We start from the raw sequence: 57,671 nt of genomic DNA, 5'->3' as shown, positions 1-57,671 counted from the left end.
TGAACTCCTCTGCCTCCGTGGCCGCAGTGCCCGTCATCCCAGCCAGCTTGTCGTACATGCGGAAGTAGTTCTGAAAGGTGATGGTGGCCCAGGTCATCGTCTCCTTCTGGACCTTCACCCCTTCCTTGGCCTCGATGGCCTGGTGCAGGCCCTCAGAGAACCGCCGGCCGTGCATGAGCCGCCCAGTGAACTCATCCACGATGATGACCTCGCCCTGCTGCACGATGTAGTCGCGATCGCGCTGGTACAGCACGTGCGCCCGCAAGGCGTTGTCTAGGTAGGGCGTCAGGTGGTAGTGCTCGGGCGAGTATAGGTTGTCTATGTTCAGCGCGGACTCGATCTTGGCCACTCCCTCGTCGGTCAGAGTGACGATGCGGTCCTTCTCGTCCACCACATAGTCGTGCTCCGGCCGCAGGCGCGGAACCAGCCGCGCGAAGACCTGATAGTACTGGGCCGACTCCTCCGCCTCCCCCGAGATGATGAGGGGGGTGCGGGCTTCGTCGATGAGGATGTTGTCCACCTCATCCACGATGGCATAGTAGAGCTCTCGCTGCACCCTCTGCCTGAGGTCCACCACCATATTATCCCGCAGGTAATCGAAGCCGAACTCGTTGTTGGTGCCGTAGGTCACGTCGGCGGCATAGGCTTCCGCTCGCTCCACCGGCCGGAGATGCTGGTATCGGTCGTCCTCCGCCTGGTAGCTGGGGTCGAAAATGAATGAGCCCAGCCGGCGGTCAGCGGCCGCATTCTGGATCACCCCCACTTTGAGGCCGAGCAGGTGGTATATCGGCCCCATCCATTGAGCGCCGACCTTGGCCAGGTAATCGTTGGGCGTCACCAGGTGCGCCCCTCGGCCGGCCAGCGCGTTCAGGTACAGAGGCATGGTCGCGGTTATGGTCTTGCCTTCGCCAGTCTTCATCTCCGCGATCTGGCCCCGGTGGAGGACCACCCCGCCCATCACCTGTACGTCGAATATGCGCTGTCCCAGGGTGCGTTTGCCCGCCTCTCGCACCAAGGCGAAAGCTTGAGGCAGTATCGAGTCCATCGCCTCGCCCTCAGCTGCCAGGATGCGCTTACGCAATTGGGCCAGATCGTAAGCCAGCCGCTGCCTGTCCCCCCCTCCCGAGCGGAGTTGAGCCTCTAGCTCGGTTGCCCGCTCCCGCAACTCGGGAGCGGTGGACTGTATCTCTCGGCGCCACTCCTGCGTCAGATCCCGCATCCGCCCGTCTGGAAGGCGCTCGTACTCGGCCTCCAGGGCCGCCACTTCCTCCACTAGAGGGCCCAGCCTGCCCAGCTGGCGCTCGTTTCGATCAGGAATGACCTTCTTCAGAATGCCCTTGAGCATGCTCGAACCATCCAGTCACTTGGACCCATTCTGTCGTCTGCAGTCATAAGGCTCATTATACCATCAAAGCAGCAACCGCCCGAGCCAGCGAAGAGGAGCCAGGGCGATAGCATCTTCTGCCTCGGACGCCCCAGATCGCTGAGGAGTGCGTGCGCCCACACGCACCAGGGCCCTGCTTGGCGATGTGGAAGGGCATCAACGCGCCTGGGGGAGCGGACTAGTCAAGGGCGCACCTGAGCCAGCGAAGACGCAATGAGCATGGGAGGAGCCACGCCGCACCTCGGATCCCAGCCGAAGCGCCGTCGGACTGCCCTTGCCTAGGCGGTCGGCAAGTGCTCGCTCCCGGCTTCGGCCCTGGGAGACGCGGTCATCCCGCCCGGACGGAAGCGTCCTGGCTCGCTTGAATCCCGGCCGCCAGGTCACTAGACTACGGGGCAACCACACTGAGGCATTCCACCGGAGGGTATCATGAAGCTGGGCACGGTCACCTACAACCTGGCCAAGGATTGGGACATACCCACTATCATCGAGAAGCTGAGCGCTAACCGTTTCGAGGGGGTCGAACTGCGCACCACCCACGCCCACGGAGTGGAGCTGTCGCTCTCGCCCGCCGAACGGGCCGACGTTCGCCGTCGCTTTGCCGATTCACCGGTGACTCTGGTGGGCCTGGGAAGCACCTACGAGTACCACTCCGCCGACCCTGAGGAACTTAGGGCCAACATCGAAGGCACCAAGGAGTACGCTCGTCTGGCTGCGGACGTGGGCGCCCAAGGGATCAAGGTCCGGCCCAACGGGGTTCAGGACGACAAAGGCATTCCGCGGGAGAGGACCTACGAGCAGATCGGCCGCTCCTTCGACGAATGCGCCGCCTTCGCCGCCGACTACGGCGTCGAAGTGCGCATGGAGGTGCACGGGCGCGTCACTCAGGAACCCGATAACTTCATGCAGATCATGCAGTACGTCGAGCACCCCAATGCCAGGATCTGCTGGAACTCCAACCCGCCCGATGTGACCGCGTCCGGCTCCATCAAGCCCAACTTCGACCGCATGGCGGACCGCATTGGATTGGTCCACATGCGTGACATATACATCCCTGACTATCCCTGGCGGGAGTTGGTGTCGCTCCTCCAGAGCATCAACTACCAAGGCTTCTGCCTGGCCGAGATACCAGAGTCGCCCGAGCCCGAACGCATCATGGGCTACTACCGCGCTCTCTGGGACGCTTACAACGATCTGGCCCGGCGGTAGGCCGTTTCTTCACTAGACGGAGGGAGCGGAGCCCAACGGCGCTCCGCTCCCTCCTCCGCCTACCTCTTGGCCACCAAGTCCTCGACCAGGAGGCGGCCGATAGCCCGCTCGAAAGCCCGTGCCGTCTCCTCTACGTCGTCCTCGTCGTGGGCGGCCGACACCCAGGCGTGGTCGCCCAGGATGTCCACCCCTTCGAGCAGCAGGGCGCGCTTGAGGTGACCGGTCATCTCCGACTTGCCTTCTAGCAGCCGGGTCAGGGGGAAGTCGGGCGGGATCAGGCCGTCCTCGGTGAGCGGGGGGCAGCGATCGGGCGGGGCCAGAAGGAAGTGCACGATGGAGCAGTCCCCGTAGATGCAGCCGCTCACGCCAGTACGAGCCAAGACGGCGTTCAGCTCGCTTCTGATGGCAGCACCGATCTCGCTGGCCCTGGCGGTGGGCAGGCCAGTGGAGACGTGCTCCAGCATGGTGACCCCAGCGGCCGCGGCCAGCGGGTTGGCGTTGTACGTGCCCGTGTGCGCCACTCGGCTCGGCCCTCCTACCCTCCCTTGCCGCCCGTACTCGAGCACCGCCATGATCTCGGCCTTGCCGCCCACGGCTCCCGCCGGCAACCCGCCGCCCACGATCTTCCCGAACGTGGCCAAATCCGGCGTGACTCCGTAGTACTCCTGAGCGCCGCCGGGGCGATAGCGGAACCCCGTGATCACCTCGTCGAAGATCAGCACCACCCCGTTGCGCTCGGTCTCCTCCCGCAGCTGGGCCAGGTACCTTCGGTCCACGGGAAGGCGCCCCGCGCGAGCCCCGCTGGGCTCGAGGATGACAGCGGCCACGTCCCCGCGGGCCAGCTCAGCCTGCACGGGCAGAATGTCGTTAGGCGGCAGCACCGTGACGGGCTCGAGGCAACTGGGCGCAATCCCCTGGCTGGCCGGCGCATCGAAGGGAACCGAGAGCGCGTGGTACACCTGGTCATACCAGCCGTGGAAGTGATCCTGGAACTTGATGATCCGCTCCCGGCCGGTATAGGCTCGGGCGATGCGCAGAGCCAGCATCACCGACTCCGTGCCGCTCATGGTGAACTCCGCCCGGTCGGCGCAAGGGACTAGCTCGGTGACCAGGCCGGCCCAGCGGAGCTCCTTCTCGTGGCAGAAGCCCAGATGAGTGCCTCGTTCCACCTGGGCCTGCACCGCCCGCACGATGTCCGGGTGGCTGTGACCGAGCAGGAGAGAACCGTGCCCTCCGGCGTAGTCTATGTACTCATTCCCGTCCACGTCCCACTTGTGCGACCCCAGAGCGTGGCTCATGTAAAGGGGGAAGGGCAACATGTGCCTGGCGTCGTGGGTCACCCGACGGGGAATGACCTGTCCGGCCTCCTCGGCCAACTCGCGCGACCGGGGAAAGCGCTCCCAGTAGCTCTCGTATATGGTGGTTCGTACCTTTGCCATCAGGCCGTCACCTCGGAGTTCGAAGTGTATCGCCGAGCATCGTCCGCGCCTGCCACAAGCTGGGCGCAACCACGCTAGGTCCAATTGAGATAACCCTCGGCCGGTGCTAGACTATGGGTGCTGGCCTATTACCGCACCAAGGTCCATCCCACTGGACCGGAGCGTCCATGGACGAACGGGGTACGTCACAAGCTTCCAGCAAGCTGCTGCGCGCGCTCATCATAGCGCTGCTCATTGCCGCTGTCATCTTCATCGGCGGGCAGATATTCCAGGTGGCCCGCCGCTTCTTGGACATACTGCTTCTTTTCGCCGGCGCTTGGTTGGTGGCCTTCCTGCTCACACCCATCATCAACTACCTAAACCGGCACCCCATACCCAGCGTCGTGGTCGCCTTTGCCGCACGTCATTCTCGGCCGCAACTGGCTTCGCGACTGGACCGGTTCCGCCTGCCCCACACTCTGGCGGTGGTCCTAGTGTACCTGGGAGTCCTCCTGGGCTTGGCGGTGCTGCTGCTGGTAGCGGTGCCCACTCTGGTGACCCAGCTTGTGGACCTGGGGCGGGCGGCGCCGAGGCTCATCGAGGCAGTGCCAGACCTCCTTGTCCGCCTTCAGGCGGAGCTGGCGGCTCGCGGAGTGGAAGTGGACATCAACCAGCTCTACGAGCCCAACCAGCTGGTGCAGCGAGCGGAGGCGTTCGGGGCCCAGATCGTCCAGCAGGCCTTCGCCTGGGCGGCTGGGCTGGCTTCCATCCTAGTGAGCGTCCTTCTGGTGCTCACCCTCAGTCTGTACATGAACCTGGACGGACCGCGCCTGGCTCGGCAGCTCCACGCCGTCATCCCCGACCACTATCACGGCCAGATCAACCTCCTCGGCCAGTCCATCTCCCGGACCTTCGGGGGCTTCATGCGCGGCCAACTCCTCATCGCGCTCCTCTACGGACTGCCTGCCACCATCGTGATGGCCTTCGCCGGCATCGGCCTGGCCATCGTGATCGGCGCCCTTAGCGGATTCCTCATGCTGATCCCCCTGATAGGCGCTCCCATTGCCATGGTCCTGCCCGCTCTCACGGCGTTGGTTCAGGCCCCTCAGAGCGCCCTCTGGCTACTCATCGTGATGACCGTGTACCAGCAGATCCTGCTTCAGGTGCTCGCCCCCCGGGTTATGGCTGACGTCCTCGGTATGCCGGCACTGCTAGTGCTCATGGCCATAATGGTGAGCATGAGGCTAGTGGGCTTCTGGGGCCTCGTCTTCGGGATCCCTCTGGCTGGCGTTATCTATGCCCTCAGCGTCACCTACCTGGAGCAGAGCAAGATCCGTCGGGAGAGCTTGCCGAGGAGTTCGGAGGGTGCGGCCACCGAAGGTACCTTCTACCTGCCTGCCATGGGTCCAGGATGCCTGCTTGTCCCCACGCTGGGCCCCCCCTCCGACGGGCTGCACACCGTGGGACGCTACCTGGCCAGCCGCGGGATCACCTCACTGGGCGTGGATCCGTACCGGCCGGAGCCCGAGGGGTCCTGGGAGAACTGGTACTCCTCGGTGTTGCTCGCCCTGGACCGGCTGTGGCGGGACTGCAACCAGGTCTTCATCGTCGGTCAGGGGTTGGGTGCCGTTCTGGCCCTCCACGCGGCCTCGGAGTTGCCTGTCGCCGGGGTAGCAGCACTCTCTCTGCCACTCACTCGCGACGGGCGGTACGCAGAATCGGGCGCCACGACGGCCGGGCTGTCCAGCGCCGTGCTCCTCGCCCACCCGACCCGTCTCCGTCCGGATCGCACGCAGAGCGAGACGGCACGCCTCCAGGAACGGACGCACCGGGAGCTCGCCAGCGTCACCTGCCCCGTGCTCCTGGTCCACACCGAGAAGCCGGAGATGGCCAGTCCCGAGGACATGCGCTACGTCCTCGAGCGCCTCGGCACCACCCACAAACGCATCGAGTGGATGGAGTCCCTGGAGACCACTCGTGACTGGGAAGCAGCCGGCCAGCAGGCGTTCGCCTTCTTCCGTCACTACTTCCAGTAGGCATCCGCGGGCATCCGGCCTTTGTGGGGCACCGTCCCCCTATGCTAGCATGGCGCGGCCTAGGAGGTTGGATGCCCCCCATTGCCAGACGTTCGCACCTGCTCGTCTTGCTGGCGTATGTGCTGCTGTCGCTGGCCTTCACCTACCCCGTGGCCACCCAACCGGCCCGGCTTGTGCCAGGGACAGACATCTGGGCCTACGATGAGTATACCTTCCTGTGGAACACCTGGTGGCTGAAGCACTCCGCCCTCGACCTTGGCGTCAACCCACTGACCACGGATTACATCTTCTATCCCCTCGGCGTGCCTCTCGTGCTCTACACCTTCAACTTCACCGGGTCCGCCCTGAGCCTGCCAGTCTATCTGGTTAGCAACCTGCCGCTCGCCACCAACGTCGTGCTCTGGGCCATGCTGGCCCTCTCTGGGTACTCGACCTACCTGCTCACCCGCTACCTCACCTTCCGGGTGGCAGGTCGGAAGGAGGCGGCCGCCGGGCAAGTGGGTCCCTTCGTCGCCGGCCTGGCCTATGCCTTCCCCGCTAGTCGCTTCGTCTACCTTGCCCTGGGCCACTACATCTACGTCATGGTGGCTACCCTGCCCCTCTTCGCCTACTTCGGCCTGCGGGCGCTGGACGAGCGCATCCGCTGGCAACTCTACGCCATTCTGGCAGGCTTGGCGTTCTCCATGACCGCCTTGGTGGAGATGACGCTTGGGCTACTCATGGTGCTTCTGCTGCTGGTCCTAGCGACGTTCCGCTATCGCGGCCTGGGCCTGAAGTCTCTTGGCGCCCGAGTGGGCCTTACCGGTGCCGCTTCGGCCCTCTTCTACGGTCCGCTGCTAGGGCCTATCCTCCGGGAGACTACGCGCGGGGACTATGCTATCACAGGCTGGGGAGACGCTCTGCGGCTGTCGGCGGACTTGGTGGGCCTGCTTACCCCGACGGCCCTACACCCACTCTGGGGGTCCGACTGGTCCCGACACCTGCGCGACGTGATGACCGGGACCGGACGGTTCAGCGACGTCCATACTCTCTTCCTCGGCTACGGCACCCTGGTCCTGGCGGCGGTGGCGGCGGTGGTCTACGCCCGCCGTGTCCTTCCCTGGCTCGTTACCGCAGCGGGCTCGGTAGTGCTGGCCCTGGGTCCGCTCCTCCAGATCAACGGTCGTTACGTCTTCGACCTGGACGGCCTATCCACCACCGTGCCGCTGCCCTTCGTCCTCCTGCACTACATCCCTCTGGCCAGCGCCGGCCGAGCGCCGAACCGCTTTAGCGTGTTGGCGGTGATGGCATTGGCGCCGCTCGTCGGCATGGGGGTCCACTGGCTGGCACAGCACTATCGGCGCTGGTGGCTAGGGGGCATCCTGGCGACGGCGGGCGCCCTGGTGCTGATGTGGGACGGCATCTCGCTGCCTTTGCCCACCACCGACGCCTCCGTGCCTCAGTTCTATGCCTCCCTGGCCCAGGAGGAAGGCGAGTTCTCCATCCTGACTCTTCCCTTCGGGGTGCGCAGCTCCTTCGGCACCCTTGGGGCAGAGCGGACGCAGCTGCAATACTACCAGACGGTGCACGAGAAGCGCTTCATCGGGGGCAACATCTCCCGCGCGCCCGACATCAACTTCGACTACTACCGAACGGCGACGCCACTAGCCCGCCTGCTGGCCGTCGAGTCGTACCAAGAACTGCCCCCAATGGATCTGGAGCGGGAGCGCCAGCTGGCCGCCGAGTTGGCCACCGTCCTGGACCTGCGCTACCTGGTCGTGCACGCACCCATCCCTGGGCGTCTGCCTTACGCCGACACCTACGACGAGGCTTTCGCCTACGTCTCCCGCATCTTCGACCTCACGGAGGTTCACCGCGACCCGGAGGGTCGGCTAGTGGCGTACCGCGTCAGCCGGCCCGATACGCCCCAGAATGTCTCGCTGCAGCTAGCGGACAGCGACCGGAGCATGTACCTGGGCCGCGGCTGGTCCCGCCCCGAGGTCATCGCCGGTGTGCCGGGCCGGTGGATCGAGGGCACCGTGGCCGAGGTCTACCTCCCGGCGAGCGACCCCTCGGATCGCATTCTCACCTTCAGCGCGGCGCCGTTCACCTTCCCGGGTGCTCCCGAGCAGCGCCTCACGGTGGCGGTCAACGGGCAGGAGGTGGCCCGCCTGGGAATGGCCCCCAACTGGCAGCAGTACTCCATCTCGGTGCCCGGGGAGACGCTCAGGGAGGGCCTGAATCGGGTGCAGATCCGATTGGCCCACGCCCGCAGGCCCGTGGACGTCCTCGCGGATGGCTACATGATCGGTGGCACCGGCATTCGGGCGCCGGTGCATTTGGAGGCCAACAGCCGCCCGGAGCTGGCCTACATCACCGTGGGCACCGAAGACGGGTCCCTACACGCGGAAGGCATCAACCTGGCTCTGTTCCACCCCAGCAGCGGGGCCGTCCTGGCTCGAGCCCACTTCACCTGGGAGGAGGGCGAGGTGATGGTTCGGTTCCTAGACCAGGCTGACCTCGGCACCGGCGTGATCGCCGCGGTCTCGGGTGGCGTCCCCGACCACCCGGACGAGGCCATCTGCCGAGCCCTCCAGAGCGCCGGTGCGAGTTGGTGCCCTCCGGCCGGTTCCCCGGGGTACGCCCTGATCGGAGCTACCGGTGCCACCGCGGGTTCGGCCCTCGAGGCGGGAGGCGACAGCGCCTACCTCAGGCTCAGCCCCGACTTCCGCTCCCTGTCGGCAGCCCTCTCTGAGCTCACGCTCCAGCCCCTACCCTGAGGCATGGGCTCGCACGGCCGCGGCACCCAGGGACGCACCCCGCTTGGCGACGCGCTGCTGAGCCTGACCGTCGGGCTGGGGGCTCTGGCGTTGTTCCTGCCCACGGTGGCCACCGGGGTCCTCGAGGGCGACCCGGGCGAGTTCCAGATGGCTGCTGCCATCGGCGGCCTCGCCCACCCAACGGGCTATCCCCTCTATCTCACCATCGGGTGGCTCTGGGCCCGGGTCGCCCCGATTGGCTCCCCCGCGCACGCCCTGAACTTGCTGTCGGCCCTGTTCGGGGCGGCAGCGGTCGGACTCACCTGCCTGGTAGTGCTGGCATTGGCCAGCCGATCACCCTGGTGGGCTGCCTGGCCGGCAGGGGTCTCCGCCGGGCTAGCCCTGTCGGCTTCGCCTACATTCTGGTCGCAGAGCATCGTGGCCGAAGTGTACAGCCTTCATGCTCTACTGCTGGCCGGCCTGGTCCTGCTGGGGCTAAGGTACACCCACCAGCCGGGCAGGTGGTGGGTAATTGGGCTGCTGTTGGGATTGGGTCTGGCGCATCACCGCATGACCCTTCTCTACCTCCCCCCAACCCTCCTGGCCCTGGCGCTGGCGCGGCCACCCCGCCCGGCGCGGTCGGACATCGCCCGCGCGGCTCTGGCCGCCTTCCTGCCACTGCTCTTCTATGCCTATCTCCCCCTGCGAGCGTCCCACACGCCCTACCTGCACCTGGAGCTGGCTCCGGGGGACGAGCTCATCCTGTACCGCAACGACCTTGCCGGTTTCCTCACCTTCGTGTCGGGGCAGCCCTTCGGGACTGCCGTCACGCTCGTGGGCCTGCCGGCCCGCGCCCAGGAAGCCGTCGGCTGGGCCGCCGCGGAACTGAGCCTGCTCGTCTGGGCTCTGGCCCTGGCTGGGGTCATCTGGCTCATGCGACACCGTAGGGAGGCCGCCGTCCTCCTGGCTGGCTCTTTTGCGCTCAATGTGGCATTCAATCTCGTGTACAGCATCGGAGACATCCGCGTCTTCTACCTGCCCGTGTACCAGATCGGAGCCATACTGGCGGGGACGGCCATCGCCTCCTCCGCTCTGGCTCGCGGCCATCGGATCGTGGCGCCTCTCCTCGCCGGCGTCGTGGTGATCGTGGTTCTCTTCAGGCTGCCGGGCGCCAGGGCCCTCGCCTTGGCATCGGTGCCCGAGCCACCCGCCGACCGGTGGCCCGCCGTTCTCGACCGGGCACCGAGGGGCGCCATCCTGCTGTCCAATGACCGCAACGAGATCGTGCCCCTATGGTATCACCAGTACGTACTGGGGGCTCGGCCCGACCTGCTGGGCCTCTTTCCGCTCATCTCGCCCGAGCCCCCCTACGCCCACATCGGCGCGCTTGCGCACCGGGTACTGCCCACCGGCCGCGAGGTCTACCTGATCAAGGATATGCCCGGCCTCGAGGTAGGATTCCAGTTGGAGCCTGCCACTCCCCCTCTGGTCAGGGTGCTGGGGCCGTGGCAGATGAACCCAGCAGCTGCCGATTCGCAGCACCTGTCGCAGGAACTGGAGCTGCTGGGCTGGGAAGCACCCGCCCAGGCCGTGGTGCCGGGCGAGGAAGTGACCGTGGTCCTCTATTGGCGGCCGCTGGAGGCCCTCAGTTACCCCTACTCGTCCTACATCCACGTGCTGGACGCCGAGGGCCGGCCGGCATGGCCCGGCAGCGACCACCGCCCTGGGGGCGTGTACTATCCCGCTGACCTCTGGGTCCCTGGCCAGGTGATACGGGACGAACACCACTTGGCCGTGCCAGAGGACGCCCCGCCCGGGACGTACCGCCTCCTGGCTGGCATGTACGAGTACCCCTCGCTCCAGACGTACGGCCGGGCTCTGGACTTGGGCCCTCTGGAGATCCGCCCGCCCAAAGACTGAAAGTCAGTACCACTGGCGCGGCGAGGCCGGTGCTTCCTATCGTAGTCGCCAATCCGAATGGCAAGAGCTCAGGAGCGGAGGGACCGGTTCCAGCGAGCACCGCCACCAAGGTCCTTCACTGCGCTCAGAGTGCGAGAGCAGACCCCGACTGCATTCCAGGCACATCTTCTTTGGAGGAGTGCGCGCGCCCACGCGCGCCCTGTGCCGAAGTGCCCACCGCGGCTGGGGGCGCTCACTCCTCAGGGGGATGCGAGCGCCCTCGCCTCGCCCTCGTGGCCGGCCCAGGAGCCTACCCTGAGAGCCAGTGAGGAAAGCACCCACGCGGGCACATCCCGTGAGACTGCCGCCCGGAGACGCTCGTCCCCTCGATGCGGCTCCTTATCCTGATGGACCACAGTCGCCCCTTGCGGTATAATGATGGTTTGGATCACTATGGAACGAGACAACATCCGCAACTTCTGCATCATAGCCCACGTGGACCACGGCAAGTCCACCCTGGCCGACCGTCTTCTGGAGCGCACCGGCACCATCTCCGAGAGAGACATGACGGAGCAGGTGCTAGACGCCATGGAACTGGAGCGCGAGAAGGGGGTAACCATCAAGGCTTCCGCGGTCCGCATGTACTACGACGCGCCCGACGGCCAGCGCTACGAGCTCAACCTGATAGACACGCCCGGCCACGTGGACTTCTCCTACGAGGTGTCGCGAGCGCTGGCGGCCTGCGAGGGCGCCCTATTGGTGGTGGACGCCTCTCAGGGGGTGGAGGCGCAGACCATCGCCAATCTCTACCAGGCGCTCGACCACAACTTGGTCATCGTACCGGTGGTCAACAAGATAGACCTGCCCAGCGCCCATCCGGAAGCCGTGGCCCATGAGCTGTCCGACCTGTTCGGCTTCGACAAGGAGGACGTCATCCTGGCGTCGGCCAAGGACGGACGGGGTTGCGACGAGGTGCTCCAGGCAGTGGTGGCCCGGGTGCCACCGCCAAGGCCGGCGGAGACGGAGTCGCTGCGAGCGCTAGTGTTCGACACTCACTACGACCCCTACAAGGGAGTGGTGGCCTACATACGTGTCTTCGACGGCGCTCTGCCCCGCAGAAGCGTCCTCCTCGCCATGGCCACCGGAGAGCGGTTCGAACCCATAGAGGTGGGGGTGTTCGCCCCAGGCATGACCCCCACCGACGAGCTCACTGCTGGCGAAGTCGGCTACGTGGCCACCGGCCTCAAGAGCGCCCATGATTGCGCCGTAGGAGACACCATCACTCTGGCCAGCTCCCCGGCATCTCGACCTCTGCCCGGTTACCGGCCGGCCAAGCCCATGGTGTTCGCTGGCCTCTACCCCTCCGAGGGCGAGGACTTCGCCCTCCTGCGGGACTCACTAGAGAAGCTGACCCTCAACGATGCCTCTCTCACCTGGCAGCCAGAGACGTCCCAGGCTCTGGGTTTCGGGTTCCGGGCCGGTTTCCTAGGCCTGTTTCACATGGAGATCATACAGGAGCGGCTGGAGCGGGAGTACGGACTGGACATCGTCTTCACCGCACCCAACGTCGAATACGAGGTCCTCACCCGTCAGGGGCACACTGTCCTGGTGGACAGCCCGGCGGACCTGCCCCCGGAGGGCGACATCGAGGAGATCCGAGAGCCCTGGGCCGAGGTGACTCTGGTCACGCCTACCGAGTACATAGGGTCGGTGATGGAGCTCGTCACCGGGCGGAGAGGGGTGCAGAAGAACATGGAGTACCTAGACGAGAGCCGCGCCCTGCTCACCTACGAAATGCCCCTTTCCGAGCTCATCATTGACTTACATGACCAGCTCAAATCCCGCACCCGGGGCTACGGCAGCATGGACTACCGGCTGATCGGCTTTCGGGCCGCTGACCTGGTGCGAGTGGACATCCTGGTCAACGACGAGCCCGTAGACGCGCTCTCCATGATCGTGCATCGCCAAGACGCCTACCGCAAAGGGTCAGCGCTGGTCTCCCGGCTCAAGGAGCTCATACCACGGCAGCTCTTCACCGTCCCGGTACAGGCCGCCGTGGGCAAGAGGGTGATCTCCCGGGCCAACGTCAAGGCTCTGCGCAAGAATGTCACCGCCAAGTGTTACGGCGGCGACGTCACCCGCAAGCGAAAGCTCCTGGAGCGCCAGAAGGAGGGGAAGAAGCGCCTGAAGCAGATCGGTAGCGTCTCCGTGCCCCAAGAAGCCTTCATGGCCCTGCTCTCTGTCGAATAGGTTACAGGTTGTGGGGAACAGGTTACAGGGGTAGGTTGCGGCCGAACGCCCGCTACGTCCGGCGCCTGTCTCCGTCCCCTGTAACCTCTACCCTATTCCCTACAACCTATAACCTACTCAGACGGTACTCGGCGCCGAAGGCAGCCCCGTCGTAGCCTGGGTCATCGAGCCTGAGGTCACTGAGGTAGCGGCGGGCCCCATCGTTGAGCCAGGACTGACGCGCCGCCAGGGCCAGCAACTCGGGCACCAGCAGGTCCTCGATTCCCATGGGCACCTCAGCCTCCCCGGCGTAGTACGGCAATAGCGCCTCCAGCAGGGCCCGGTACAACCTGCCGCTCTCGGCAATCATCTGGGTGATGCCGCGGTCACTCACTAGCGTGGCGTAGAATGGCAGCCACCTTCCCCCGATCGGCTTGCCGATGGTCAGGATCCCTCGGCGTCCGTCCTGCCACACAACCTCTATCTGTCGCTGGCCCTTGGCCCCCAGGTACTTGACGCTCTCCACCTTGGTTCCCATGAGGGCCACCAGAAGGGCATAGGCGTGGATGCCGTAGTTGAACTCGTCTACCCCGCAACCCACGAAAGCGAACTGGGGCTCGCCCCGCTCCTCCACCGGCCGGGCGAGGTACTCCCGGGCCTCGTAGGCGAAGCGCAGGGACGAGCCGCCGCTGATTCGAGCCCCCTGCCTGGCCCAGTCCCGCAGCACGTGGATGTCTTTCAGGTTCCCTACGATGGGCTTGTCGAGCAACACGCCCTTCCCCGCCTCCACGAAGGGGCGTGCTCGCTCCACGTGAAGGTCCCAATTGGCCGTGTGCACTATGGCCAGGTCCACCTCGTCCGCCATCTGCTCGGGCGAGTCGAACACCCTGGGAACCTGCAGCTTATCGGCGAACTCACGGGCGTATCCTTGCGGCCAAACGCCCCCGCCGTCATAGACCCCCACCACTTCGTGCCCCAACTCGCGCTCGATGGGGATCCAGTTCTGCGGGTGCGAGGTATCGAGGTCAACGTGCCCGATGCGCAGCCTAGCCATCCTCCGAACCTCCGTCACTGTCGGGGCGGCCTTCACCTGCGGCAGCCCCGTCGAACTTCAGGGTCACGATGGGCTGGTTCTTCTCCACCGAGTCCCCCGGTCCTACGTGAATCTGCGTCACGACGCCGGCAGCAGGGGCCTGGAGTGGGTTCTCCATCTTCATGGACTCGACCACCACTAGGGTCTGTCCCAGCCGCACCTGCTGCCCCACCGACACTGGCAGAGACGCCACCAACCCGGGCATGGGCGCACGCACCACTTCGTCGGTCCGCCGACCGCGTCCGCCCTCGCTCGCTCCACTAAGCCCTTCCGGGCGGACGGTGACGCTGTACATCTCCCCGGCCAGCATCACGCTGTAGTGGAAACGGCTCTCCTCTTCCACGCTTACCTCGACTGAGGCGCTGTCCACGAGGAGAGAATAGAGGGGCAAGTCGCCAATCTGTTTCACATCGAGCTCCAGCCACTCGCCATCTACCGCGATGCGGCCACCCTCGACGTCGATGCGGTACTGACGCCCCTCGACCTCGACCACGTACTTCATCTAGTCGCCCATGGCCTCCGACCGCCCTGCAAGCCGCCAGGCGCCATCGGCGCGAGAGGAATCGCGCCTCTCCGCTGCCCGCCGTCCTCTCTTCGTGTTCTCCACATATGCAGCCGCCACCGCGGCAATGAGCTCGTGCGCCTGCCTGCTTTCAGTGCTGAGAGAGAAGCGCTGTTCCAAGAACGTGGTGTCAAACTGACCACCGATGAAGCTGGGGCTGTTGAACAGCTGGTGACAGAAGGGGATGTTGGTCTTGATGCCCGAGATGCGACACTCCTCCAGGGCGCGCAGGATGCGCATGATGGCATCGCCTCGCGTCTCCCCCCAAGCGATCACCTTGGCAATAAGGCTGTCGTAGTACGGGGTGACTTCGAAACCGTCGTACACGCCGCTTTCCACCCTGATCCCCGGGCCCGCCGGCTCCGAGAACCCGGTGATTCGGCCAGTGCTGGGGGCAAAGTTGGAGTATGGATCCTCCGCCAGGATGCGGCACTCGATGGCCCAGCCCCGTGGCTGGATGTCTGACTGCCGGTACCGCAACCGTCTTCCGGCCGCGATCCGCAGCTGTTCCTTCACAATATCTACGCCGGTGACCATCTCGCTCACCGGATGCTCCACCTGCAGCCTCGGGTTTACCTCGAGGAAATAGAAACTCCCCGTCGAGTCCAGCAGGAACTCTACCGTCCCGGCCGAGCAGTATTGGGCTGACCGCACAGCCAGCAGGGCTACTTCGCCCATCCTCTGCCGCAAGTCGTCCGTGAGGGCGCGGGAAGGCGTCTCCTCTATGACCTTTTGGTGTCGGCGCTGGATCGAGCACTCACGGTCGCCCAGGTGTATGGCATTGCCGTAGCTGTCGGCCAGTATCTGAAACTCAATGTGCCGTGCCCCCTGAACCGTTCGCTCCAGGTAGACCGTATCGTCCCCGAAGGCAGCCCGTGCCTCTCGCCGGGCCACCTCCAAGGCCGGCTCGAGCTCTTCTCGCCTGCGCACTAGTCGCATGCCCTTGCCGCCGCCTCCGGCGGCTGCCTTGATCAGCAGAGGGAAGCCAAGACGCTCGGCCGCCGAAGTCAGGTCGCTGCCCGTGTCCTCATCGCTCCCGGGGACGATGGGCACTCCCGCCTCCCGCATGAACCGACGGGCTGCCACCTTGTCGCCCAGGAGCCGAATAGTCTCGTAGTCGGGCCCCACGAAGATAAGCCCAGCTTCCACACAGGCCTGAGCGAACAGCGCGTTCTCGGCCAGAAACCCATACCCGGGATGCACGGCATCGGCCCCGGAGCGCACCGCCGCGTCCACGATGCGAGCGATGCTCAGGTAGCTTTCCCGAGAAGGCGCCGGGCCGATCCGGTAGGCCTCATCTGCCAGGCGCACGTGCAGGCCGGTTCGGTCGGCATCGGAGTAGACGGCGACCGTCCTCATGCCCAGCTCGCGGCACGCCCGGATGATGCGCACCGCGATCTCGCCTCTGTTGGCAATGAGTACCTTTCTGATCATCAGCTCGGATGGGTGAGTGTCAAAGAGGGATGTTGCCGTGCTTACGCGGTAGATTCTTCTGTCTCTTGTTCCGCAGCATCTGCAGAGCTCGGATCAGCCAGGGTCGAGTCTGTCTCGGTTCGATGACGTCGTCTATCAGCCCCCTCTCAGCTGCCACGAAGGGGTTGGCGAACCGCTCTCTGTACTCCACTACCAGTCGCGCCCGCAGGGCCTCGCGCTCCTCCTCGGGCGCGCTCGCCAGAGTCCGGCGATGGATGATATTGACCGCGCTCTCCGCTCCCATCACAGCCAGCTCGGCCATGGGCCACGCTACGGTCAGGTCGCCCCTGGTAGGGAGGGAGTTCATAACGCAGTAGGCTCCACCGTATGCTTTCCTGGTGATGACAGTCACGCGAGGGACCGTCGCCTCGCAGAAGGCGTAGAGCAGCTTGGCTCCCGAGCGGATGATGCCGCCGTGCTCCTGATCCAGCCCGGGCAGGAAGCCGGGGACGTCCTCGAAGACTACTAGGGGGATGTTGAAGCAGTCACAGAAGCGCACGAACCGGGCCGCCTTCTCAGAGGCGTTGATGTCCAGCACTCCGGCCAGCACCAGAGGCTGAGAGGCCACCACGCCGACGGGGTGCCCATCGAGCCGGGCAAAGCCCACTACGATGTTCTGAGCGTAGTCGGCATGTACCTCCAGAAACTGGCCGTCGTCCATAACCCTGGTGATGACCTCGTGCATGTCATAGGGCTGCGAGGGGCTCTCCGGCACTATCGAGTCCAGCGCCTCGTCCTGACGCTCGGGGTCATCTTCGGGCTCGAGGTACGGTGGGTCTTCCAGGTTGTTCTGGGGGAGATAGCTCAGCAACAGCCGTATCAGGGCTAGGCACTCCTCATCCCCCTCCACTCGGAAGTGAGCCACGCCGCTCTGCCCCGCGTGCACAGCCGCCCCACCCAACTGCTCAAAGGTTACCTCCTCGTGAGTCACCGCGCGGACCACGTCGGGGCCAGTCACGAACATGTAGGACGTGTCCTGGCACATGATCACGAAGTCGGTAAGAGCAGGGGAGTACACCGCTCCCCCGGCGCAGGGGCCCATGATGGCCGATATCTGGGGCACTACGCCCGACGCCAGCGTGTTCCGGAGGAAGATTCTGGCATACGCCGCCAGTGACTCCACCCCTTCCTGAATGCGGGCGCCGCCGCTGTCGTTGAGCCCCACCACCGGGGCACCGTTCTGGGTGGCTAGGTCCATCAGTCGGCAGATCTTGTCGGCGTGTGCCTGGCCCAGAGACCCGCCCATGACGGTGAAGTCCTGGCTGAAGACGTACACCAGCCGCCCCTCTATGCTGCCGTAGCCGGTGACCACCCCGTCCCCCAACGGGCCCACGCCATCGGGGCCGAATGCGGCGCCGCGGGACCGTGCGAACGGCCCTATCTCGACAAACGTATCGGGATCGAGGAGGACGGCGATGCGCTCTCGCGCTGTGAGCTTCCCCTTGGCGTGCTGGGTTGCCACCCTCTCGGGACCGCCACCGGCAAGGGACTCCGCCCGAAGCGCTTCCAGGCGGTCTCGCCACTCCTGCTGCTCGCCAACCGCCTCGCTATCCATCGCGCCCGCACTCCCCACCTGTCTGGCCTGCTAGCACTCTCTCGATTGCCCCCTGAAGCCGGCTGCGGGTGTCGGTAAGGCTCTCAGGAATGACCCGGGTATGGGCAAGGATGGGCATGAAGTTGGTATCCCCCTGCCACCGCGGTACCACGTGCACGTGCACGTGAGCCTCGATCCCCGCCCCGGCCGCCTTGCCCAGGTTCACACCTATGTTGAACCCGTCGGGCGATGCCAGGTTTCGGAGACCGGCCAGGGTCAGGTTCACCAGCTGCATGATCGAAAGCAGTTCGGCCTCCTGCAGCAGCTCGAGGGAGCCCACGTGACGGTTGGGGACCACCATCGCGTGACCGTTGTTGTACGGATATCGGTTCAGCATGACAAAGGCCCTCTCGGCTCGGTGTACCACCAGGTTGCTGCTATCGAGCCCTTCGGCCAGTGCCTGGCAGAAAATGCAGCCCGATGGCTTGTCTGCCGTGAGATACGGCATCCGCCAGGGCGTCCACAGGCGATCCATTTGCCACCTACTCCTGAGAGTCACGGCATTCTACCATCGCCTTCCACCCCGCTCAATCACCGCCATCGGCGCCAGCGCACAAGACTAGAGACAACACTGTCGAGCCGGCCCGCTCCGCCATGAATGGTCGGGCCAGGACAAGGCTAGGCCCGCCCTTCGGCCGGCTCAGAGCCTGCGGAGACCAGAGCAAAGGGGCAGGCTCCGCGTGCACCAGGATCTCTCCCAGCGGGTCTCTCGGTTGGCTTCCCAGGATGTAGAGATTGGACCACGATACTCCCAGGGAGGTCGCGCACCCATCCTCGAAGGGACCTCTGGCACCACGCGCCACTCAGAGGAACACGAGGTCTGGAGAGCAAGCCTCGATCGTCGTCCGCGCCTGCCTTCCTCCCAGGAGTGCACCTACCCGTGCGCGCTGTCCCCACGTACCTACCGCGCCCAGGGCACCTTCCTCCGAGGAGTGCACGCGCCCATGCGTGCCCTGCCTCCAGGCCCGCGCCGCGTTGGCACGCTCCGACGCAGTGACGCCCGATTGCCCAGGGGCGATCCGGCACAACCGTCCTCAGCCCACGCGCGTGCACTCGGGGACCTCGCGCTCGACGGGCCGGCGCGCTATGGGCAGGGCAGGGAAGCACCTTAGCGGATTCGCGGCTGAACACTCGTCCCCGATCCCGAGCTCCTATCAGCAGCAGCGTACAGGCGCATCCGGCCCACCGTCTGCTATAATGGTTATGTAAGATGCCGGCGGAGGGACCTCCGCCTCACGTGCGAGCCCTAGGAAATGGCCGATATCAGCGAATTGGGAGCCAAAGCAGCGCAGTTTCCCTGTCAGCCGGGCGTGTACATCATGCGAGACGGGGACGGGCATGTCATATACGTGGGCAAGGCCGTCAACCTGCGCAGCCGGGTGCGGTCCTACTTCCAGGCGTCCAATGCCCACGCCCCGAAGGTGCTGCGGCTGATGGAGAGCCTGGCCGACATCGAGTTCATAGTGACCTCCACCGAATTGGAGGCGCTGATACTCGAGTGCACGCTGATCAAGAGGTACCGGCCTCGCTACAACGTGCGCTTCAAGGACGAGAAGCGCTATCCCTTCATCCGGGTGGGATGGGAGGAGGACTACCCGCGCGTCTCCACCGTGCGCAGGATCGCCGACGACGGCGCCCGCTACTTCGGCCCCTACACTTCGTCCTGGGCCATGCGTGAGACGCTGGACCTCCTCCGCCGCCTGTTCCCCTACCGCACCTGCAAGGACGCTATGGACGGGGCCCGTCGGCGCGCCTGCCTCTACTACCACATCGGCCGCTGTCCGGGCCCGTGCGTCGGTGCCTGCACACCGGAGGAGTACCGCGAGGGGATCGAGCGCCTTTGCCTATTCCTCGAGGGCAAGTCCAATCAGGTGATCCGGGACTTGCGGGACAAGATGGAGGAGGCGTCGGCGCAGCTGCAGTTCGAGCGGGCTGCTGCCTTGCGGGATCAGCTCCAGGCCCTAGAACGGGTGGTAGAAAGGCAGAAGGTGGTGTCGTCCTCGCTCCAGGATCACGACGTGGTCGCCTTCGCCCGCTCCAACGGTTCCGCCTGCGTGCAGGTGTTCTTCCTGCGCGAGGGCTACCTGATCGGTCGGGAGTACTTCGTGCTGGAAGGCACCACCGAAGAAGAGGACAAGGAGATACTGGCTTCGTTCCTGGAGCAGTTCTACAGCGAGGCTTCTCACGTCCCCAGCGAGGTGATCGTTCCTCAGGCCCCGGAGTCCATGATGGTCATCGAGTCCTGGCTCAGGGAGAAGCGAGGCCGGCGGGTGAGCGTGCGGGTGCCCAAGCGCGGGGAGAAGCGCCAGCTGCTGAAGCTGGCCCAGGAGAACGCCGCCGCCACCCTCAACTCACTGCGCGCCGAGTGGGAGGCCGACGAGGGCCGTTCGGTGCAAGCGCTGGAAGAGCTGCGCCAGGCGCTGAACCTGAAGGAGATACCGGCGCGCATCGAGTGCTACGACATCTCCAATATCCAGGGAAGCCACGCCGTGGGCAGTATGGTCGCCTTCGTCAAAGGAGTGGCGCGGAAGAGCGACTACCGTCGCTTTCGCATTCGCACCGTTTCCGGCGCCGACGACTTCGCCATGATGGCCGAGGTGCTGCGCCGTCGCTTCGGGGCTCGGGACAAGTCCGCTTGCGATGAGTCGTTCGCCGCCCGTCCGGATCTCGTCGTGGTGGACGGGGGGAAGGGTCAGCTCCATGCGGCGCTGCAGGCCCTGGAGGAAGCAGGGGTTGAGGGCGTATCTGTCATCGGGCTGGCCAAGGAGCACGAGGACATTTACGTGCCCGGCAGGCCGGAGCCGCTGCAGTTGGCACGCGGCTCGCAGGGGTTGTTCCTGCTGCAGCGCATCCGCGACGAAGCGCACCGTTTCGCGGTGAGCTATCACCGAGGACTTCGAAGCAAAGCTGCCACGCGCTCCGTGCTGGAGGATGTCCCCGGCATCGGGCCGAAACGGCGTCGGTCGTTGCTCAGACACTTTGGCAGTCTGGAAGCCGTCAAGCAAGCCTCGGTGGACGAACTCGCCGCTGCTCCTGGCATGACCAGGAAGGTGGCGGAAGCGCTCAGACAAAGCCTGTAAGCCCGGCGCCACCCAAGAGGTAGTCATGCCTGCCGAACGCGCCCCATCCTGGAGTCGCTACCTGCGGCGCCTGCCTCTCTTCGCCGACCTGTCTCGCGAGGATATGGCCGCCCTGGCCTCGATCGCCATCATCCAGGACGTCCCGGCGGGGCGAAGAGTCTGGCGGCAAGGCGATCCGGGGGATCGGCTGATAGTGGTCCTCCGCGGTCAGCTGGAAGCCACCCGGGTCAACGTAGACGGACACCTGGAGCCGCTGGCCCGCCTGGTGGTCGGCTCCGCCAGCGGGGAGACTTCCCTTCTTTTGGGCGACGCCCACGACGCCACCCTCACAGCACTGGTACCCTCTCGCCTCCTGGTCCTCCACCGCAACCAATTCCAGGCGCTGGCCCGCAGTCGTCCCTCGCTCTCGGCCGCGCTGCGGCCTCGGGAGGACATCTGCGTCGCCCTGGAGGCACCCCGACTGCGCTGGCAGGAGCCGGACGAGCGCGTCACCCTGTACGAGCGGCGGCACCCGTGGGTGTTCTGGCGCTCCCTGTTCTGGCCCTTCTTGTTCGGCGCTCTGACGCCCCCAACGATCCAATTCCTCGGCCTTTCTTTCGAGTACCTGCTCTCGGCCGCGCTCATCGCCGTCGCCTGGGTGACTTGGCTGTGGCTCGAGTGGCGCAATGACGCCCTCGTCCTCACCACCAGCCGGATAGTCCGGGTGGAGAAGCAGCTGCTCTTCTACGAGCGTCAAGAGCAGGCCGCTCTGGACAAGATTCAGGACGTCAGCGTGGTGCGCCGCGGCCTAGCCGCAGCGGTGTTGGGCTTCGGCCACCTCACGGTGCAGACCGCCGGCGCCACCGGCCAGATAACCTTCTCGTATGCCCCTAGACCCGAGGCGATCAAAGACGCCATCTTCGCCGAGACCAGCCGATTCAACCGCCTGCAGCGCGCTTGGCGGCGGTACAACCTGGAGCAGGAACTGCGCCGGCAACTGGGGCTGGTGCCGGCGACGGACCCGGACGAGCCGGAAGCGGTGTCCCGTCCCTCCCTTCCCCAGCCTCAGGGAGCGTTGGACGCGGCCGCCCTCAGGCTCACTCACCTGATCAACGACGGCCTGCCCCGACTACGGCGCCAGGAAGGAGACGTAGTGCTCTGGCGCAAGCACTGGGTGGTGCTCTTGCGGAGCCTGGCCTGGCCGGTGGTGACGGCGGCTGCCCTGGCAGGCGTTCCTCTGCTGGCTGGAGTTAGCCTGCCTCAACCGGTATCCCTGGGAACGGCCGGTCTGTTCCTGGCCTGGGTCTGGTGGCAGTGGGAGAACTGGCGCAATGACGTGTACGTGCTCACGCCGGACCGAGTCATTGACATCAAGCGCCTGCCGCTGCGGCTGCACGCGTCCCAGCGTGAGGGCAACCTGCTCAACATCCAGAATGTGACCTACGTAGTGCCGGGCCTACTCGCCGGCCTTCTCAACTACGGCCATGTCACCATCGAGACCGCGGGCCAGGTAGGCAACTTCACCTTCGAATCGGTGTTCGCGCCAGCGGAAGTCCAGGCCGACGTGTTCCGTTACCTGGAGGCCAGTCGCGAGAGGCTACAGGCAGGTCAGCAGGCGGCGCAGAGCGAAGCCCTGGCCGACATCCTCGCTGCCTACGAGCGCCTCCGGAGCGACGCCGGCAAGGCCGGCAGCCATCCTGCCCGGGCCGACTTGCCCTAGGCTGGCAGCAGCCGCACGAACCTTCTCCTGCCCACCCGCAGCACCCGGCTCCCATCGGCGAAGGATACGGCGGTATCGAGCGCCTCGACTCGGTCTCCGTCTAGGTACACGCCCCCCTGCTCAATCAGCCGGCGCGCCTCGCTACGGCTGCCGGCCAGCTCGGCGGTCACGATCGCATCCATTACGGTGGCACCTTGGGGCACGCGCACCTCAGGCATGTCCTCGGGCAGCTCCTGCCGCTGGAACACCCGCACGAACTCCGCCTCGGCTTTCTGTGCTGCCTCAGCGGAGTGCATCTGGGTCACGATCTCCCTTGCCAGCCGCATTTTCAGGTCCCGTGGATTGGCCCCTTCGGAGATCGCCTTCTTCATGGCCGCGATCTCCTCCTCGGGGACGTCGGTGACCAGCCAGAAGTAGTCGAACAGCACGCCATCGGCAAGGGACATCACCTTGCCGTACATCTCCTCTGGCGGATCGTCCAAGTCAATGGTGTTGCCGAAGCTCTTGCTCATCTTGCGCCCGTCGGTGCCCAGCAGGAGCGGCACAAGGAGCACGTCCTGAGGACGTTGACCCATGGCGGCCTGCAGTTCGCGGCCGGCCAGGTTGTTGAACTTCTGATCTGTACCCCCGAACTCCACATCGGCGCGAATCATCACCGAATCATACGCCTGCAACAGAGGGTACATGAGCTCCATCAGCGTGATGGGCAGACCGTTCTCGTAGCGGCGCCGGAACGTGTCGTGCGCCATCATCTGCGCCAGGGTGAAACGGGAGGTCAGATCGAGGACGTCGGCGAGACTGAAACCCTCGTACCATTCGCTTTGCCAGCGCACTTCGGTACGTTCGCGGTCGACCACCTTGAAGAACTGGTTCATGTAGGTCTCGGCATTGGCCAAGACCTCTTCGCGGGAGAGCATCTGGCGGCTCTCATCGCGGCCGGAGGGGTCGCCTATCTGGGCCGTCCAGTCGCCTACCACCAGCACCACCACGTGTCCTAGGTCCTGGAACTGGCGCAGCTTGCGCAGACCGACCGCGTGCCCGATGTGCAGGTCGGGCTTGCTCGGATCGAAGCCCTGCTTCAGGCGAAGCTTCTCCCCGGAGCGCAGCCGCTCCTCTAGTTCCTCCCGGACGATCACCTCGGCCACCCCCCGTGTGAGCAACTGCTCCAGGTCCACCACTTCCTCCGCGATTCGCTTTCGTAGTCCCAAGACCTGCGATTATAGCACAGCCGGTCGCTTCACGGCCCTCTGCTGGCGCGGCCCGCGCGGCCGGGGGCGACGGCAGCCTGCGGCAAGCCTCCGCGGCCACGGCTCGACCCAAGTGCCGCCCCCGGTAGGGGCGAACCTTGTGTTCGGCCGGGGTAACGCATCCCGACCACCGGCGGGTGAACACAAGGTTCGCCCCTACGTAGGCGACGGTGCCACCAGCCACAGGCGCGCCACCGCGTCCACGACGGGTGCCATCGGCGGCGGGGACGATCATACATCCGCGACGCATGCCACTGGCCGCGGATTCGTTCCCGCGTCCACCACAGTGGAACGTCCCGCTCAGCCTGCTCCTGCCTGCTCGCAAGAGTCGGCCAGAAGCCGGGCCTTCGCCAGCACTTCCTCGTAGATGCCTGAGGTGCAGGCAACCACCGTCAGGGGCCTCCCGCGGCGCCGTAGCTCGATACTGTGCGGCCGGGAGTCGCCGACCACATCATCTACCTCACTCGATCTCGCCCGCTCTCGGCGGCAGCCGTGGGCCGTCAAGCCGGCTCGCCTGGCGCCAGGACGCCCTGAAAGCAGCAGTAGGCTGTTGATGATGAGGTCCTTCCGGGCCCTGCCTCCGGCCGGCTCAGCCTCGACACCGGGCTCGTTGAGCCGAACGCTGTATCGGTACCGGGCTGAATAGATGACGCCGATAGTGAGAGCCGCCAGCACCAGCAGTGTCCCGGCCGCTCGCCCACCGCACTGGGCTTCGCCCTGCGGTCGGGAGGTTTTGACACCGGTCCGGCCCTCCCCCTACAATGCAATGCGGCACGCGGTGCTTGGTTGTAGTGATACGATGGCAGCCGCGGCCATAGTTTTTGCTGCAAGGGGTCTCACCATGGCGATGAGCAGCGCCGAGCTCAGGCGCTCATTCCTCCAATTCTTCCAGGATCGCGGCCACACCGTCGTTCCCAGCTCGCCTCTGGTTCCGGCCGGCGACCCGACGCTGCTCTTCACCAATGCCGGAATGGTGCAGTTCAAGGCCATCTTCCTCGGGGCGGAGAAGGCTCCTTACGCCCGAGCCGTGACCTCCCAGAAATGCCTGCGCGTCAGCGGCAAGCACAATGACCTGGAGAATGTGGGCCCTTCGCCCCGGCATCACACCTTCTTTGAGATGCTGGGTAACTTCAGCTTCGGAGACTACTTCAAGCGCGAGGCCATCGCCTTTGCCTGGGAGTATGTGACCGGGGTGCTGAAGCTGACCCCGGAGAGGCTCAGCTTCAGCGTGTACCAGGAAGATGATGAGAGCTTCAACCTCTGGCAGGAGATCGCCGGCGTGGGTCCCGACCGTATCTTCCGCCTGGGCGCGAAATCGAACTTCTGGACCATGGGCGATACGGGCCCCTGCGGGCCGAATACCGAGATCTTCTACGACATGGGGCCGGATTACTGCACCTGTGGCGATCCAGCGTGCTCTCCTGCCCTGGACAACGGCTGCAACCGCTGGCCAGAGATCTGGAACCTGGTTTTCATGCAGTACAACATGGAAGTGGACGGGTCGCTGTCCGAGCTTCCCGCCAAGGGGGTGGACACCGGCATGGGCCTGGAGCGCGTGGCGGCCATCCTCCAGGGGGCAAACACCAATTACGACACCGATCTCTTCCTGCCTCTCATGGACGAAGTGCAGCGACTCCTGGGTCATAGCGAGGAGGAGCGCCGGCGGCACACCGTCTCCTATCGCGTCATCGCCGACCATGCCCGCGCCGTGACCTTCATGATCGCCGACGGCATTCAGCCCGGTAATGAGGGGCGAGGTTACGTGCTCCGCCTGCTCCTGCGCCGTGCGGCCCGGCACGGGAGGCTCATCGGCTTCACGCAGCCCTTCCTCGCTCAGATAGCCGACATCGTCATCGAGCAAATGGGCCCCCACTATGCCGAGCTGCCCGCTCGCCGGGATTACATCCGTCAGGTGGTAGAGCAGGAGGAGGAACGGTTCCAGCAGACCTTGTCCACCGGGCTGGCGCGGTTGTCCGAGCTGGCTCAGAACCTTGAGGCCCGCGGCCTTAGCGAGATTCCGGGCGAGGAAGCCTTCCGCCTCTACGACACTTATGGGTTCCCCATAGATCTCACCCTCGAGGTGGCGCGAGACGCCGGTCTCTCGGTGGACATGGATGGTTTCCGGGCCGCTCTGGAGGAGCAGCGCCAGCGCGCTCGGGCAGCTCAGGCGTTTGCTGCAGCCGCCCCGGAGCTTGAGCGCCACCGCCGACTCCTGCAGAACCTCGTCCGAGCTGGCAAGCTGTCGGAGCAGGGAACGACACGCCTCCACCTCGAGACGACTTTCGCCGAGACCGAGATCCTCGCCCTTCTCACCGACGACGGCGAGGTCAATTCTGCCCACGAGGGCGACCATGTGGGTGTCGTCTTGCGAGAGACCCCCTTTTATGTCGAGAGCGGGGGCCAGATAGGCGACACGGGAATCATCGGAGTCTACCAGAGCGATGACCTCGATGAGGAACCCATGGCCGCTCTGGAAGTCCAAGAGGTGAGGGCACTCATACCCGGGCTGCCTGTCCATTGGGGCGAAGTGGTTCGCGGGCGGCTGGAGGTCGGACAGACCGTCTGGGCTATGGTGGACTACGAGCGGCGCATGGACATAGCCCGCAACCACACCGCCACCCACCTTCTTCACAGCGAGCTTCGCTACGTGCTCGGTCAACACGTGCAGCAGGCCGGTTCGCTGGTCACACCGGAGCGCCTCCGGTTCGACTTCACCCACTCCGGCATGCTGACTCAAGAGGAGCTAACCGAGGTCGAACGGCTGGTCAACGAAGCTATCCTGGCCGACTACCCGATTGAGTGCCGTGTGCAGGAGTACCAGGAGGCTCTCGAGGAAGGAGCCATGGCTCTCTTCGGCGAGAAGTATGGCGATCGAGTGCGGGTGGTCGCCATCGGTGAAGCAGGGGCCGAGTTCAGCAAGGAGTTGTGCGGCGGCACCCACGTCGAGCACACCAGCCAGATCGGCTTCTTTCACATCATCTCTGAAGGCAGCGTCGGCGCCGGAGTGCGCCGAGTGGAAGCCGTGACCGGCAGGGCAGCGCACACCCTGGCGCTGGAGCGCCTTCAGGCCATCGAGAGCGCCGCCACTTTCCTCGGCACCAAGCCCGAACAGGTGGACCGGCGGGTCCTCCAGCTCATGGAGCGGGTGCAAAGCCTGGAGAGAGAGGTGGCCGCCCTGCAACGGGAGGCCGCCACAGCGCGGCTCTCCGGGGCACTGCAGAACGTGGCCGAAGTAGACGGAGTCAAGGTACTTGCCATGCAGGTAGAGGCTCCCGACGTGGAGACCATGCGGGAGATGACCGACTTCCTGCGCGATCGGCTCCAGTCTGGCGTGGTCATCCTCGGCGCCGTCATAGACGAAAAGCCGGCATTCGTGGCCTCGGTCACCCGGGACCTGGTGGGTCGCGGCCTCAGCGCCGCCCGGTTGGTGAAGGAAGTGGCTCGGGTGGTCGGCGGTGGCGGTGGCGGCCGAGATACCATGGCCCAGGCCGGCGGCCGGGATCCAAGCAAAGTGAGCGATGCGCTAGCGGGCGTGCCCGCGTTGGTCCACACCAGCATACAGGGCGGTTCCGGGGCCTGATCAGCGGGCTCCATGGAGTACCTGCGCTCCGGTCGCCCCTTTGCCGTGCTGGACCCGGGCACGGCCTATGCTAAGGCTCTGATCGTGCATCGCGGCCCAGCCGGCAGGTGGGTCGTGGCCGGAGCAGGGGTTGTGTCCTACCCCCGCCGGCGCTGCGGAGAGGGGAGCTTCTACCCCAGCCAGGCGCAGGCTGCCAGCGAGGCGCTGCGCCGGGCTACTCAGAGGACGCTCCGACTGGCCGGCCGCGAGCTGGTTCCGGCCTGCGTTCTCATCTCCATCCCCATGCCTCCTGCCCTGCTGACTGTTCACAGTGGGAAGGTCGTCCGGCCCCGGCCCTTGGCCCCCATCGGGCCTCAGGAAGCGCTTTCGCGAACGATGGCCATCGAGCGGGCCGCCATCGAAGGCGCCCGCGCTAGTTCCCCTCAGCAGGGAGCAGGAGCCACGCCTTTCTGGCTGGGAACGGCCTGGCACGCGGCCTCGGTGGACGGCCGTCCGGTCACGGCCCTCGAGGGATTCCGGGGCACCGATGTCCACCTTGAGGTTGGCGTGGCCACGGTCGACGCTTCGGCGTCTTTCTGGCGGGACTGGGGCCACTCCTTGGGCGTTCGGCCCATACTGGTACCGGAGTCTCTGTGGGTCGGTCAGGTCCTGCCTCGTCATCCCGGCTGCTTGCTCCTCGACCTAGGGGGGCACCGCACTCACATCTACCTTCAGGGGAGCGAGGGGGGGTTGTGCCGGGCCGAGCTCCCCATTGGAGGCCATTACTTCACTCGGTATCTCTCCTTGGCAGCCGGAGTCTCTCCTTCGCGAGCCGAGCGCCTGAAGCTCGCCTACTCAGGGGGCCGTCTTCGGTCTCCATCGGAACAGCGCACCCGGCAGGTCATCCGCCATGCCTTGCGCACGTGGACTCGGCGGCTCGTGACGGTTCTGGCCGCGGTTGGCCAGCCCCTGCCCGGCCGGTGGCTCGCCACCGGTGCCGGCTCCTCCCTGCCCGACCTGTCCCTCTTGCCCGGTCTCTTGGCCAGTGATAGCATCTTACCGCTCCATAGATACCCAGTCCTGCAGCCCCTGGCGCTTGACGACGCCTGCCGGAACCTGGTAGCGGGTCCGGAGCGACTGGGTCCCGCCCACGCGGTCGCTCTGACTGTGGCTGACTGGTGGGTGCGCCTCGGGGTCGAGCCAGACGCTCGAGCTCAGGTGGTGAGGGTTGCACGTATGGCCAGTGCAGCAGGCTTCGAGGTAGACGCGGATTGGCTGAAATCGTAGAGGCGTTACCCGATGAACCGCTCTCGGCGATCCGCTCCAAGCTGCTCGCCGCCACTGAGCGCGACGTCATACTGGTGGTGCCTCGCGGGACCCGCTCGATGCAGACCGCAGTGGGGGCCAAGGTAGTGGCGCGAGCAGTGTTGGACCACCGGCTCCGCCTGGCAATAGTCACCCACGACAGTGCTACCTACCGCCATGCCCGCGATGCGGGCCTGTCGGTGTTCTCCAGCCTGGAGCGGGCCGAGACAGCTCGCAGGTGGCGCACCCCGTCCCGGCCCACCAGCATCGCTGAGCGGCGCCGCCCGGCACAGTCCGATGCCGCGGTCGCTCCGGATACGCATTCCTGGGCAGAGCGGCTCTTGGGGCTGAGCCTGCTGGTAGCCCTCCTCGTTGCCGTGGGCGGGGGGACGGCGTTCTTGCTCCCCGAAGCCACAGTCAGGGTCAGGCCGGCGTCGCAGGAACTGGCGGCCGAGGTGCGTCTCTCGGTGGTGCCGGGGCTGGAGCAGGTAGACTATGAGGCAGTGGCCATCCCCGGACGCAGCATCACCGCCGTCCTCACCGGCACGGGCAGCCAAGCCACCACCTCTCGGCGCGACGTTCCCGATGCTCGTGCCACCGGCACCGTCGTCTTGGTGAACCAGCGTGCCCTGCCCGTGACCGTGCCCGCCGGGACCATCGTCACCACCGCTTCCGGGGTGCCCGTGCGCTTCCGCACTACCGTTGAGGTGCAGCTGCCCGGGGTGCGCGGCTCTTCCGCTCCCGTCCCCGTCGAGGCAGTAGATCCTGGGCCCCAGGGTAACGTGGGTGCCTACCTCATCAACCGGGTGGAGGGCACCCTGGCCAGCCAGATCAGCGTCGTCAATGAGGAGCCTACCCAGGGAGGCTCGGTCCGCCAGGTAGGGGCCGTCACCGAGGCCGACCGGGAGCGACTCCGCCAGGCGCTTCTGCAGCGCCTGGAGCAGGAAGCTCACACGGTAGTGCAGTCCATGCTCGAACCGGGAGACATCGCCATCCGCGAGAGCCTACGGCGGACCCGCATCCTCGGCGAGGGCTACGACAAGATGCTCGGGGAGGCTGCCGAGCAGATCACCTTGACCATCCGGGCCGAGTTCGAAGAGATCGCCTTTGCCGAGGGCGACGCTAACCGCATCGCTCTGGCCGGGCTCCAGGGCGCTGTCCCGGAGGGCTACCAGTTGCTCGCCGAGGGGCTGCGGTTCCAGATCACCTCCACCGAACGAAGCGACAATGGCACCCTGCTCGTCACCGTGGTGGCCAGCGGCATCGTTCGCGCTCGCGTGGATCCCGGCCAAGTTAGGGACTTGGTGCTGGGTCTGCCGCGCGAGGAGGCGGAAAGCCGGCTCAACCAGGCCTTCGCCCTCGCCGAGCCGGCCCGTGTCTCCACCAGGCCCGGGTGGGCCGCCAGCGTGCCCCGCTTCGGTTTCCGCGTCCACGTGGACCTGGTCTACTAGGATGGCCGTCATCCTGGCCCTCGATGTGGGTGAGAGACGCATCGGAGCCGCCGTGGGCAGCACCGAGAGCGGGCTGGCCCGGCCTTACGCTGTGTGGCAGAGCCACGGACGGGAGCGAGACGCGATGCGGATACGGGAGCTAGCCGCCGAGACCGGTGCCGATCTACTGCTGGTCGGGCTGCCATTGCAGTCGGACGGCACGCCCAGCCCGCAGGCGGAGCGCGTCCGCCGCTACGTGGAAGGCATGATCCCCTCTCTGCCCCTCCCCGTAGAGTTCCGTGACGAAGCTTACTCCACGCAGGACGCTCAGGCGCTGCTGAGAGAGAGCGGGGCCGGGCGTCGTCGGCGCCGCGAATTGGAGGACGCAGCTGCGGCAGCCGTGATCCTGCAGAGCTACCTGGATTCGACAGGCTGCCGCACCACTGGGGCAGGCAGCTGATGCCCTCCCGCAGCGCCTCGCGTCGCCGACCATCTGCCCCGGTCTCCCGCCCCCTGCTGCTACGCCTCCTGGGGGGCGCCTTCTACCTGCTGTTCGCTCTGGCCCTCACAGCAGCCCTGCTCTTTGCCCTCTATAGCTGCGTGGTTGCGCCCGCCCGGGAGAACTCCTCACCGTTGGCAGAGCGCACCGAGGCCGTCCCGAGTGAAGGCCTCAAAGGACTGGCGGTACAGTTGCTCCTTGCCACCAAGGAGGAGGAGCTGGTACCGGTGTCGGACGACCCCGACGCGCCTCCCGTCGCCTTTGAGGTCCACCCGGGCGAGTCCGCCTCGGACGTCGCCATCCGGCTCCAGAACGTCGGCCTGATTCGGGATGCATCCGCGTTCAAGCTGCTCTTGCAGCACCATGGCCTGGACCGTCACATCGAGGCGGGGCGGTTTCAGCTTTCCCCAGCCATGAGCAGCAGGGAGATTGCCACCGCGCTCCTGAGCGCTCAGGGTCACGACACCGTGCTGGTCACCCTGGAGGGCTGGAGGCTGGAGCAGGTCGCTGCAGCAGTGCAGGAGGCCTTTGGAGCAGGCGATGAGTTCCTGTCCCTGGCTACTTCCCGGGCCGCGGACTTCGTCCCCTTCTGGGTAGGGCGGCCGCCCGAAGTGGCCAGCGTAGAGGGCATGCTCTTCCCCGACACCTACCGTCTCTCTCCTGATGCCACGCCGGAGACCATCCTTAGTACGATGGTCGGCAACTTTGAGCAACGCTTCGGGCCGGAGCACCGCGCCCGGGCGGCAGAGATGGGGCTCACGCCCTACCAGGTGCTCATCATCGCCAGTATCGTGGAGCGGGAGGCTGTAGTCCCCGAGGAGAGGCCCCTAATCGCCGGGGTGTTCCTTAACCGGCTCGAGGCCGACATGCTGCTCGAGGCGGATCCCACGGTGCAGTACGCGCTGGGCTGGCAGGAGGACACCAGACGTTGGTGGAAAGTGCCTTTGCTCCTCGCCGACCTCAGATCCACTCACTCCCCCTATAACACCTACTTGAGCCCGGGCTTGCCACCGGGACCCATCTGCAGCCCCAGCCTGGCCTCGATCGAGGCCGTCCTGTGGCCGGCAGAGACCGACTACCTTTACTTCGTAGCTCGGGGCGATGGCTCCCACGTATTCAGCCTCACCTTCGACGAGCACCTGGCCAATGTCGCCCGCTATCAGGGCGGGTAGACGACGGCTGCTGGCCGGCGCCGGAGCCCTATTCGCTGGCCTTTTTGTCACCGCCGGCTGTGGAGGGAGGTTAGACATTCGTTTCCCCCGCCGCCCACCCAAGCTGTACCGGCTGGGCCTCGTGGCTCCCTTTGAGGGGCTGTTCGCCGCCACTGGGTACGAGGCCCTGGAGGCCGCCCGCTCTCAAATCCAGGAATGGAACGATCGTTACCGCCCCGCCGGCTTCCAGGTACAGGTATGGGCAGTGGACGACAGCAATGATGCGGACCAGGCCCGCCTGCGGGCACTGGAGCTGGCTGCCGACCCGCATCTGGTGGCGGTGGTGGGGCACCTGGCCCCGGAGACGAGCTCCACGGCTGCCCCGACTTACCTGGCCTCCGGACTCCTGCAGGTCTCGCCCGTGCCTCTGGCCACGACAGCCAGCGGTCAGGAACCCGGATTGGTGGTCAGCTTGGCCCCATCGCTGTCGGACCTGGCGGAGCTGCTCACCCCGCAGGTGGAGGGCGCGCTTCGCTCTGAGGGTATCCTCCGAACTGGCCTCAACCTGGCCCCCGCCCCTGCAGATGCGGAGAAGGTCGCCGCCGACTGCGGCTTGCTCGAACTGGCCTACCGGCTGAGCACTGATCCTCACCCACCTCGTGACGTGTCACTCCCCCTGGGGTACTGCCCAGCGGCGCTGGTCAAGACCTTCCCGGAGATCACCTTCCACGCTGCCACCACCGGGCCTGCCCCGTCCGCTGCCTCCCTGGTGGCCTCAGCGACTCATTGGGCGCTGGAAGCCGTCGCCGCGGCGGGCCCCCGCGTCACTCGGGAGGCAGTGGTCGCGGCCGCCCTGGCGACCATACAGGCGGCAGGCTGGCGGCGGGAGGAAGGCGTGTACCGGCCCCAGCCCCAGAGCCTTGACTGGTATCCCTGCCCAGCGCAGGAGTGACCCTGACGTAGCCACCGGCCGCGAGTTGCGGTGCCCCGCCGCCTGCCCGCTACGCCAACTCCCGAGGAGTTCGCGCGCCTACACGCGAAGGAGCTCTGGCAGCAGCGCTTCTACTTCGAGCGCCGTCGCGCCGCGGGGGGTGCGGACGCCTCAAGGGAGACAATCAACAACCTCCGAGGAGTTCGCGCGCCCACGCGCGAAGGAGCTCTGGCAGCAGCGCTTCTACTTCGAGCGCCGTCGCGCCGCGGGGGGGGGGTGCGGACGCCTCAAGGGAGACAATCAACAACCTCCGAGGAGTTCGCGCGCCCACGCGCGAATGGACCCGGCGACACACGTCTCCGTCCCGGCGCCGGAGACCCGAGCTCGCTGGAAGACCCGTCCCTCTGATCTTGAGCTCTCGCCGGAGTTCGGCTACGCATCGAACCATGATATAATCGACATAGCGGAGTCGGTCGGGCGGTCGCGGGCACGGTGATGCCCGAGGAAAGTCCGAGCTCCACAGAGCACGGTGCTGGGTAACGCCCAGGCGGGGTGACCCGACGGAAAGTGCCACAGAGACATACCGCCGCAGCCCTTGTTGCGGCAAGGGTGAAAAGGTGGTGTAAGAGACCACCGGCACGCCGGGTGACCGGCGTGGCCAGGCAAACCCCACCGGGAGCAAGGCCAAGCCGGAGCAAGGCCCTAGATGGCCGGGGGCTGCTCGTCCTTGAGGCTCCAGGTAGGCCGCTAGAGCCGGCAGGTGACTGCCGGCCCAGATAGATGACCGCCGCCCCGGCATGCTGGGGGCACAGAACTCGGCTTACAGACCGACTCCCGCGCCCGGGGGCCAGGCAGCTGGCCCCCGTCTCTTCTTCCGACCAGCAGGGCGACGCGCTACAGGCGCACCTCCTCTCCTCGCTCGGCCGACTGATAGATCGCATCCAGGATTCTCATCACCTCGAGACCCTGCTCGCCAGTCGCCGAAGGCTGGCGATCCTCCAGGATGCAGCGGGCAAAGTGCTCCTGCGGCGTCTCCACCTCTGCCGGCAGCTTGGGCGCGACGGCCACATACTCGCCCTCCCGCTCCCGGAAGATGCGGGCCTCGAACTGATACCCGGCATCCACGTTGCGGTGCAGGATGCCAGCCCGGGTGCCGTAGATCTGGGTCAACATCTCCTCCCGCAGCTCGCCGTTGGCGGCCCAACTCGCTTCCAGCACTAGGGTGGCCCCGTTCTCGAAACGCACGAAGGCCGAGGCCATGTCCTCTACGTCGAACGACTTACCCTGTCGGGCGGCAATCTCGCGACCAAGCGCCGAGTACGTAGCCCCGCAGACGGACTCCGGCTTCGGGTAGCCCATGAGCCAGAGGGCCAGGTCGAGCCGATGCACTCCCAGGTCCACCAGAGGCCCACCGCCGGCCAGCTCCTTAGAAGTGAACCAGCCTCCCAACCCTGGGATTCCGCGGGTGCGGTGCCACCACGATCGGGCGTGGTAGACCTCTCCCAGACCCCCTTCACTGGCGAAGCGGTGGAGAGCGACTGCTGCCGGGGTGAAGCGATAGTTGAAGTGAATCATGAGCTTGCGGCCCGTCTCGCGGCTAGCTTGAAGCATCTCCGCGGCCTCGGCGGCCGTCCGAGCCATGGGCTTCTCACAAAGCACGTGCTTCCCCGCCCGCAAGGCGGCTATCGTCACCGGCGCGTGGAGGAAGTTGGGCAAGGCCACCACGACGGCATCAATGTCTGGCCGAGACAGCAGTACCTCATAGATGGTAGTCCGCTCGCATTCACCGAACTGGTCGGCCACGCGGCCGAGCCGATCCTCGTCCGCATCGCAAAGGCTCACGAGCTCAGCGTGTGGCGCGGAGCGCAGGCGCTCCGCGTGATGGCGACCGGCTCCCAGGCCGATGACCGCGAACCTCACCCGATCTTCTCCCATGCCTACCTCGCGTGTCAGCAGTGTGATGATGAAGCGGCGCTCATGACGTCCTCGCGGCCACGGAAGCCGCCCTTCGGGCAGCGGCTAGACGAAGGGAAGCACCACCTGCGTCAGTCGGAACCAGTCGGTCCCCGTGATGATGTTGCAGGCCAGCAGAAGGAACACCAGGAGCATGATGAGCCCACATCCAATCCCGGTGCAGGAGCAGCCTCGACCGAAGCCGAACCGCTGCTGCAGCCAGTCGAAAAGCCACGAGAGCAGAAGCAGCTGGATGATTCCTCCCAGGCATCCGCCTCGCCGATCGTAATCCACCGCCTGCCTCCTTGAACTCGTAGCCAACCGCCTGAGCCCGGCCATATATCACAGGCATCGCTCGCGTTCGTCGCCCGACTCGACCTGGCCCCCTACAACGCGCCCCTCGTGCCTACGGTAGCAGCACCACCTTGAGCGACTCCTCGCCGCGCTCCGCCAGCTCCAGCGCCTCCTGGAACCGCTCCAGAGGCAGAGTGTGGGTCACCAAGGCTCGTCCATCGACGCTCCCCTCCTGCAGGAAACGGATGGCGTTGGGGTAGCAGTACGGACCCAGGTGCGCCCCCAGTACATCGAGTTCCTTCTGATCCCCAATGATGGACCAGTCCACCGATGCCGGCTCGGCCATGACGCTGAACTCGACGAAACGGCCCAGCTTCCGGATCATCTGCAGTCCCTGGTACACACCTTTGGGTGACCCGGTGACCTCGATGTAGACATCGCAGCCGTACCCATGGGTGAGGTCCATCACCTTGGCGATGACGTCTTCCCGGGCAGGGTTGAGAGCCAGGTCGGCGCCTAGCTTCCGGGCGACTTCCACCCTGGATTCCCGCACGTCCAATCCGATGAGCATGCCGGGGGACTTCATCCGCGCCACCTGCAACATGCACAGCCCGATCGGGCCCATGCCAGCGATGACTACCGTCTCTCCCAGTTGGATGTCGGCCCGCTCCACAGCATGAATGGCGCACGCCAGGGGCTCGATCAGAGCGGCCACCGGGGCCGGCATTTCCTGGGGTACCTTGTGAACGATGCTATCCGCCGGGAACTTCATGTACTGGGCCCAGGAGCCCTGGGCTCGCTGCCGGAAGCCGAAGATGTCGTGCTGCTCGCACATCCAGTACTGGCCGCGGCGGCAGTATCGGCAGGTCCAGTCGGGCACGATCTGCTCCGCCACGGCGGCGTCGCCGACGCGGACGCCGTGCCGCTCCTGCGCCCCTTCGCCCAGGGCCACCACAGTGCCCACAAACTCGTGCCCGGGAATTACCGGCGGCTGGATGTAACGGGGGAACACATCCGAGCCCCAGATCCGCGCCGCTCCGTGCGCTGCCTTCACGTCACTGGCACACACGCCAGTCGCCGTCACCTTGACCAGGACCTCTCCCGGACCCACTTCGGGCATGGGCACTTCTTCCAGCCGGTAGTCGCCCACCCCGTGACACACCACCGCCTTCATCCTGTCTCCTGCCACTTGGCACCTCCTCACAACGACGTCACCGTTGGCTCCCGCCACGGGCAGCACCGACTCCGGTGTCCGTGGACCTCGCCTCCGCCGCTGGCCCAGCGCTTGCAGTGCATCGGTGTGTCTGCTACAAACGCCCCGTATCGTGCCGGGCGAGCACACAGCCGTCACTGGAGGAGTCACACATGGAGAAGCGCTTCCGGGCCCTGCGAACGATCGGCACCCTGCTCAAGATCCTAGCTTGGATCGAGCTGGTAGTGGTGATCCTAATCTCCATTTTCCTGGTCATAGGAGGCTCCGTTGGCTCCTTGGGCCAGACTCTCGGCCGCGACCTTCCAGGGGTAGCCATAGGCGGCGTGTTGGCCGCCATCGTCACCGGCGCCGGCACGTTGCTGGCAGGAGTCGTCTGGTTCCTGGTCCTGTACGCCGCCGCCGAGGGTATCTACGTCATCCTCTCCATCGAAGAGAACACTCGACTGACCGCCGTGGCCATGTCGGGCCGCTCGTCTATGTAGCGCCGGAGACACCCTCCGCCACAGTCGCAGCTGGTGCCGGCACCACCCGTAGCCATTGGCTGACCACCAGGCAGATGCCGGCCACTGCGGCACCGAACAAGAAAGTGGACTGGAAGCCGAAGCGCTGCCACATCAGCCCGCCCAGCGCCGGCACGAACAACGCCGCGATGTGGTTGATAGTCTGCGACATGGACATGTTCGCCGTCACCTCCGACGCCGGAGCGATCTTCCGGAAGTAGGAGTTGACGGCGATTCCGAACCCCGCCATCACGCTGTCGCCCACGAAGAGCACGTACAGCAAGGGCAGCCAGGATACGTAGGCGTAGCCCAGGCATATGAGCACGATGGTGACGAAGTACGCCGTCATGGTGACTCGTTCACCCAGTTGTGCCACCAGCCTCCCCTGAAGGCTGGCTACGTAGGTTACCAGCAGACTGCTCGCTAGGAACAGGACTGCGGTAGTCTGCGTCCGGATGCCGTAGGTGTTCACCAGCAGGAAGATGGCGAAGGTGCTGAAGATGTGGCGCCGGCTGCCCATGAGGAAAGTGAGGGCATAGAAGACCCAGTATCTGGCCCGAAAGACCACCTTCTGCTGCTTCTGCCGCACCTGCACCCGATGGCCGCTGCGCAGGCAGAAGAGCCCGCCCAGAGCCGTTAGTAGCCCGGTGAGCATCAGGGTGTGGCGGAACCCCAGCGGGCCCACGGCGAAGAACACGAACGCGGTGGCCAGCACAGCAGCCGCCGCGTTCACCGAGCCCATGCGCCCGAGCAGCCGGGGCGTGTCCCCACCCTCGGACTCCATCAGGGCCACGGCCGAACTGGCCGGATGGTAGATGTGGAACCCGGTGGAGAAGACCATCAAGTATGCCAGAAGGCTGAGCATGCCAGTGGCCAACCCCATCAGGGCCAGGCCTACGCCCGTGGCCACCACGCTCGCCGTAGCCAGCGTGAGCTCCGAGGCAAACAGGGCCAGGTAGCTGGTGGCGAATCCCAGCACCCCGGGCACCTCGCGGAGGGACTGCAATATCCCCATCTGCGCCGGCCCGATGGCGAGTTCTTCCACCGCAAAGTTGTTGAACACCGCCATCCAGATGTTGAAGCCCACGCCCATGAAGAAGTTGCTCACCAGGAGCGTGCGCACCACTCGCTTCCGGCTCATCCAGCTCCTCTGTCGGCCGACTGAACCGCAAGTCTACGCCAGCGGCAACGGCACCAGCAAGGTAAGGACATGCACTCCGAGACGGGCCCCGCTAACATGGGGGCGACGATTGCGGCACCGATCCCCACGGAGGTATGCCTTGAGAGACGGAACTGCCTTCCGACTGGTCTTGGTGACGGCACCCGAGGAGGCCGCGGCACTGATCGCCGAGCGCCTGGTCGCCGAGTGCCTGGCCGCCTGCGTCAATGCCCTGCCCGGGCTGCGCTCGACCTACCGCTGGCAGGGGGAGGTCCAGCAGGACCAAGAAACGCTTCTCCTGATCAAGACGAGCGCCCACCTCCTGCCCCGCCTGGAGGAACGCATCGGGGATCTGCACCCCTACGACGTGCCCGAGATCATCGCCCTCGCCCTCTCCGAAGGCAGCGCGCCCTACCTGGACTGGATCGCGGAAAGCACGACGGCTGCCGGAGATGAGAGGTAACTGGTCTCGGGTTCTTCCCTACCTTCTCATCCTGGCTGGCCTAGCCCTGCGGCTCCACGGCCTTACCTTCCAGAGTCTCTGGAGGGACGAGGTGGACGCTCTGCGTTTCGCTCAGTCGGGAGCCGTCACGTCGCTGAGCCAGCTGGGATGGAACGGGCCCCTTTACACCTGGCTTCTGGCCGCCTGGGTCCGGGTGGCCGGCACCACCGAGTTCGCCCTGAGGTTCTCGTCGGTGATCCCGGGAGTACTCCTGCTGCCGGTCCTGCTCCAGTTGGGGCGACGCTTGGCCCCGCCGGCGGGCGGCGGTCGCCGCAGCCTAGGGCGGCACCACGGTTCGACCTCCGATGGGACGGGTCTGTTTGCTGTGGCGCTGGGCGCATGCTCGCCCTACCTGGTCTGGTACTCCCAGGAGCTCAAGATGTACTCCCTGCTGTGCTTGCTGGGAGCGGTCTCCACCGCCACGCTGCTAGCGGTGCTCGAGCGGGGTGGCGCCCGGCGCTGGGCAACGTATGTGCTGGTGACCGCGACTGCCCCCTACGTCCACGTCCTGGGGGTGCTGCTCGTCCCGGCCCAAGTGCTGGCGTACCTGGTGGCCTGGCCCCGACGCCGGCCCAGAGGAGTGCCGTTCGCCCTCGCGGTGGGGCTGATGGTGCTGCCCTACGTGCCTCTGGCCGCCTGGCAGGCGCCTCTCCTGTTGTCGGCGTTTCGGACCGGCCACCCCTACTACCCCCTGCCCCAAGTGCTTTCCATCCTGTCACGCGGATGGACCCTGGGCATACTCGCCAGCGCCCAGCCCCTGCTGCTGGTCCCGTTCGCCCTGGCGGCTGTAGGGCTGGTCCTGCCCCCGCGGGCCACCGCCGAGGTTCGCTTCCTGCTCTGCTGGCTAGCGGTGCCGGTCCTGCTCGTGCACCTGATCTCGCTGCGCTCACCCATCTTCACCGACCGCTACCTCATCGCCTCCCTACCGGCGCTGCTCCTCCTCCTGGCGCTAGGTCTACACCGAGCTCACGCTCGCTCTCGCGTGGTCGGCGTGGCGGTGGGGACCGCCCTCCTGGCGGCATCTTTGTACGGCGTGCACCTGCAGAGCTCCTACAGCATCAAGACGGATGCGCGGGGGGCAGCAGACATCATCCGCCGCCACTGGCAGCCAGGGGACGCCCTGGTGATGCAGATCCCCTACCTCAGGCACTCCCTGGACTACTACCTAGGCCAGGGCTACACCTTCATTGAGGGTCCCTACACCAACGACGGTGCCTCGGCGGAGGAGGTGGACCGCTATCTTCGCTCGAAGGTCGAGGGGCTTGAGAGGGCCTGGCTGCTGCTCTCCGAAGCCGACATGTGGGACCAGCCCGGGCTGACCGAGGCATGGTTCCTTCAGCACGGAGATCGACAGGGCCTGTGGGAGTTGGCCCGGGTGCGGCTCTATCTGTTCCGCTTGCCCTGAGCCTCAGGCCCGCACGACCTCCACTAGGGGCACGTCCACGGGCCGGCCAGTCTGGATAGACTCCTCGGCGCAGATGGCCAGCACGGTGGAGTCGTAGGCAGCCTGGAGGCTGGCCCGGGGCTGGCGCCCCTCCTCGATGCAATCGAGGAACTCCTCCATGATGCGCAGGTCTCCACCGCCGTGGTGCCCGCCAGTGTACACCGGCCGATACTCGTCCACGTGGTCGCTGAAGCGGTGCTGAATGCGAATCAGGAAGTTGCCCTCGTTGTTGTAGAGAGCGTAGAGCTTGCCCGTCTCCCCGACGAAGGTGAATTCGCGGGTGTACTCCGGGGTGAAGTGGCACTCGGTGAAGGTGGCGCGGGTGCCGTTGTCGTAGGACACGGCCAGGACGGAGTTGTCGGGCACATCGCACTCCTGCGCCCACACGCATCGGTCGTCCATTTCCACCGCGGCGCCGTAGTCCATGATGAACCGGTCGTGCCGGACGAAGAAGGGGCAGGTCGCGGCGCGGTCACAATCGCGGCAGCGCTTGTCGTTAGGCTCATCCCCGCCGTAGTAGTCCAGGCCGCCGCAGGCGAAGACCTGCCTGGGCCGGCCGCCCATGTACCAGTTCAGCAGGTCGAGAGAATGACAGGCCTTCTGGATGAGCAAGCTCTTGATGTAGTCTCGGCGGCGAGCACGGCCGTGGTAGAAGTAGTTGCCGCCCACAGACACGTTGTCTATGCCCCAGCCCAGCAGCACCCTTCCGATGGCGCCATCGTCCAGGAGTTGGCGCACCCGCTCGAAGAGCACACAGTGCCGCAACTCCAGGCCGATCATGAAGACGCCCGGCGCGTTGAGCGCCGTCTCTGCCATGAGGCGGCAGTCGGCCACCGTCTGGGCCATGGGCTTCTCTACCATCACGTGCTTGCCGGCGCGCAGGGCGGCGACGGTGGGTTCGGTGTGGTGCGGGTCGTCCGTGGCCACGATGACGGCGTCCAGGCCGGGCAGAGCCAGCATGTGGTCGAGATTGGTGAAGTAGGCGAGCGAGTCGCCCCAGCGGCGCCGGACGAAATCCAGGCGCTGGGGCGAGAGGTCGCACACGGCGACCAGCCGGGAGCGGGGGTTGTTCCCGTAGAGCTCGCAGAAGTAGCGGCCCCGTCCCCCGAGGCCGACGACGCCTATGCCGATGCCTGTGCGCACTTGCCGCCTCCTGACTGCGTGGCCTTGATGCTAAGGCGGGGACGCGAGCCGGGCAAGTGCTGTCTAGCCAGAGCGGGAGCACGCGTGTGAGTTGCTTACGGAACGGTGCGCAGGGGACAGACACCCCCGGCAGTGACATCGCGCCTCGCGCGCTCGATCGGCTCCACCTCAGAAGACGGCACCCTCGGGGCGCTGGCCGAGGCGGGAGGCATCATCTCCGTCAGATCGCGCAACTGGTGGCTACGCTGTTGCCGCGGCAGCTGAAGACGGACAGCAAAGGGCGGGGACCCGAGAGTCGGGTCCCCGCTGCGATGCATTAGGGATGAGACGTGAACGGCGAAGCTTCTGTGCCTCGCCATTCGCGCATCACTCCTCCTCTTCTTCCGCTGCCCACTTCCCGGCCAGGTACCCGTGCGTCCAGGCCATACTATGGCTGAGGCCGGGGCAGATCACCGGGTAGCCACCCTTGAACCGTCGGCCCACGGTATTGCCCGCCAGGTATAGCCCCGGGATGACATTGTGGTCTGCATCCAGGGCTTGCAGCTTCTCGTTCGTCAGGAGGCCACCCAAGACCACGAGGGCGAAGGCCGGTTTCCCCGACCAGCCGGCGTAGTACGGCGGCGTGTCCACCGGCGTGAGCCGGTCGGCGCGCTTGCCGTAGTCCCGGTCTTCGCCTAGGTAGGCCAGCTCGTTGTAGCGGTCAATGGTGGCCTGGAGGGTGTCCGCCGGCACCTCCATCTTCTCAGCCAGTTCCTCGATGGTGTCGGCCTGGATAAGCCGGCCGCTGTCGAGCTTGGCCTGGAAGTCGGCTCTCACCGCATCCGTCGCCCGGTGGATACGGAAGAAACCGGGCCCCATCTTCTCCACGTCCTCTTCCCAGCTAGAATCGAAGACTACCCAGGCGCCACCCTGCTCGTAGTACTGGTTAGCTATGCTCTCCGTGTCGGCGTCTTCGTTGTAGAAGCGCTTGCCCCACTTGTTCACCTGAAGGAAAGCATCGGTGCCCATGGCGTGGAACAGGTGGCTCATAGGGCAGTGGGGCAGTTCCTCCATCACCGCGCCTACCCACATAGCCATCTTGTGCCCGTCACCAGTGCTGGTCCGGACCATGCCGGGGAGTAGCTTCTCGGGAGTGTACTTGGCCACCATCTCGGGATCGGCGCCGTAGTCGCCCGTGCACAGGATGACCGCCTTGGCCGCGTTGAACCGGATGTAGTCACCATCCTCGTTCTGCGCCACCACGCCGGTGACCCGCCCGCCTTCTTCCCGGATCAGTTGCTGGGCCCGAGTGTTGAAGTACACCTGAGCCCCCAGATCCACGGCTTTCCCTAGGACCAGGTTGAGCCAGGCGCTCTGGTCGGTGTGGATGGCTCCGATTCGGTGGCACGTGGGATACTCCACTATGGTCTCAGTGCGGTAGTTCCAGCCGTGTAGCGACTCGGGTCGCGGCCAGCTATCAATGACGGCGGCCTCGTCATCGGTCCGGTCCGGCACCACGAGATAGACCTCGAGGTCGTTCTCCGCCATGACCTCTTCGATGCGGTCCATGACCATGCCGCTGCTGTCGGCCCAGAGGTAGAGCAGGTCCATGTTGATCCGGCCCTGCCCCCAGTGCCAGAGTTTGTACACGATCTCGTCCTTGTCGAGCTCGATGCCTAGCTCCCGCTGTATGCGGCTGTCTATGGCAGTGTTGTCTCCGCCGCGGCCCTGAGCCCTGTCCGTCTTCTCCAGCACGACCACATCAGCGCCCCCCTCGGCCGCCGCCAGCGCGGCCAGGACACCGGCGCAACCGGCCCCGACGACGACCACGTCGGCGTCTACGGTTTCGGTGATGTCGGCATCGGGGATCGGCTCGGGGGGAGTCTCCCACTCATACTGCGGGGCCTCCTGGGCCTCCGAGGTCTGGGCTGCCGCTCCGAGGATGCCGGAGCCTGCCACCGCCGCTGCACTGGCTGCAGCGCCCATAACGAATGACCTACGGGTTACACGGAACTTGTGGTCAGACATTTGGATCACCTCTTCTTCTTTGAAGCAGTTGCTCCACCGACGTCTTGCGTGCTGCCCTCTGGCTACTCGATAGCACCCTCCTTACGCTTGCCCTTCCGACTTCGCTGCCTGTCGGTTCTCGACCTACTGGGCGGTTCGGTGCGCCGCTCCAGTGTCGTAGGGACCGGGCCCTGCAGGCCGTGCCAGCCCTAAGACCAGTCGGCGGGTCGCCCAGCCTTCGCGAGGCTGTATACAGCCCCATGTGCAACTTCTACCACACTACGAGCAGTACTGCAACCGGGCGTGATAGTAGGCACATTATCTTACCTATGCGGTATACTGGTGGCAGCCGACGGGCTTAGTGGGCACGGGGACAGCGGGGACTGGGGCGGCATGAGCCGGCGGGTACCGGGTGTGGTGACGCCTGCAACGGTGAGAGCGACATCTTCGGGCCACCAACGCGAATGCGATCGGCCTTGGCATCCGCGCATTCTGCTTCCAGTGGGACCTACTTGCAGCAGCCCGGCAGATTTGCCTGCGCCGCTGGTCGTCAGGCAGGGGATGGCGCCGCTGGGCAGGAAGGAGTCCCTCAGCGAGATGCTCGTAGAGGGTCGCACCCTCTACCAGGCGGCAGTAAGCGAACCCGCACCGTGAACGGTGCGCTGCTGAGAGCGAGCCGGAGTCAGCCCTTTCGGGGTCTAGCTCGCACGCAACAACCACACACCGGTAGAGTAACCGCGGGGACCACGAAGGCACCGGCGCCGGCCGCATAGGCGACGGCGCCTGAGCCTACACTCTCACAGGCCGCGGACGGGGCGGCAAAGCCGGCTTGAGCTGACCCTTTGGGACAGCAGACTTCACGGCGCGCCGGGTAGACCTACAGACGGGCAGCTTCGCGATCCATGATCTCCCACGCTTTGGCCACGTAGAACCGGTAGTTGTCCAGGGGCGTACCATTGGGTATGCGATGATCCAGGCCGAGGATGCAGCCCCCGGTGCGAACCATCGGGGGTATCTTGTACTCCAGCTCGGCCGTGATCTCCTGTCGAGTGCCCCGCAGGACGTGCTTGTCTATCCCGCCCATGAACGCCAGGCGAGTGCCGTGCCGTTCCCGCAGGGCCACTACGTTCATGCCCGCCGCAGGCTCCATGGGGTACATGAAGTTGAGGCCGGCCTCGAGGAACTCGTCCATGACGGGGTTCATGTTCCCGTCCGAGTCCTGGCCGAAGACGCGGGCTCCGCGAGCCTCCAGCACCTCCCACACCCGACGGTAGTAGGGGGCGATGAACTCCCGAACCTGTCTCGGCCCGGCCAGGGGCCCGCTCTTGCCCGCCATATCCTCGTGGACCATCAGTTGATCCACCTGGACCGTGCGCGACACCCGGTCTAGCACTTGGACCGCCGTCTCGGCGATGGTGTCGAGGACGTCGTGCACCAGCTCCGGCTGGTCGTAGTAAGCCAGGGCCAGCGCTTCCTCGCCCATGAGCTGACGCGGCTCATCGAAGCCCCCTGGAATGGACACGGTGACCACTCTGTCGGCCGCAAGATGAGCCCGGGCCGTCGCTTCCCAGTCACCGGCCAGCCGCGAGGGGGAGAACTGGTAGTGGTGCTTCACCCGCATCCAGTCGTCCATGTCGCGGACCGGATACTCGAGGGGCAGAGGCAGGGTGGCCGCCTTCTTGCTCAGCTTCACTCGCCGGCCGTAACGGTCCCGCGCGATGACGAAGTCATCGCTCTCCTCCAGGATCTCCTCCTGGTAGGGGTCCATCCAGCCGGTCGAGACCGGCACGCTTCCGAAGGCGGGGCGCCGGTAGCGGAAGGCGGACAGGTCGAGCTCCTGGGGAGTGGCGCCCTGGGCCGCCCATTCCTCCTTGAGGCCCAGGAGGGGACCGAAGATCTCGGTGAACAGCGGCCGCCGGTTCTCCCTGAAGGTCATGTAGTCCAGGTACTCCTCGCGGCGGGCTTCCATGCTCTGCGAGACGGCGAGAGCGGCGTGGTAGTCGGCCAGCCTTCGTGTGCGTCGCATCGCCGCTTTCCCTCCCGCCATGGTCGGTCATGCCCCGCGTGCGCCCACACCGGGCCCGCATGCCGCTGAGGCAGCAACGTACCTGGCACGGGCTCAAGTGGATGCCACAGGCCTCCAGGAGGCTGGTCACCTGCTCCCTTCGGGCGAGGGGCTTCGCCGGTAGCGACGAAGACAGCACAGGCTATTGGGGCCCTCGCGCCGGAAACGGTGAGAGAGGCGGTACACCGTGGCCTGGCACACTGCAACCCGGGAGGCGCTCTTGGGCCCCGACCAGCCGCTGGCCGAGAGCGGTGTCATCTCCACCCGGTCCCGCTCGGCGGGGCTCAAGGTGCCATCGCGTCGAAGCCCCCAGGGCATGGCGCCGCTCTAGGGGGCAAGGGTGATTCGTGGCATCCCCATACTTCACGACGATCGCAGCTACGTGCTCAGGTCAGAGAGGCCCGCCCGTCGTCCGGTCGTAACCAGCGATCAATCCATTCGTAGGCCTTCGGTGGCATCTCACGGATGAAGGCGTGTCCGTAGGGGGACTTGTAGAAGTCGAACCGCTCTGGCACGCCCAGCATCTCGTACACCTGCCGCACATAGGCTTGGCATTCGTCATCGCCGTAGGTGAAGTCGTCCTTCCCGTTCATGACCAGCAGCGGTCTGGGAGCTACTAGAGCCAGTATCTGGGGCTGATCCGCGTACCTGAGGATCCCGGGGATGGTCGTGTGGAATCCGAACCAGGCTTGGTTTGCTATCCGTCCTTTGTAGGTGGCAGGGTGGTTGCAGGGACAGGCAACCTTGATGCGCTCATCAAGGGCAGCCAGGTGCATTGTCCTGCTACCGCCCATGGATAGCCCAATGGCCGCCACTCGGCCTGCGTCCACATCGTCGCGGCTACACAGATAGTCAACGATTCTCATGTCATCCCAGGTCATGGTCGCGAATGACGTGCGGCCGAGCAAGAGCTCGTGCATCATGCAGACTGCCTCGTCCCACGGTATCACCGCGCCTGTCTCGTCCCGTCGGGCCCGATCGCCGAAGTAAGGCGCATCGGCGCTGACGGTGACATAGCCTCGCAGCACCAGGTCAAGAGCGTAGGGCGCCGTCCTCTCGTAAGCATCAGAGCTTGCTTCGCCCGCCGGCCACGCCCGGCCCAGGTCGAACCTCCCTCCGTGGCCATGCAGGCACACTGCTGCAGGTGCTGGGGCGGCCAGCGACTTGGGGATCATCACAGTGCACGGCACCCTTGTGTACGGCCGAGTATGCAGGATGACCTCTTCGACCAGGTACTCGCCGGCGTCACGCGTGGAGATGATCTCCGGCTCAAGGGCACAGTCCGAGAGGCCGTTCATGCCGGATAGCTCTCTGATCTTCTGCCTCAGGATACTGCAGAACGCCGGCCACTCCTCTCTGCTCGGCACATACCCGAACTTGGGCCTACTCCGCAGGATCTCCTCGATCTGAGCCTCCACAGTGGCCATCGTGCCCTGTCCACGTTCCATTGCGCTCACTCCTATGCTTTGAGCCCAGTGAAAACCACGCCCTGGATGAAGTACCGTTGAGCAAGGAAGAAGAGCATCAATATGGGCAGCATCGCTACAACAGAAGCCGCCATCATGAGATGCCATTCGGTTCCGAACTCCCCCTGAAACATCCGAAGCCCTAGCGAGACGGTGTATCGGTCAGTTGTGTGCAGGTAGATCAGGGGGCCCATGAAATCGTTCCAGTGGCCCTGGAATGAGAAGATCGCCACCGCGATGAGAGGTGCCTTGACCTGTGGCATCACTATCTGCCAGTAGATCCTGAAGTTGCTGCATCCGTCTATCCTGGCCGCCTCGTCCATCTCCAGAGGGATCGTCCGAAGGAACTGCCGCATGAGGAAGATGTAGAAGGCCCCGCCCCCGATCCAGGAGGGCACGATTAGGGGGAGGAAGGTGTTGATCCAGCCCAAGGACCGGAAGATCAGGAACCGAGGTATCATCGTGACCTGGCCCGGCAGCATCATAGTGGCCAGGAGAACCATGAAGACGATGTCTCTACCTCGCCACCTCAGACGAGCGAAGGAGAAGCCAACCAGCGAGACCGTGACGAGCTGTCCGGCAATGCACGCCCCCGTGTAAAAGGCGGTGTTCCGGAAGAACACCCCGAACGGGAGCGACGTCAGCGCTTCATGGTAGTTGGACCACCTCGGCGGGGTCGGAATCCACTTGGGCGGGAACAGGAAGACGTCTCCCAGGTCCTTCAGCGAAGTCGACACCATCCAGGCCAGGGGCAACAGAACCACGCATGCCCCACATACGAGAACGAAGTGGATCGCCGCCCTCTGCGCTCGGCGCCTGAACTTGGGAGGCGCCACGTGCCGGCCCACCGCTGATGTCATATCTTCGCCACCGTTGCTCCCTAGGTTCTGAGCTCGGTCTCGTAGTAGACCCAGGCGCTCGAGCTCCGAAACGTGAGTAGCGTCAGCGCGGACACATACAGAAACAGCAGCCACGCCAGACTACAGGCATACCCCATCTTGAAGTACTGGAAAGCATTGCGATAGAGATGCAGCACAAAGAACAGGGTTGCGTTGTTCGGGCCGCCCGCCGTCATCACGTATCCGGCCGTGAAGACCTGGAGAGCACCGATTATACCCATCACCAACTGAAAGAACAGCACCGGGCTAACCATGGGAAGGGTGACGTGGCGGAACCTTCCCCACCAGTTGGCTCCGTCGGCACTCGCCGCCTCATACAGCGTGGTGGGCACACCCTGTAGCCCGGCCAGGTAGATCACCATGCTCTGCCCCACGCCCCAGACGCTCATGATGACTAGGGAGGGCAGAGCCCAAGTCTGGCTTGCGAGCCACGGCGGTCCCGCAATGCCCACCAGGGACAGCATCCAGTTCGCCAGGCCGAACTGAGGCTGGTACACCCAGATCCATAGAAGGGACACCTCCACTCCACCGAGCACCGCGGGCATATAGTAGACAGTCCTGTACCACCTCAACCCGCTGACACCCGTGTTCAGGAGCAGCGCCAGGGAGAAGCCTGAGACCATCTGGAGGGGTACAGAACCGAGGGCGTACGCCGTGGTAATGCGCAGGGCTTGCCAGACGAGGGGATCCTGCCGAAGGGCGCGAGTGTAGTTCGACCAGCCGGCAAACTGAGGCGGACTCAGGAGATCCCACTGCATGAGACCCATCACGAAAGAGGCCACCATCGGCCCCGCCGTGAACAGCACAAATCCAGCGATCCAGGGGCTAGCGAACAGCCATCCATCTCGGTTCTCCGAGGCCAACAGCCCCCTTCTCGTCCGCCGCCCGGCGGCGAGCCCGTGCTTCTGGAACCACCGGGCGATTGCCGCTTCGTCTGTCCTCACTTCTCGCTCAGCCATATTGGCGATGACCAGGCTCGCTCCCCGTCGGCTTGAGTCACCCTGACGTAGTAGTAAAGGAAAGGCGCCTTGTTCGCGACCTCCCCTCTCAAGGCGATACGCTCAAATGGCTCATCGTCCACCCACTCAAACTCCTCGATCAACTCGCTCCCTCGGTGAGTGAACACCGGAACGTTGTTCCGTACTACCGTTATGTCGCCTATCCGGGTCGTGCCTGCGGCCCGCACTTTGAGATGACGCCGCAGCCGGGCCGTGCTGTCCTCATCCACGTAGACCTCTTGGCCCAGCCAGCGGTCGTTCACCTGAAAGTCGAGGAGTATGCGCCGCGCGCTGGTCGCGTAGCATCTGCGCGCCTTCAGTGCATCCCAGAGAGCCGCTCTGGTGAGCTGTTCTGCATAGATGGCAGTCAGACCGGGCTGGGGGTGAAACTGGGTCGGCTCCACGCCGTACCCACCTGCGACCGTCGCATGGCTGTCAGTTCCCCCTATGGCGCCGAGCCTCCAGCCACGCGCAAGTCCATCCTGCCAGTAGAAGGGCCCGTGCGCCGCTCGCATGAGGGGTCGAGGGTTCCCCTCAAACTCCGATGCTCCCCATTTCGAGTACACCTCAGCCACTGGCTCGCGCTCAGGCCCGCCATAGAACTCCGGCTTCCAGGACACTCTCTTCTCATCCCGCGACATGTGGTGCGGAATGACAAGCGCGTCTCTCCCCTCAAGCAGCTGGAACAATTCCCCCACGTGGCCTCGCCGCGGGAGCAGGTCGTATGGCTCACCGTCATCGGTGTCATAGTAGACGCATACGTCGCCACCCCTGCCGGTAGCATGGCTGGATTCAAACCCAAGGAAGGTCACAAACTGCCCTGGCGAATTGTGCCGCTGCGTAGCCTCCCGAACGGCCCGCCAGCTCGGCTCGTCTAGTGATCGGGAGTGATCGGAGAGCGCAGCGAAGTCCAGCCCTACTACGTCCCGGGCGTAGCGGTAGCCCAAGTCGGGAGGGCGAGACAGATGCTCCCAGCACCGAGACATCTGGGAGTGGACGTGTATGTCTCCCCAGAAGAGCTTCGCTCTGGCAGCACTGCTGCACATGATTGGGTTGCTCCGGTAGGCTTTGCGCCCATCGTTAGCCACAAGGTAGTGGACACCCTCCTGCGTGAGCATGACCGGCTCCAGGCGGGTGACTCCGCCCATCACTGACACTGCGCCACCACCGGGCAGGCCGGCTCCTGAATCGGTGCATGAGAAGTCAAGAGATCCATTCACGTTGTTGTCAGGATACCCACTGATCTCCGAACATAGAATACTAACGCGAAAGGGATCCCCTGGCTTCACCACGGATGGTGCTGTCACAGTGACAGTGGGAAATGCGCCGCTGAACTCGGACACAAGCATGCGTAGCCCCCTCCGTGATACGCGGTGTGTACACACCGGAAGGTCGCAGAGCGTTGACTCTGCAGACAAGCAACTCACCACGTGGCTGCGGTAGGCACGCCGCGTGACCAGGCCTGCCTAGCTGTCTGCTCACGCGGCTTCGTGCGCGAAGCGAACTCAGAAGGGTTGGGCCAGAATAGCTTCCACTTCGGGCTTCAGTTCGTCCATCACAATACCAACATCCTCGTTTTCGAGGAAGACCCGCGACAGCTTCTGATTGACTACTGTGTCCCACTCTGGCCAATGTGGGTTGAGAGGCAAGAACTGGGCATAGTCCTGTTCGAACGGCTCGAAGAAGTACTGGTTGTTCGTGGGAGGAGTGCTGCTCATGAAGACATCCAGGTTGATCCGGGTGGGCACTGCATCTCCTGCCATCACCCAGAGGAGGTCCGCTTCCTTGCTCTCAAGGAACTTCATGAGGGTCCATGCAGCATCTACCTGCTTGGAGTCGGAAGTCATCGCCATGCAGTTACCCTTGTATAGGGTGACCTTGCGCTGCGGGCCGACCGGCATGGGCGCGACCTCCCAGTTGAACTTGTAGGAGCGATAGACGATGCAAGAGCCCCGCCAGCTCACCAGCATTGCCAGCTTGCCGGTGGCAAAGAGGTCGATTCCCTCCTGTTCCTCCGCCTTCGGTGCAACCCTGTGCTTGTGGATCAGGCCTTGCTGGAAAGCGACTGCCTCAACGGCCTCTGGCTCATTCTCCCTGAAGACCTTGTGGTCTTCACTTAGCATCTGGCCATCGTTCTGCCAGATCCACGGCGCCAGCGCGGCGTGCCAGGTGTCCGCCTGGAAGCCAAACTGGGTGATGTTCCCGGAAGCATCACGCCCCGTCAGTGCATTGGCAGTCTCGATGAGAGCGTCCCAGGTCCACTCACCCGCCTCCCACAGTTGATCGGGCGTCGTGACCCCTGCTGCATCGAAGAGGTCCTTATTGAAATACACGATTCTGGGACTTCCCATGAATGGCAAGCCATACAGCTTCCCCTCCCACGTGGGCTCCTCCAGGCTCTGTGGCCAGAAGATGGAAAGGTCGAAGCTGTCCCTCTGGACCAGGTCATCCAGCGGTCTGGCAGTCCCCTTGGCAGCGTACGCCGTGATATCGTAGTTGTCTGTCTGCATCACGTCTGGCGGGGTACCGCCAGCGATCATGGTCAGAACTTTGTCCTTGTAGTTCGCAGTTATCTGAACGGACTGGACCGTGATCCTCGGGTACCTGTCGGCAAAGAGCTCCAAGGCCTTGTCTCGGGCCACCTTGCGCGTGCCGCTGCCCCACCAGGTGTAAATGATGTTCCCCTCCAGTTCGGGGGAAAGCGTGGCCGTCACCAGCTTCTCTACCTCAACGACCACGGTCTCCTTGACTACCTTCTCCACCTCCTTCTCTACCACCTGTGGCGTGACCGCGCAGGCGGCAAGGACTGCACTGGATGCGCCAGCCAGAGCCCCGGTCATGAACCGCCGTCTCGTCATAGCCCGCTTCTCCATTTCCCTCCTCCGCACTCCTGGCAGCGAAAGAACGGATGGACCCACTTACTCAATCATAGCCCGCCGGCGCCCCGCCTGCATTGCCTTTCCGCCAAGAACCTGACACAATCCTGACAAGATGACCGAGCAACCCGCCTCCCCCATACCCTCCCCCTTCGCCGACCAGGTCGCCGAGGCCCTCCGTCACCTCTACGACCCGCCCGGCCTCCTGCGCAGCCCCCTGGCTGACCTGCTCCCTGCCCCTGGTCTTCCCCCCGAGCACCGGGCCCGCTTCCTGCGCACCGCCCTCCTCGAAGCCATCGAGTCCCTCAACCCCGGACCCCGAGTGCCCTTCCGCTCTCCCTCCTCTCGCTCCTACGACGCCCTCCGCCTACGCTACGTGGAGACCCGCACCGTGGAAGAGGTCGCTCGCGAGCTGGCCGTGTCCGAGCGGCAGGCGTACCGGGACATCCGCAAGGGCGAATCCGACGTAGCCGCCATCCTCTGGGCCCGCCACCGGCCCCGGCACCCAGAGCAGGCACCGGCAGCCGACCAGGGCCTGCAGGCCGAGGTGGGGCGCCTTCAGCTACGGCCCGTCAACACCCCTCTACAGCCCATCGTCGCTGAGGCTCTGGCTGCCGTGGCACCCCTGGCCCGCAGGCTCGGATGTGCTCTTCCCGCCGCCGCGCCCACCCCGGCCGCGGTCAGCGCCGACTCCACCGCCCTGCGCCAGTGCCTGATCGCCCTGCTCAGCTGTGCCCTTCAGTCCGGGGCGAACCGCACCTCGCTGCAGGTGAAAGGGACGCCCGGAGCGGTCTGCGTGAAGGTGCGGTGCGAGGGCGCCGGCGGTCCCACCTCCCCACCCCCCGCCGGCCCTTGGGACACGGCATCGGCTCTGGCCCGGGCCACTGGCGCGCGGCTGAGCTGCGCCCAGGAGGCGTCAGGCCTCTCCTTGGAGCTCGACCTGCCCGCCGCTACCCCGGCTACTGTCCTAGTCATCGACGACAACGAAGGGCTGGTCGAGCTGTTCGAGCGCTACCTGGCCGATGCCGACTGCCGCGTCGTCGGTGCCCAGGACCCATCGGAGGGCCTGCGCCTGGCTCGAGAGCGGGCCCCCGATGCCATCGTGCTCGACATCCTTATGCCCGACACCGACGGCTGGGAGCTGCTAACCCGACTCAAAGCCGATCCTGCCACCGCCTCCGTGCCTGTGGTTGTTTGTTCCGTCTTCAACGATCCGGCCCTGGCCCAGGCCCTAGGGGCCAGCGCCTTCGTGCCGAAGCCAGTCAGCCGGGCGGCGCTTCTGACGGCTCTGCAGTCACTGGCATGCCTGCCGTCGAGTCACTCGCGGTGACATAGCGCGGCTTGGCCAGTACTAGGAGACGGTTCAGTGCTGCCAGAGTGTCACCCACACCCCACCGTCCTCGCTGGACCATCCCCACCAGGCCCACCGCCGGCCCGCCCAGGTCCTCCTCCACATCCATGGCTGTGACCAGCACCACCGGGATCTGGCACAAGTCGGCGTCGGCGCGCATGGCCGCCAGGACCGCTTTGCCGTCCTCCCCCGGCATGAGTAAGTCCAGCACTACCACGTCCGGCCGGTGGCGCCGCATCTCCTCCAGGCCCTCGGCCCCGCTGTAGGCCCAGCTGACCGCGTAGCGCTGCTCCGCAGTCTCCAGCATACGGGTCACCATCTGCACGAATCCCCTGTCGTCATCCACCACCAGCACTCGCTGCGCCCGCGGCAGCGTCGCCAGGACGCCGATCAGGTCCTCGGCCTGGATGGGCTTCTGCAGGCAGGCATGCACCCCGAGCAACTCCGCCCGCCAGGCGGTGTTGGGCACCGCCGCGAACAACAGCGGGACGTCGGCGGGAAGGTCGCGGGGCACCAGCTCGTTCACCAGTCGCCGCGTAGCTGCCAGCGAGAGTGGGGCGATGGCGGCCCGAGGATGATGCTCCTCCACCTCATCGGCCACGCCCGAGGATCCATCCACCCCCCAGACCTCGTGCCCTTCGAGATGACGGCGCAACAGGCCGGCAGCATCCGGGCCTCCTCCCAACACCAGCACGCCGTCCTCGTAAGGATTATCGGGGGTCGGTAGGGGCCGCGAGACCCGCAGTCGGGAAGTGCGCGGCCCGTCCGTCTTCAGGGGGAGCGAGACGTGAAAGCGCGACCCCACCCCCATAGTGCTCTCGGCCCACACCCTACCGCCGTGAAGTTGCGTGAACCGTCTGCTTATGGCCAGTCCCAGTCCCATGCCGGCCTCCGCTCTGGCAGCAGCAGAGCCGGCCTGGTAGAACTCATCGAAGATCCGCTCCAGCTCCTCCTCCGGTATGCCCACCCCAGTGTCCTCCACCGACACCAGGACTTCCTCTTCGGTCCTCCGGGAGACCACCCTCACCTCGCCTCGCTCGGTGAAGCGGATGGCGTTGTTCACCAGGTTCAGGAACACCTGCCGCATCCGGGTGCGGTCGAGCAGCAGCCGGGGTACGTCCTCAGCCAGGTCCAGCACCAGCGCCAGGGGCCGGCCGCGCGCCAGGTTGCCCGCGGTGTCGGCCACCTCCCGCAGGATCTGGTTTACGTCGCACAGCTCCTTGCGCAGGGGCATCCGCTCCGCGTTCAGCCGGGACAGGTCCAGCACGTCGTCCACCAGCTGAGACAGGTGACGGCTGGCCGTATACACCTGAGCTACATCCCGCCGCAGGGAGGGGCTCCATTCCATCTCACCGTAGACGTGGGGCGACAGGTACATCATCTCGCTGAAGCCTAGTATCAGGTTCAGCGGCGTCCGGAGCTCGTGGCTGATGTTGGCAGCGAACTGCTCCTTCAGGTGCCGGGCTTCCTCCGCCTCCTCGCGGGCGACAGACAGCTCGTGGTTTGTGCGCTGGAGCAGCCGGTAGGCCAGGTCCAGGGCCTTGATGGTGCGGTTGAGCTGGCCTTGCCGGTCCCTCAGCTGATCGGCCAGACGGCGGGCCTCGTCGTGGCGCTGCCAGGACCAGGTCAGGGTCTGATGCGAGGCGTTCAGCGTGGCGGCCAGGGCCCCACCCAGGAGAGCGTACAGGCCGGCGGCCACGGGGAAACCGGGATCGGGAACCAGAAAGAGGTGCAGGGCCAGGTGGCTGCCTGCCGCCCCGGCTGCAGCGGCGATGGGGGCCCAAGGGACGAAGAGGCTGGCGCTGGCCGCCACCGACAGAGCCAGCACCGCCGTCACCACTGGCCCGGGTAGCCAAAGCGCCGCCAGCCCCGCCAACAGGTAGGCCGCCACCACCAGCGCCACCGTTCCCGCCCTCAAGTTCCTGCGGCAGACCCACCAGGCCAGGAGGCACCCGAGGGTAGCCGCCAGCAGCACTGCGAACGGTCTCCAGCGGAACTCCGCGCCAGGCAGATAGGCCCACGCACCCACCGCCGCCGAGGCCCCGTACAGAAAGATCATGGGCGGCAGGGCCCGCTCCCGCAACGTCTCGAGGTCGGCGGCACGATGATCGGATGGCACGGCACCGGCCCGCTGATTCATTCGCACCTCCCGCTCGTGATACGTGATGCGTGATACGTGATACGTGACGCGTGATATGTGACAAGTCTCATGCCTCAGGGGGCACGCGTCACGTGTCACGCATCACGTGTCACGCATCAGATACCGCGGCGCCCCGTATCGGTTCGGCCTCTCTCCACCACCGGTGTAGGCTTCCGTGTCGTCCCCATACGGGTCGCCAAACCGGTTCATCAGGCGGTACATCCGATCCCGCATATCCTCGGCCACGCCGGCGTAGGCCTGATCCTCGACGACGTTGTGCATCTCGTGCGGGTCGGCCTCCAGGTCGTACAGCTCGTCGAAGTCGAACCCGTTGAACACGTACTTGTACCGGTCCGTGATCACCATGCGCTGGGTGTAGAGGAACTCGCCTCCGTAGCAGGCACAGAGCACCTCGTCCTCCCAATCCTCCCTTTCGGGAGACTGGAACAGCGGCAGCAGAGAGCGGCCGTCCTGGTAGGGCAACGGCGTTAGCCCCAGCGCGTCGGTCAGCGTGTGTGCGATGTCATGCAGCTGCACTAGCCTGGGAGACACGGAGCCGGGCGCGATCCGTCCCGGCCAGCGGATGACCAGTGGGATGCGGTAGCACTCCTCGTAAGGGATCCAGCCCTTGATCCACATCCGGTGCGCCCCCACCATATCGCCGTGGTCGGTGCAGAAGATGACCAGCGTGTCCTGGGCCTGTCCCAGAGCGTCCAGGCGGTCTAGCACCCTCCCGACCTGGGCGTCCAACTGCTCGCAGCAGGCGAAGTAGTGGGCAAGGCCCTCCCTCACCGTGGCCTCGTCCACCTCACCCCAGGTCTGGGACTCGCGCCGATGCATCCCCGGCTTGCCCTCGAAAGTGTCGTAGAAGGACGGCGGGAGGGGGATGTCCTCCAAGGGGTACCGGTCCAGGTACTTCCGGAGGGGGCGATAGGCGTCGTGGGGTTCAGGGAAGTGGACCTCCAGGTGCCACGGTCCTCCCTGCCCCACCAGGCGATCGAGCATACGCTCGGCGCATCCAGCGATGAAGGCCATGTGCGTGGCCTCCTCCGGCCCCTCCACGCAAGCCCACATGGCGAAAGGCCGGCTGCCCGGCCATCGGAACATGCGCGCCGAGACCTCCACCACCTCGTCCCGCCGAGGATGGTTCTCCCAGCGATCTTCCGATGCCACGGCTCCCGGGCGGACCATGGCCTCGAAGTGGGGAGAGAGCCCAGCCACATGGTCGAAGCCGAAGTGCATGGGACCACGCTCGTGGCTTGCGTGCCACTTCCCCACGTGGCCCAGCCTGTAGCCTGCTTGTTTCAGGCGCTGGGGATAGGTGACTACGTCGCCGAACATGTCCCGGCGCACGGAGGGCGAGGAGTGCACCTGGTTGAAGACACCATTGTGCCAGTGGTAGGCCCCGGAGAGGAGCATGGCTCGGGCGGGACAGCAGAGGGCACAGGGGGTATAGGCCCGATCGAAGAGGATACCCCCATCGACCAGGCGCTGGACGTTGGGCGCTCTGGCGGGGCTCCTTCCGGCGATGGTCTGCCACTGCTGCTGGTCGGTCATGATGAGGAGCACGTTGGGTCGGTCTGCCATGGCCTGCCACTCCTGCCTGGCCTGTGCCGTCCTCCCATCGCTGCACAGGCGCGACTCCAGTGTGACTCAGGGCAGGTCCGGAGGCAAACCCCCTCAACCAGGGAACCACCTGGGTTGGCTGCGGGGCAAGCAAGCCTTGTCGCGAGTGCGCGTCACCCGGCCCGTAGCCCTGGTCAGACCAACAAGGACTCCAGATACTCCAGAGGAACCCGCCGACGCCTCTGTACCAGCCGGCGGGCGGAAAGGAGGCGGAGCGAGAAGGGGATGGCGGCCAGCAGGCCCCGGAGTCGGGCCCGAGCGGCGGCTCCCCGCCAAGCCCGGAGAGCGTCCCCGGCGACCCGCCCCTGGGCCCGTACGATGCAGCGCCAGTGGCGCCGTAGGAGCGGACCCGGCAAGTCCTTCACCACCACAGCCACCGTGTTGCGACCGGTGAAGAAGCTGGAGAGCGTCCCACCTCCGCTGGCGCTGAGGCGATGGTAGACCACCGCCTGGGGCTCGTACAGGCACCGGTATCCGAGTAGCTGCGCCCGCCAGGCCAGGTCCACGTCCTCCAGGTACATGAACAGCCGCTCATCGAAGAGGCCGGCGTCGAGCAATAGCGACTTGCGGTAGGCAGCCGCACCGCCGCAGGGGCCGAAGACATATGCCCTCTGGGAGAACTGGCCTCGGTCCTGCTCCCACACCCCCCGGTTCCGGGGAATTCCATCGCGACCGTACTGGTCCCCTGCCGAGTGGAACGCGTCTCGTCTGTCGAACAGCATGATCCTGGACGCTACCATACCCACCTGCGGGTCCACCTCGAACGCGGCCAGCAGCGCCCGCAGCCACTTCGGGTGCGCCTCCACATCGGTGTTCAGTAGGGCCACCACCTCGCCCTGGGCGGCCATGATGCCGGCGTTGACACCGCCGGTGAAGCCGCGGTTGCGGTCGAGGGCTATCAGGCGGACCTCCGGGTAGTCCCGGCGCACCAGAGCAACCGAGTCATCCTCAGAGGCGTTATCTACCACGATGGTTTCGAACGAGGGCTCGGTCTGGGCGCGGAGCGAGTCGAGGCAGGTGGGCAGTAGGCGGGCGCCGTTCCAGTTGGGGATAACGACGCTGGCTCGCACCGTCACTTCAGAGCTCACGGCTCAAGTACTCCGCCAAGGCCTCCCGCCAGGGGCGTAGCCGGATCCCCAGCGCCTCGGCCGCGGCGAAGTTGCGCAAGGGAGCATAAGGAGGCGGAGTGGAAGCCCGGCGGAATTGCTTCAGCAAGATGGGCCGCACTCTGACCGACCCCAGCCCCGCTCCCTCCAGCACCGCCCGGGCGAATTCGTGCCGCGAGCAAATGCCTTCGTTCACCAGATGGTAGATGCCATACCGCCCGCTAGCAGCGAGCGCCGCCACCGCATCGGCCAGGTCAGGGGCGTACGTGGGGCTGCTAACCTCGTCTGTCACCACCGCGAGCTCGTCCCGCTCGCGGGCCAGGCTGAGCATCTTGGCGGGGAAGTTGTTCCCCCCGGGGCTGAAAAGCCAGGCCAGGCGCACGATGTAGTACCGCGAGAGGAGCGATCGGACGT

At 65.7% G+C, this 57,671-nt stretch carries 42 protein-coding genes and 1 other RNA gene (1 of these 43 running past the window's edge); 18 read left to right on the top strand and 25 right to left on the bottom strand.

From position 1 onward, the window contains the following. Positions 1 to 1,345, bottom strand: the 5' portion of a protein-coding gene (secA, locus tag HPY83_04920; GenBank protein ID NPV07291.1) for a preprotein translocase subunit SecA. It extends 1,559 nt beyond the left edge of the window; only the first 1,345 of its 2,904 coding nucleotides appear in the window; it begins with the start codon at positions 1,343 to 1,345; its stop codon lies beyond the left edge, outside the window. 468 nt (positions 1,346 to 1,813) lie between these two features. On the opposite strand from secA, the gene HPY83_04915 reads away from it, so the two are divergent. Continuing rightward, positions 1,814 to 2,593 (top strand): sugar phosphate isomerase/epimerase, encoded by a 780-nt coding sequence (locus HPY83_04915; GenBank protein NPV07290.1) that lies wholly within the window; start codon positions 1,814 to 1,816, stop codon positions 2,591 to 2,593. A gap of 59 nt (positions 2,594 to 2,652) precedes the next feature. On the opposite strand, the gene HPY83_04910 is transcribed toward HPY83_04915, so the two are convergent. Beyond that, a complete protein-coding gene (locus HPY83_04910; protein NPV07289.1) occupies positions 2,653 to 4,032 on the bottom strand; it encodes an aminotransferase class III-fold pyridoxal phosphate-dependent enzyme in 1,380 nt (459 codons plus the stop codon). Between the two features lie 167 nt (positions 4,033 to 4,199). On the opposite strand from HPY83_04910, the gene HPY83_04905 reads away from it, so the two are divergent. The 4 genes from HPY83_04905 to lepA all read left to right on the top strand — a co-directional run bounded on the left by HPY83_04905 (position 4,200) and on the right by lepA (position 12,934). Then, positions 4,200 to 6,047, top strand: coding sequence for an AI-2E family transporter (locus HPY83_04905; GenBank protein NPV07288.1), 1,848 nt, complete (start codon positions 4,200 to 4,202; stop codon positions 6,045 to 6,047). Between the two features lie 71 nt (positions 6,048 to 6,118). Beyond that, positions 6,119 to 8,806 (top strand): hypothetical protein, encoded by a 2,688-nt coding sequence (locus HPY83_04900; GenBank protein ID NPV07287.1) that lies wholly within the window; start codon positions 6,119 to 6,121, stop codon positions 8,804 to 8,806. A gap of 3 nt (positions 8,807 to 8,809) precedes the next feature. After that, positions 8,810 to 10,705, top strand: coding sequence for a DUF2723 domain-containing protein (locus HPY83_04895; GenBank protein NPV07286.1), 1,896 nt, complete (start codon positions 8,810 to 8,812; stop codon positions 10,703 to 10,705). 432 nt (positions 10,706 to 11,137) lie between these two features. Beyond that, positions 11,138 to 12,934, top strand: coding sequence for an elongation factor 4 (gene lepA, locus HPY83_04890; protein ID NPV07285.1), 1,797 nt, complete (start codon positions 11,138 to 11,140; stop codon positions 12,932 to 12,934). Positions 12,935 to 13,040: 106 nt separating this feature from the next. Here lepA and HPY83_04885 read toward each other — a convergent pair whose 3' ends face one another. From HPY83_04885 to HPY83_04865, 5 genes are read right to left on the bottom strand one after another with little or no spacing between them, the layout of a single operon-like run. Next, positions 13,041 to 13,967, bottom strand: a complete 927-nt coding sequence (locus HPY83_04885) for a Gfo/Idh/MocA family oxidoreductase (protein ID NPV07284.1) — start codon at positions 13,965 to 13,967, stop codon at positions 13,041 to 13,043. Further along, positions 13,960 to 14,508 carry an acetyl-CoA carboxylase biotin carboxyl carrier protein subunit gene (locus tag HPY83_04880; protein ID NPV07283.1) on the bottom strand — a complete coding sequence of 183 codons (549 nt, stop codon included), beginning with the start codon at positions 14,506 to 14,508 and terminating at the stop codon, positions 13,960 to 13,962. The genes HPY83_04885 and HPY83_04880 overlap by 8 nt, the downstream gene beginning before the upstream one ends. Next, positions 14,509 to 16,002, bottom strand: coding sequence for an acetyl-CoA carboxylase biotin carboxylase subunit (accC, locus tag HPY83_04875; protein NPV07282.1), 1,494 nt, complete (start codon positions 16,000 to 16,002; stop codon positions 14,509 to 14,511). Between the two features lie 19 nt (positions 16,003 to 16,021). Beyond that, a complete protein-coding gene (locus HPY83_04870; GenBank protein NPV07281.1) occupies positions 16,022 to 17,596 on the bottom strand; it encodes an acyl-CoA carboxylase subunit beta in 1,575 nt (524 codons plus the stop codon). Then, positions 17,589 to 18,110, bottom strand: a complete 522-nt coding sequence (locus HPY83_04865) for an HIT domain-containing protein (protein NPV07280.1) — start codon at positions 18,108 to 18,110, stop codon at positions 17,589 to 17,591. Before HPY83_04865 ends, HPY83_04870 begins: the two co-directional genes overlap by 8 nt. A gap of 778 nt (positions 18,111 to 18,888) precedes the next feature. Between HPY83_04865 and uvrC the strand changes: the two genes are divergently transcribed. Continuing rightward, on the top strand, positions 18,889 to 20,715 hold the full coding sequence (uvrC, locus tag HPY83_04860) for an excinuclease ABC subunit UvrC (GenBank protein ID NPV07279.1): 1,827 nt from the start codon (positions 18,889 to 18,891) through the stop codon (positions 20,713 to 20,715). 25 nt (positions 20,716 to 20,740) lie between these two features. Further along, positions 20,741 to 22,414 (top strand): cyclic nucleotide-binding domain-containing protein, encoded by a 1,674-nt coding sequence (locus HPY83_04855; protein NPV07278.1) that lies wholly within the window; start codon positions 20,741 to 20,743, stop codon positions 22,412 to 22,414. On the opposite strand, the gene HPY83_04850 is transcribed toward HPY83_04855, so the two are convergent. Both HPY83_04850 and HPY83_04845 read right to left on the bottom strand, forming a co-directional pair. After that, positions 22,411 to 23,589, bottom strand: coding sequence for a tyrosine--tRNA ligase (locus HPY83_04850; protein NPV07277.1), 1,179 nt, complete (start codon positions 23,587 to 23,589; stop codon positions 22,411 to 22,413). The genes HPY83_04855 and HPY83_04850 overlap by 4 nt on opposite strands. Positions 23,590 to 23,961: 372 nt before the next feature. Next, complete coding sequence (locus tag HPY83_04845) at positions 23,962 to 24,336, bottom strand: hypothetical protein (GenBank protein NPV07276.1); 375 nt, start codon at positions 24,334 to 24,336, stop codon at positions 23,962 to 23,964. Between the two features lie 172 nt (positions 24,337 to 24,508). On the opposite strand from HPY83_04845, the gene alaS reads away from it, so the two are divergent. The 7 genes from alaS to rnpB all read left to right on the top strand — a co-directional run bounded on the left by alaS (position 24,509) and on the right by rnpB (position 33,375). Further along, positions 24,509 to 27,241 carry an alanine--tRNA ligase gene (alaS, locus tag HPY83_04840; GenBank protein NPV07275.1) on the top strand — a complete coding sequence of 911 codons (2,733 nt, stop codon included), beginning with the start codon at positions 24,509 to 24,511 and terminating at the stop codon, positions 27,239 to 27,241. A gap of 12 nt (positions 27,242 to 27,253) precedes the next feature. Then, positions 27,254 to 28,507, top strand: coding sequence for a hypothetical protein (locus HPY83_04835; protein ID NPV07274.1), 1,254 nt, complete (start codon positions 27,254 to 27,256; stop codon positions 28,505 to 28,507). Then, positions 28,492 to 29,976, top strand: coding sequence for a hypothetical protein (locus tag HPY83_04830; GenBank protein NPV07273.1), 1,485 nt, complete (start codon positions 28,492 to 28,494; stop codon positions 29,974 to 29,976). The genes HPY83_04835 and HPY83_04830 overlap by 16 nt, the downstream gene beginning before the upstream one ends. 1 nt (position 29,977) lies before the next feature. Continuing rightward, positions 29,978 to 30,415 carry a Holliday junction resolvase RuvX gene (ruvX, locus tag HPY83_04825; GenBank protein ID NPV07272.1) on the top strand — a complete coding sequence of 146 codons (438 nt, stop codon included), beginning with the start codon at positions 29,978 to 29,980 and terminating at the stop codon, positions 30,413 to 30,415. Further along, positions 30,415 to 31,626, top strand: coding sequence for an endolytic transglycosylase MltG (gene mltG, locus HPY83_04820; GenBank protein ID NPV07271.1), 1,212 nt, complete (start codon positions 30,415 to 30,417; stop codon positions 31,624 to 31,626). The genes ruvX and mltG overlap by 1 nt, the downstream gene beginning before the upstream one ends. Next, complete coding sequence (locus HPY83_04815; GenBank protein NPV07270.1) at positions 31,601 to 32,557, top strand: amino acid ABC transporter substrate-binding protein; 957 nt, start codon at positions 31,601 to 31,603, stop codon at positions 32,555 to 32,557. Before mltG ends, HPY83_04815 begins: the two co-directional genes overlap by 26 nt. 444 nt (positions 32,558 to 33,001) lie before the next feature. Then, positions 33,002 to 33,375, top strand: an RNA gene (rnpB, locus tag HPY83_04810) — RNase P RNA component class A. 55 nt (positions 33,376 to 33,430) lie between these two features. Here the strand turns inward: rnpB and HPY83_04805 are convergent. The 3 genes from HPY83_04805 to HPY83_04795 form a co-directional block, all read right to left on the bottom strand. Further along, positions 33,431 to 34,471: a Gfo/Idh/MocA family oxidoreductase gene (locus HPY83_04805; protein ID NPV07269.1), complete on the bottom strand. Its 1,041-nt coding sequence runs from the start codon at positions 34,469 to 34,471 to the stop codon at positions 33,431 to 33,433. A gap of 84 nt (positions 34,472 to 34,555) precedes the next feature. Continuing rightward, positions 34,556 to 34,783, bottom strand: coding sequence for a hypothetical protein (locus HPY83_04800; GenBank protein ID NPV07268.1), 228 nt, complete (start codon positions 34,781 to 34,783; stop codon positions 34,556 to 34,558). Positions 34,784 to 34,895: 112 nt separating this feature from the next. Beyond that, the gene (locus tag HPY83_04795; protein NPV07267.1) at positions 34,896 to 35,957 is read right to left on the bottom strand and encodes an alcohol dehydrogenase catalytic domain-containing protein; all 1,062 of its coding nucleotides are present in this window, start codon (positions 35,955 to 35,957) and stop codon (positions 34,896 to 34,898) included. Positions 35,958 to 36,148: 191 nt separating this feature from the next. Between HPY83_04795 and HPY83_04790 the strand changes: the two genes are divergently transcribed. Next, positions 36,149 to 36,478, top strand: coding sequence for a hypothetical protein (locus tag HPY83_04790; protein NPV07266.1), 330 nt, complete (start codon positions 36,149 to 36,151; stop codon positions 36,476 to 36,478). Here the strand turns inward: HPY83_04790 and HPY83_04785 are convergent. Next, positions 36,471 to 37,637: an MFS transporter gene (locus tag HPY83_04785; GenBank protein ID NPV07265.1), complete on the bottom strand. Its 1,167-nt coding sequence runs from the start codon at positions 37,635 to 37,637 to the stop codon at positions 36,471 to 36,473. The genes HPY83_04790 and HPY83_04785 overlap by 8 nt on opposite strands. Here HPY83_04785 and HPY83_04780 point away from each other — a divergent pair. After that, positions 37,588 to 38,118, top strand: coding sequence for a divalent-cation tolerance protein CutA (locus HPY83_04780; protein ID NPV07264.1), 531 nt, complete (start codon positions 37,588 to 37,590; stop codon positions 38,116 to 38,118). The genes HPY83_04785 and HPY83_04780 overlap by 50 nt on opposite strands. Continuing rightward, on the top strand, positions 38,108 to 39,562 hold the full coding sequence (locus HPY83_04775) for a hypothetical protein (GenBank protein NPV07263.1): 1,455 nt from the start codon (positions 38,108 to 38,110) through the stop codon (positions 39,560 to 39,562). Before HPY83_04780 ends, HPY83_04775 begins: the two co-directional genes overlap by 11 nt. 3 nt (positions 39,563 to 39,565) lie before the next feature. Here the strand turns inward: HPY83_04775 and HPY83_04770 are convergent, their stop codons facing one another. The 8 genes from HPY83_04770 to HPY83_04735 all read right to left on the bottom strand — a co-directional run bounded on the left by HPY83_04770 (position 39,566) and on the right by HPY83_04735 (position 51,031). After that, on the bottom strand, positions 39,566 to 40,744 hold the full coding sequence (locus HPY83_04770) for a Gfo/Idh/MocA family oxidoreductase (GenBank protein NPV07262.1): 1,179 nt from the start codon (positions 40,742 to 40,744) through the stop codon (positions 39,566 to 39,568). Positions 40,745 to 41,110: 366 nt separating this feature from the next. Then, complete coding sequence (locus tag HPY83_04765; GenBank protein NPV07261.1) at positions 41,111 to 42,751, bottom strand: FAD-dependent oxidoreductase; 1,641 nt, start codon at positions 42,749 to 42,751, stop codon at positions 41,111 to 41,113. A gap of 856 nt (positions 42,752 to 43,607) precedes the next feature. Further along, positions 43,608 to 44,756, bottom strand: a complete 1,149-nt coding sequence (locus tag HPY83_04760) for a hypothetical protein (protein NPV07260.1) — start codon at positions 44,754 to 44,756, stop codon at positions 43,608 to 43,610. Between the two features lie 425 nt (positions 44,757 to 45,181). Next, positions 45,182 to 46,243, bottom strand: coding sequence for a hypothetical protein (locus tag HPY83_04755; protein ID NPV07259.1), 1,062 nt, complete (start codon positions 46,241 to 46,243; stop codon positions 45,182 to 45,184). A gap of 11 nt (positions 46,244 to 46,254) precedes the next feature. Next, the gene (locus HPY83_04750; protein ID NPV07258.1) at positions 46,255 to 47,121 is read right to left on the bottom strand and encodes a carbohydrate ABC transporter permease; all 867 of its coding nucleotides are present in this window, start codon (positions 47,119 to 47,121) and stop codon (positions 46,255 to 46,257) included. Positions 47,122 to 47,141: 20 nt separating this feature from the next. Beyond that, on the bottom strand, positions 47,142 to 48,119 hold the full coding sequence (locus HPY83_04745) for a sugar ABC transporter permease (protein ID NPV07257.1): 978 nt from the start codon (positions 48,117 to 48,119) through the stop codon (positions 47,142 to 47,144). Further along, positions 48,101 to 49,315, bottom strand: coding sequence for a DUF3604 domain-containing protein (locus tag HPY83_04740; GenBank protein NPV07256.1), 1,215 nt, complete (start codon positions 49,313 to 49,315; stop codon positions 48,101 to 48,103). Before HPY83_04740 ends, HPY83_04745 begins: the two co-directional genes overlap by 19 nt. A gap of 348 nt (positions 49,316 to 49,663) precedes the next feature. Next, positions 49,664 to 51,031, bottom strand: coding sequence for a sugar ABC transporter substrate-binding protein (locus HPY83_04735; protein ID NPV07255.1), 1,368 nt, complete (start codon positions 51,029 to 51,031; stop codon positions 49,664 to 49,666). Positions 51,032 to 51,149: 118 nt separating this feature from the next. On the opposite strand from HPY83_04735, the gene HPY83_04730 reads away from it, so the two are divergent. After that, positions 51,150 to 52,364: a response regulator gene (locus HPY83_04730; protein ID NPV07254.1), complete on the top strand. Its 1,215-nt coding sequence runs from the start codon at positions 51,150 to 51,152 to the stop codon at positions 52,362 to 52,364. On the opposite strand, the gene HPY83_04725 is transcribed toward HPY83_04730, so the two are convergent. The 4 genes from HPY83_04725 to HPY83_04710 form a co-directional block, all read right to left on the bottom strand. Next, the gene (locus HPY83_04725; GenBank protein ID NPV07253.1) at positions 52,297 to 54,525 is read right to left on the bottom strand and encodes a response regulator; all 2,229 of its coding nucleotides are present in this window, start codon (positions 54,523 to 54,525) and stop codon (positions 52,297 to 52,299) included. The two genes, HPY83_04730 and HPY83_04725, sit on opposite strands and share 68 nt — an antisense overlap. A gap of 102 nt (positions 54,526 to 54,627) precedes the next feature. Continuing rightward, positions 54,628 to 56,112, bottom strand: a complete 1,485-nt coding sequence (locus HPY83_04720) for a sulfatase-like hydrolase/transferase (protein NPV07252.1) — start codon at positions 56,110 to 56,112, stop codon at positions 54,628 to 54,630. A 173-nt stretch (positions 56,113 to 56,285) separates the two neighbouring features. Further along, the gene (locus HPY83_04715) at positions 56,286 to 57,227 is read right to left on the bottom strand and encodes a glycosyltransferase family 2 protein (GenBank protein ID NPV07251.1); all 942 of its coding nucleotides are present in this window, start codon (positions 57,225 to 57,227) and stop codon (positions 56,286 to 56,288) included. A 1-nt stretch (position 57,228) separates the two neighbouring features. Beyond that, a partial coding sequence (locus HPY83_04710; GenBank protein ID NPV07250.1) for a sugar nucleotide-binding protein occupies positions 57,229 to 57,671 on the bottom strand: 443 nt, incomplete at its 5' end.

The organism is Anaerolineae bacterium (assembly GCA_013178015.1).
Lineage (GTDB): Bacteria > Chloroflexota > Anaerolineae > DRVO01 > DRVO01 > Ch71.
Note: the sequence above shows the minus strand (reverse complement) of the source record. Positions and strands in the feature narration are given on the sequence as shown.

What these genes read in the sequence shown, in the direction of transcription:
- HPY83_04910 (NPV07289.1), bottom strand. Translation starts at nt 4,032, where the DNA reads ATGGCAAAGGTACGAACCACCATATACGAGAGCTACTGGGAGCGCTTT.
- HPY83_04755 (NPV07259.1), bottom strand. Translation starts at nt 46,243, where the DNA reads ATGGAACGTGGACAGGGCACGATGGCCACTGTGGAGGCTCAGATCGAG.
- HPY83_04870 (NPV07281.1), bottom strand. Translation starts at nt 17,596, where the DNA reads ATGGATAGCGAGGCGGTTGGCGAGCAGCAGGAGTGGCGAGACCGCCTG.
- accC (NPV07282.1), bottom strand. Translation starts at nt 16,002, where the DNA reads ATGATCAGAAAGGTACTCATTGCCAACAGAGGCGAGATCGCGGTGCGC.
- HPY83_04865 (NPV07280.1), bottom strand. Translation starts at nt 18,110, where the DNA reads ATGGATCGCCTGTGGACGCCCTGGCGGATGCCGTATCTCACGGCAGAC.
- HPY83_04905 (NPV07288.1), top strand. Translation starts at nt 4,200, where the DNA reads ATGGACGAACGGGGTACGTCACAAGCTTCCAGCAAGCTGCTGCGCGCG.
- alaS (NPV07275.1), top strand. Translation starts at nt 24,509, where the DNA reads ATGAGCAGCGCCGAGCTCAGGCGCTCATTCCTCCAATTCTTCCAGGAT.
- HPY83_04895 (NPV07286.1), top strand. Translation starts at nt 8,810, where the DNA reads ATGGGCTCGCACGGCCGCGGCACCCAGGGACGCACCCCGCTTGGCGAC.
- lepA (NPV07285.1), top strand. Translation starts at nt 11,138, where the DNA reads ATGGAACGAGACAACATCCGCAACTTCTGCATCATAGCCCACGTGGAC.
- HPY83_04720 (NPV07252.1), bottom strand. Translation starts at nt 56,112, where the DNA reads ATGGCAGACCGACCCAACGTGCTCCTCATCATGACCGACCAGCAGCAG.
- HPY83_04855 (NPV07278.1), top strand. Translation starts at nt 20,741, where the DNA reads ATGCCTGCCGAACGCGCCCCATCCTGGAGTCGCTACCTGCGGCGCCTG.
- HPY83_04790 (NPV07266.1), top strand. Translation starts at nt 36,149, where the DNA reads ATGGAGAAGCGCTTCCGGGCCCTGCGAACGATCGGCACCCTGCTCAAG.
- HPY83_04815 (NPV07270.1), top strand. Translation starts at nt 31,601, where the DNA reads ATGTCGCCCGCTATCAGGGCGGGTAGACGACGGCTGCTGGCCGGCGCC.
- HPY83_04880 (NPV07283.1), bottom strand. Translation starts at nt 14,508, where the DNA reads ATGAAGTACGTGGTCGAGGTCGAGGGGCGTCAGTACCGCATCGACGTC.
- HPY83_04760 (NPV07260.1), bottom strand. Translation starts at nt 44,756, where the DNA reads ATGCGACGCACACGAAGGCTGGCCGACTACCACGCCGCTCTCGCCGTC.
- ruvX (NPV07272.1), top strand. Translation starts at nt 29,978, where the DNA reads ATGGCCGTCATCCTGGCCCTCGATGTGGGTGAGAGACGCATCGGAGCC.
- HPY83_04725 (NPV07253.1), bottom strand. Translation starts at nt 54,525, where the DNA reads ATGAATCAGCGGGCCGGTGCCGTGCCATCCGATCATCGTGCCGCCGAC.
- HPY83_04885 (NPV07284.1), bottom strand. Translation starts at nt 13,967, where the DNA reads ATGGCTAGGCTGCGCATCGGGCACGTTGACCTCGATACCTCGCACCCG.
- mltG (NPV07271.1), top strand. Translation starts at nt 30,415, where the DNA reads ATGCCCTCCCGCAGCGCCTCGCGTCGCCGACCATCTGCCCCGGTCTCC.
- HPY83_04780 (NPV07264.1), top strand. Translation starts at nt 37,588, where the DNA reads ATGAAGAAGTTGCTCACCAGGAGCGTGCGCACCACTCGCTTCCGGCTC.
- HPY83_04915 (NPV07290.1), top strand. Translation starts at nt 1,814, where the DNA reads ATGAAGCTGGGCACGGTCACCTACAACCTGGCCAAGGATTGGGACATA.
- HPY83_04835 (NPV07274.1), top strand. Translation starts at nt 27,254, where the DNA reads ATGGAGTACCTGCGCTCCGGTCGCCCCTTTGCCGTGCTGGACCCGGGC.
- HPY83_04745 (NPV07257.1), bottom strand. Translation starts at nt 48,119, where the DNA reads ATGGCTGAGCGAGAAGTGAGGACAGACGAAGCGGCAATCGCCCGGTGG.
- HPY83_04805 (NPV07269.1), bottom strand. Translation starts at nt 34,471, where the DNA reads ATGGGAGAAGATCGGGTGAGGTTCGCGGTCATCGGCCTGGGAGCCGGT.
- HPY83_04900 (NPV07287.1), top strand. Translation starts at nt 6,119, where the DNA reads ATGCCCCCCATTGCCAGACGTTCGCACCTGCTCGTCTTGCTGGCGTAT.
- HPY83_04795 (NPV07267.1), bottom strand. Translation starts at nt 35,957, where the DNA reads ATGAAGGCGGTGGTGTGTCACGGGGTGGGCGACTACCGGCTGGAAGAA.
- HPY83_04750 (NPV07258.1), bottom strand. Translation starts at nt 47,121, where the DNA reads ATGACATCAGCGGTGGGCCGGCACGTGGCGCCTCCCAAGTTCAGGCGC.
- HPY83_04765 (NPV07261.1), bottom strand. Translation starts at nt 42,751, where the DNA reads ATGTCTGACCACAAGTTCCGTGTAACCCGTAGGTCATTCGTTATGGGC.
- uvrC (NPV07279.1), top strand. Translation starts at nt 18,889, where the DNA reads ATGGCCGATATCAGCGAATTGGGAGCCAAAGCAGCGCAGTTTCCCTGT.
- HPY83_04775 (NPV07263.1), top strand. Translation starts at nt 38,108, where the DNA reads ATGAGAGGTAACTGGTCTCGGGTTCTTCCCTACCTTCTCATCCTGGCT.
- HPY83_04735 (NPV07255.1), bottom strand. Translation starts at nt 51,031, where the DNA reads ATGGAGAAGCGGGCTATGACGAGACGGCGGTTCATGACCGGGGCTCTG.
- HPY83_04785 (NPV07265.1), bottom strand. Translation starts at nt 37,637, where the DNA reads ATGAGCCGGAAGCGAGTGGTGCGCACGCTCCTGGTGAGCAACTTCTTC.
- HPY83_04730 (NPV07254.1), top strand. Translation starts at nt 51,150, where the DNA reads ATGACCGAGCAACCCGCCTCCCCCATACCCTCCCCCTTCGCCGACCAG.